A 57,010-nucleotide genomic window follows, 5' to 3' on the forward strand; every position below is an offset into this window, starting at 1 on the left:
TGCGTCTGGTCGAGCGCGCGTCGCCATGATGTCCTCCGCGACATCCGATGGCCTGCGGTTCGTCCGCGCCGGCTGACGCGATGCGCTACACCGCCGAACCCGCGTTCGTCCTCCACGCCCGCGCCTGGCGCGAAACCAGTCTGCTGGTCGAAGTGCTGAGCCGTGAGCATGGTCGCGTGGGTCTGGTCGCGCGCGGCGTGCACGGGCCGAAGAAACAGCCGTTCCGTGCGGCGCTGCAGCCGCTGCAGCACATCCGCTTCGATGCCGTGCAGCGCGGTGAGCTGGCGCATCTCAACGCCGCCGAGGCCATCGACGAAGCGCCTCGGCTGCACGGCGACGCCATGCTGGCGGGCTTCTATCTCAACGAACTGATGTTGCGTCTCGCGCCGCGCCACGACGGCGTCGGCGTGCTGTATGCGATCTACGGCGAAACCCGCGCGCGGCTGGGTCTCGACGATCTGCCGCTGGCGTGGACGCTGCGACGCTTCGAGCGCGATCTGCTGGAGGCGCTGGGCGTCGGTTTCGCCTGGGACTGCGACGGCGACGGCACCGCGATCGACCCGGCCGCACGTTATCACCTCGATGCCGAGCACGGCCCGCGGCGCGTGCTCGGCGAGGCGGCGAATACCGGCCGCACCGGCCGTAACGAAGCCGCGACTGGCCGCGCGCTGCTCGATCTCGCCGCCGACCGCGAACCCTGCGCGGAGGACATGCCCGGACTGCGCCGCGCGATGCGCGCGCTGCTGCTGCACCATCTCGGCGGGCGCGGCCTGAAATCGTGGGAACTGATCGCGGCGTTGCCGCGCGTCGATGCGTCCGCTGCCCTGTCCGCCACTCAGCCGGAAGGCGACGACAGCGTGTCCTGAGCCGCGCGTTCGAACTGCGCATGCGCGGCGCTCGAATCCGTCGTCGCCCGCATCGCATCGACCGCCATGGCCAGTCGCGCGGCGCCGGTGAAGCCGCAGGCGGCCTGCAGCCGGTGCAGTTCTGCGTGCAGTGCGTCAATGTCGCCGCGGGCGAACGCATCGGCGACGCGCGCCACGGTCTGGATCAACTCGTCGCGAAACAGGCCGCGCATCGTGTCGACATGCGCGCGCTGGCCGTTGAGCGCGCGCAGGGCGACGGCATCGTCCCAGATCGGCGGTGGTTCGCCATCGATGGATGAGCACGGCGCCGCGATGTCCTCCATGGGCCACGTTGCCTGCGTTCCCAGCGCGCGTCGCAGCGCCGCATGCAGATGTGCGATCGCGAGCGGTTTCGGCAGCACCTCGACGAACCCAGCGGCGATCAGCGCGTCACGTTCTTCGCGCCGGGCGTCGGCGGTATGCGCCAGCGCCGGCACCGTCAGTCCCCCGGCCCGCAGTTCCGCCAGCAATGCGTCGCCGCGGCCATCCGGCAGGTTCGCATCGAACAGCCACAGCGCATGGCGGTCTCCGGCCAGCGTTCGCGCTTCGGCGACGGTGCCGGCGATCTCCACCGTGGCCGGCAGCCCAGCGATCCCTTCGGCGAGGAAGGCCGCGCTCACCGGATCGTCTTCGAGCAGCAGGACGCGGGGCAGGGCGGCGGGTTGCGAAGGACCCGACGGCAGCGGGACGGATGCGTTCATCGCGGGTCGTTTACTCTGACGGCCATGTCATCGCGCATCTTACCGATCCTGCTGTCGCTCGCGCTCTGCGCGGCCTTCTGGCCGCAGACGACGCAGGCGCGCACCGCGACCGCCAGCATCGCGCGGATCGCGACCGGACTGGCCACGCTCGAACGCGTCGACGTGCGACTCGACTGGCCGGCGCAGGCCGACCGCGGCACCCTGCGATTGCGGGTCGGCACGCTCGACGCGCCCGACCTCGGCTATCGCTTCCACGATCTCGTCTGGCAGTGCCCGCTGCGGCGCGACGGCGCGGGCGGATGGCGCTGCGATGGCGATCTGCGCGCCGGCCGTGGCGATCCCATGCGGCTCGGCGTCGATCTCGGCACCGCCTACACCGACGTGGCCCTGCGGCAGGGCGCGGCGCGGCTCGAAGTCCATCGTCAGGCCGCGGCGCCCGACGACACCCGCATCGATCTGGTGCAGGTGCCGATGCGCTGGTCGCAGGCGCTGCTCGATCGTGCCTGGGCCGACGGCCGTTTCAAGAACGGGCTGATGGACGGCCGGCTCGTCGTCAGCGCACCGACTGGGCGTCCGCTGCGCATCGCCGGGCCGCTGACCTTCCAGGGCGTCGCGCTGGAAACGCCCGACGCCACCATCGCCGCCGAAGGTCTCGGCGCGCGGTTCGCGCTCGATTACCGCATCGCCGCGAACGAACAGCGCATCGCTCTCGACGGCGAACTGAGGGGCGGCGAATTCCTATTCGGCAGCGCCTACGTCGCGCTGCCGAAGACGCCGGTGGCGCTGCGCATCGAGGCCGTCGGTGACGATGCCGGCTGGCGCCTGCCGACCCTCGATTGGCGCGACGGCGGCACGCTGGCGGCGCGCGGCCAGGCGGCGTTCGCGTCGGACGGCGCGCTGCGTGCGCTCGATGTCGAAGTCTCCAGCGACGATCTGGCGCCGGTGACCGGTCGCTATCTGTCCGGCTGGCTCGGCAGTTTCGGCCTGGGCGATCTGGGCCTTGCCGGCAAACTGCGCAGCCGCCTGCATCTGGATGCCACCGGACTGCGCGGTTTCGACGCGCGCTTCGAAGCGGTCGATGTGCGCGAAGGCGGCGGCATGTTCCGCTTCGACGGTCTCGACGGCGATGTGCGCTTCTCCGGCGACGCCGCCGTCGACAGTGCGCTGCGTTGGCGCAGCGGCCAGCTCTACGGTCTCGATTTCGGCGCATCGACGCTGGCGTTGCGCAGTGCCGACGGCGGCATCGGCCTGCGCGCGCCGGCCACCGTGCCCGCGGTCGGCGGCAGCCTGCGTTTCGATCGATTCCAGCTGCGCCCGCCGTTGGGCGACCGCGGCGTGGAGGCGAATTTCGGCCTGACCCTCGATGCGATCGACATCGGCACGCTCGCGAACAATCTCGGCTGGCCGGCGTTCCGCGGCACGCTCAGCGGCACGATTCCCGATGCCCGCTTCGCGGCCGACCGGCTGGTGTTCGAAGGCGGCCTGGAGATGCGGGTGTTCGACGGCCGGGTGACGGTCTCGTCGCTGGCGATGGAGCGGCCCTTCGGCGTCGCGCCGACGCTGTCGGCGGACCTCGCGCTGCAGGATCTCGATCTGCTGTCGGTCACCGAAGTGTTCGACTTCGGCAGCATCAGCGGCCGGCTGCACGGCGGCATCCGCGAATTGCGTCTGGTCGACTGGACCGCCACCGCCTTCGACGCCGAGCTGCATACCGAAAAGAAGCGCGGCGTGCGCCAGCGCATCAGCCAGCGCGCGGTGCAGAACATTTCGAGCGTCGGCGACGCCTCGTTCGTGACCACCCTGCAGGGCCAGCTGATCGGCCTGTTCGACGATTTCGGCTATCGCCGGATCGGCATCGCCTGCCGCCTGCACAACGGCGTCTGCGAGATGGCCGGCCTGGACGGTGCGGCGGGGTCGGGTTCAGGCGCCGATGGATTTACTATCGTCGAAGGCGCCGGGGTCCCGCGCCTCAACGTGGTGGGGTTCAATCGGCAGGTCGACTGGCCGACCCTGGTCGAACGCCTGGCGGCGGTCGGCAGCGGCGAACTCTCCCCGGTGGTCGAGTAAGCTTCACCTCATTCTTCCTGGAGTAACGAACATGCGCCGTCTGTTGGGAGCTTCCATGGTCGCCGCGCTGCTGCTCAGCGCCTGCGTCACCATCAACGTGTATTTCCCGGCCGCCGAAGCCAAGGAAGCGGCCAAGGTCTTCGTCGAAAAGGTCATCAACGACGCCGAAGCACCGAAGAGCGATGGAGGCGGCGGCATGGCCTACGAGGCCCCGCGCCATGGGTTCCGCCTCGCGGCATTCGACCCGCTGATGCTGCTGGGCATCTCTCCGGCCTACGCGCAGAGCCCCGATTTCAACATCCAGACCCCGGCGATCGCCGCGATCCAGGGGCGCATGGAACAGCGTTTCGACAGCCAGCTCCGCCCGCATTTCGATTCCGGCGCGCTCGGTTTCACCGAAGACGGCCTGGTGGTGGTGCGCGATGCCGCCGCGCTGGCGCTGAAGGATCGCGTGCCGGTGAACACCGCCGTCGCCGACGAGAACCGCGACCGCAAGGCGGTCTACCGCGAGATCGCCGTCGCCAACGGTCACCCGGAATGGGAAGCTCAGATCCGCAGCGTGTTCGCGAAGCAGTGGGTCGACAGCGCCCGCTCCGGCTGGTGGTACCAGCGCGGCGGGGCCTGGAAGCAGAAATGAGCTGAGGGAGTGCCCGCCGGTGCAGGCCATCGATGGCCGACGCCACTGGCCGCCCCGGAGGCTCGACCGCAGCGACGCCCGCATCCGCGGGCGTCGTCGTTTTCCGGGCATGCGACAATCGCCGCCCGTTTTCGTCCAGACCCGCCCGTGGCCCGCAACCGCATCGACCAGACCCCGTTCGCTCTCGACATCACCGCCATGACCCACGACGGCCGCGGCGTCGCGCGCCGCCCCGAGGGCGATCCGAATGCCGGCAAGACCGTATTCGTGTCCGGTGCTCTTCCCGGCGAGCGGGTGATGGCGAAACAGACCGCGAAGTCGCGGCATTTCGACGAAGCCTCGGCGGTCGAGGTGTTGACCGCATCGCCTGACCGGGTCGCGCCGCGCTGCCCGCATTTCGGCACCTGCGGCGGCTGCGTGTTGCAGCATCTGGCCGAAGACCAACAGATCCTCGGCAAACAGCAGGTGCTGCTCGACAACCTGCAGCGCATCGGGCATGTCGAGGCCGGCGCGCTGCTGCCGCCGCTGACCGACCGCGCCTGGGGCTATCGCCGCAAAGGCCGCCTGTCGGTGCGCCGGGTCGAGAAGAAGGACAAGACGCTGGTCGGTTTCCGTGAGGCCGATCCGCGCTTCGTCGCCGACCTGTCCGAGTGCCACACCGTCATCCCGCAGATCGGCACGAAAATCGGTGCGATCTCGGCGCTGGTCGACGGCATGGACGCGCGACGCGATATTCCGCAGATCGAATTCATCGCCGGCGACGCCACGCCGGGATTCAGCGGCGTCGCGCTGGTGTTCCGGCACCTGCAGCCGCTCGGCGAACGCGATCGCGCGGCGCTGATCGCCTTCGCGCAGGCGGAAGCGTTCGCGATCTTCCTGCAGCCGGGCGGGATCGATTCGGTTCGCCGGCTGTGGCCTGCTGAGGTCGCTGCGGAAGGCGCGGAGGACGTGGCGCCGCTCGCGTTCCGACTGCCGCAGTGGGATGTCGAACTGAAGTTCAAGCCGTTGGATTTCATCCAGGTCAATGCCGGACTCAACGACCGGATGATCGCGCGCGCACTGGAACTGCTGGACGTGCAGCCCGAGGATCGGGTGCTCGATCTGTTCTGCGGTCTCGGCAATTTCACCCTGCCGCTGGCGCGGGTCGCGCGCGAGGTCGTCGGGGTCGAGGGCGAGGCCGGGCTGGTGGCGCGCGCACGGGAAAACGCCGCGCGCAACCGGCTCGACAACGTCCAGTTCCACGCGGCCGATCTCGCGCAGGATCTGTCCGGGCACGCCTGGATGCGCGCGGGCTTCGACCGGTTGCTGCTCGATCCGCCGCGTTCCGGCGCCGACGCGGTGTTGAAGCAGTTGCCGCTGAAGGGTTTGAAGCGGATCGTCTACGTCAGCTGCCATCCGGCTTCGCTGGCGCGTGACGCCGGCTATCTGGTCAACGAACGCGGCTGGGTGCTGAAGTCCGCGGGCGTGATGGACATGTTCCCGCATACCGCCCACGTCGAATCGATCGCGGTGTTCGAAACGAAATAGCAGGCCGCGAACGCGACGCCCGCGTCATCGACGCGGGCGTGCGGGCTTGCCTCGGGCGGAGCGGTATCAGGCCAGACTGCGCGGCGTGATCGCCGGATTCTCGCCCTGCAGCATCTGCTCCTGTGCCGGCTTCTGCTGCGGTGCGACGGTCTGCGCCACCAGCATCTGCTCGCTGCTGGCTTCCAGTGATTGTCCCCGGGCGGTGTCCAGCGCGACGCTGGCGCGTATCGCGTCCGGCGCGCCGGGGTTCTGGTGATTGATCACGAACAGGCGGTCGCCGTTCTCGCTGAGCGCGATGGTGATCGAGGACAGATCCGCCGTGGCGCGGTTGAAGCCGGGCGTCTGCGCCATGCTGGCGGTCAGCGCGCCCGCGACCTTGACCTGTTCTTCCGGGGTCAGCGCGACACGCGCGGGGTCGAGTCCGCTCACGCCCTTCAGCACGGCGTCGTACATCGGCTTGTCGGGGCTGGCGGCATCGTTCAACAGCACCGCGGCGGCGGGTGGGGTGGCGGTCGCCGGCTCACCCGGCTGTTCTACGGGGTTCGCCGTGCTCGCGGGCGACATGCCGTTGGCGTGCTTGCCGTTGTACAGCTCCCACAGGCGATGCCTGCGGCCGCTCTGCAGTTCCATCTGTTCTTCGGGATCGTCTTCGGCCACCCGGCGTCGCATGGCGAGAATCTGCCGCTGTTCGTTCGCGCTCAGTTTGCGCTCGTGCGACATCAGCGTATTGAGACCGTCGTTGTTGTCCCCGAAGCCATCCTGGCCGTTGTCGATGTCGAAATCGTCGTGCTGTTCGAGGAGTTCGAGCCCGATGGAGCCCGGGGTTTCCCGGTCCTGGGCGCCTGAGGTGCGGGCGGAGTCGTCGTTCGGACCCGGCACGCTGTCCCTGGGAGTTTCGCTGTTCATGGCGATATTCCTGCTTGTGTGGTGGACGATCGGCGTTCGTCAGTTTCGCCCGACTAGCCGAGAATCGTTAAAGATTCGTTATCGTCGGGCAACCGCAATCATCCTACCACGGCGCGCCTTGCAGAATGCAAGTCGTCGCCATGGGTCGGTCCCCGTCCGCAGTGCGGCCTGCGCCTACAATACCGGCCCCGCCTTCGGGCAGCCCCGAGCCAGAACCCGAGTCGAACGTGGCCCTCGAAATCGAACGCAAATTCCTCGTCCTCGACGACGCCTGGCGCGCGCTCGCGTACCGCACGATCCCGATGGCGCAGGGCTATCTCACCGATGCGGCGGCGATCGACCGCGGCGCGCAGAACGCTTCGGTGCGGGTGCGGCTGGAGGACGGGGATGCCCGCCTGAACCTCAAGTCCCGCGAGGTCGGCCACACCCGCCAGGAATTCGACTATCCGATTCCGGTCGACGATGCGCGCGCGCTGCTCGCGCTGTGCGTCGGCGGGCGGATCGAGAAACGCCGGCATCTCGTCGAGCACGCGGGGCATCTCTGGGAAATCGACGAGTTCCTCGGCGAGAACGCCGGGCTGGTGGTCGCCGAGGTCGAGCTCGGCAGCGGCGACGAACGCTTCGAACGCCCGTCCTGGCTAGGCATCGAAGTGACCGAAGCGATCCGCTACTACAATCTCGCACTGGCGTCCCGTCCGTATTCGCAATGGAGCGAAGCGGAGCGGGCCGCTTCCGATCTGGAGTCCGACACATGCTCGTAATCGGCGTCGCCGGTACCGAACTCACCGCACAGGAGCGCGCCTGGCTGCAGCACGATGCCTGCGGCGGGGTGATCCTGTTCAAGCGCAATTTCGCTTCGAGAGCGCAGGTGGCGGAGCTGTCCGCGGCGATCCGCGAAGCCGCGCCGCGGCCGCAGATGATCTGCGTCGACCAGGAAGGCGGTCGCGTGCAGCGCTTCCAGGAGGGCTACAGCGCGCTGCCCCCGCTGGAAGGGTTCGATCGGCTCTACGCCGCCGACAAGGTGCGCGCGCTGGCGCTGGCCGAAGAGCACGCCTGGTTGATGGCCAGCGAGATCCGCGCCACCGGCGTCGATCTGAGCTTCGCGCCGGTGGTCGATCTGGGGCGCGGCAACCTCGCCATCAGCGATCGTGCGTTCTCTGCCGATCCCGAGGTCGTCGCCGAATTCACCCGCGCCTACGTCCGCGGCATGCACAGCGCCGGCATGGCCGCGACGCTGAAGCATTTCCCCGGCCACGGTTCGGTGCTCGAAGACACGCATTTCGACGTCGCGGTCGACGATCGTCCGCTCGATGCGATCCGCGCGCTCGATCTGGTGCCGTTCGTCGCCGGTGTCGAAGCGAACGCCGATGCGGTGATGCTCGCGCACGTGACCTATCCGCAGGTGGCGCCGGAGCCCGCCGGCTATTCGCCGTTCTGGATCCAGACCGTGCTGCGCCGCGAGATGGGGTTCCGCGGCGTGGTGTTCTCCGACGACATCGGCATGGCCGCGGCATTCTCCGCCGGCGGCGTGAAGCAGCGAATCGACGCGCACTTCGATGCCGGCTGCGACGTGGTGCTGGTCTGCCATCCCGAACTGGTCGAGGAATCGCTGGCCGCGGTCGACGGTCGCGGATTCGATGCCAGCGCGCTGTCGGCGCTGATGGGCCGCGGGGCGACCGATTGGGACGCCCTGCACGCCGAACAACGCCATGCGGAGGTGCAGATCCGACTGGCCGATGCGCTGGGAGCTTCCGCATGACCGCGCCGACCCTCGCCGAAGTCCTGCCTGTCGCCGACGTGATCCACGATCGCGCGACGCTCGAAGCCGCGATCCAGCGCATGGCCGACGACATCCGCGCCCAATATTCGCAGGACGCATCGCCGCCGCTGTTCGTCACCATCATGCACGGCGGCATGCCGTTCGCGACGCAGCTCGCGTTCGCGCTCGGCGATCGCGGGCAGGATCTCGAATTCGACTATCTGCACGCCACCCGCTATCGCGGCAACACGTCGGGATCGGGGCTGGCGTGGCTGCATCGTCCGGCGACGCCGATGCGCGGCCGCCGGGTGCTGTTGGCCGACGACATTCTGGATGAAGGCCATACGCTGCTGGCGGTGAAGCGCTGGTGCGAGGACCAGGGCGCCGCGGACGTGCGCGTCGCGGTGCTCGCGGTGAAGCGCCACGATCGTCGCGTCGACGGCATCGAAGCGGATTTCGTCGGTCTCGACGTGCCCGATCGCTACGTCTTCGGTTACGGCATGGATTATCGCGAGCAGGGACGCAACCTGACCGCGATCTATGCCTTGAAGGACTGACCCCGGCGGCGTCGCCCAGGCCGCATGTTGATTGCGCGCGATGCGCGCGGGACGGAGACACCATGAATTCAATCGCGCACGATGCCATCGCGCTCGCCATCATCGGCGGCACCGGCTTGTACAAACTCGCGGAGCTGCACGATGTCGAGACCCGTCAGCCGGTCACCCGCTACGGTGCGCCGTCCGGGCCGATCCGCATCGGTACGTTGGCGGGCCGCCGCGTGGCCTTCCTCGCGCGCCATGGCGAAGGCCATTCGGTGCCGCCGCACAAGATCAACTACCGCGCCAATCTCGCCGCGCTGGAAGCGGTGGGTGCGCGTCGCGTACTCGCGCTGAACACCGTCGGCGGCATCACCGCGCACTACGGGCCGCGCACGCTCGGTTGCCCGGAACAGATCATCGATTACACCTGGGGCCGGATCTCGACCCTGTGCGAAGAAGAGGGCACCGACGTCCTGCACGTGGATTTCGGCGATCCGTACACGCCCGCATTGCGCGCCGAGATTCTGGCTGCGGCGTCGCGCGCCGGCGTCGCGGTGGTCGATGGCGGCTGCTATGGCGCCACCCAGGGGCCGCGCCTCGAAACGAAGGCCGAAATCGCGCGCATGCGCCGCGACGGCTGCGATCTGGTCGGCATGACCGGCATGCCCGAAGCCGGCCTGGCGCGCGAGTTCGGTCTCGACTACGCGTGCCTCGCCATCGTCGCCAATTGGGCCGCAGGCGCGGGTCCCGATCCCGACGAGCAGATCACCCTGCAGGAGGTGCTGGCGAACGTCGAAGCGGCCGGTGCGGGACTCGGTCCGTTGCTGCATGCACTGCTCGCGGAAGCTTGAGATCGGCGGCATCAATCGATCGCTGGCCGCGTGTCGGGATTGAGGCGGTGGTCCTCTTGCGTACGGGTTCGGCTCAGGCATACTCGCGCCTGTGCGGTAGCCGCCCAGGCGACGCACGACACCGCATCCCACTCGAGGTCATTAGGAATATGCCGTACGGAACAGTCAAATGGTTCAACGATGCCAAGGGATTTGGCTTTATCGCTCCCGAGGATGGCAGTGCCGATGTGTTCGTCCACTTTTCGGCGATCAACTCCAAAGGCTTTCGCAGCTTGCAGGAAGGTCAGCGCGTGCAGTACGAAGTCACCACGGGTCCGAAAGGCGCCCAGGCCGCAGGCGTGACCCCGGTCGCCTGAAGCCGGTGGCCCGCATCGCAAGCCCATCGCAGGCCCCGCTTCGGCGGGGCCTTTTCGTATCTCCGGATCGAGTCGCGCACGCTCCTCCCCGGATGATGCCCCGCGCAACGATCGCCCGCCTCATGAAGCCCACCGCATGAAGACCACGCTTCGCATCGCCGTCGTCGGTTACGGCACCGCCGGACAGGCGCTCGCACTCGCGCTCGGGCGCGACGGTCACCGCGTCGAAGTCTTCGAACGCGTCGCCGAACCCGGCCCGGTCGGCGCCGGTTTCCTGCTGCAGCCCACCGGCTTGTGCGCGCTGTGGTCGCTGGGCCTGCTGCCGGCGGCACTGGCGCACGGCGCGCCGGTGCGCAGGCTGTATGGCGAGACCGTGGACGCGCGTCCGGTGATGGACATGCGCTACCGGGAACTGCATCAGGCGCTGTTCGGCCTCGGGATGCAGCGCGGCGCGATCTTCCAACTGCTCGATGCGGCGTGGAACGAACAGCGATCGCTGCTCTGCGGTCGCGAGGTCGTCTCGATCGATGCCGAACGCGGCGTGCTGCGCGACGATCGCGGCGACGAACACGGCGCCTTTGATCTGATCGCGGTCGCCGACGGCGCGGCCTCGAAACTGCGTGCCGGCATCGGCGAGATCGCCTTCGACAGGCCATATCCCTGGGGCGCGCAGTGGTGCCTGGTGCCGGCCGGCGATTGGGCCTGGCCGGACGAGCTGCGCCAGCGCTATCGGCGGGCGCGGCGGATGGTGGGGATGCTGCCGGTCGGGACCCGTCCGGACGATCCGGTGCCGCGGCTGAGTTTCTTCTGGAGCCTGCCGGCGGCCGAACTCGCGGAGTCGGGTCGCGACGCCGCGCGCTGGCGCGACGACGTGGGCGAGGTCTGGCCGGAAGTGCTGCCGCACCTGCGCGACACCGCGATTCCGGGAGGCCTGGCGCAGGCCCGTTATCGCGACAGCGTACTCAAGCGCTGGCATCGCGGCCGCGCGGTGCTGGTCGGCGACGCCGCGCATGCGATGAGCCCGCAGTTGGGGCAGGGCGCGAACATGGCGCTGGTCGACGCGCTTGCGCTGCGCGATGCGCTGCGCGCGTCCGCCGACATCCCCGCCGCGCTGTCGGCCTATCAGCGGGATCGACGGACGCATCTGGGCATGTATCACCTCTGGAGCCGCTGGCTGACGCCGCTGTTCCAGTCGGGGCACGACCGGGTCGCCGCGCTGCGCGATCTGCTGTTCCATCCGATGTCGCGCATCCCCGGCGGGCGCGGGCAGTCGCTGCGCGTGCTCACCGGCACCCGCCGCGGCTGGTTCGGCACATGGCCGCTGCCCGACGGGTTCCTGCGCGCGCTCGCGGAGCGCTAAAGTCCCGGCATCGTCTTTCGCGCGGAGCGCATGATGTCCATCGACGGTCCCTCCAGCGCCGGCTCTTCGATCGAAGTCCACGGCGACACCCACGCGGTGCGCAACCAGCCCCCCGAGTTCGGGCCCTGCGATCTCTGGGCGACCGATCCCGCGCTGCGCGAGGCGGTGGCGCGCGAAGGCGGCGACGCGTTCGCGGCGCATCTCGCCGGCTACGGCCGCATCGCGGGCGATGCGCTGTATCGCCTGGGCTGGGACGCGCACCGCGATCGTCCGCGGCTGCGCAGCCACGATCGTTTCGGCCATCGCATCGACACCGTCGAATTCCATCCCGCCTATCACGAGATCATGGGCACGGCGGTCGCGCAGGGCGTCGCCTGTCTGTCGTGGGCGCCTGGGCAGTGGTCGCTGCCGGTCGAGGGCGCGCACGTCGCCCGCGCGGCGCTGAGTTTCCTGCATCATCAGGTCGAACCGGGCAGCAGTTGCCCGTTGACCATGACCCATGCCGCGGTGCCCGCGCTGCGCCGCGAACCCGCGTTGCACGCGTGGGCCGCGAAGGCGGCGGCCGCGCGGTACGACCGCCGCGACGTGCCGATGGCGGACAAGGCCGGCATCACCCTCGGCATGGGCATGACCGAGAAGCAGGGCGGCAGCGATGTGCGCAGCAACGAGACCGCGGCGGTGCCGCTGCCCGGCGGCGACGATTACGCGCTGACCGGGCACAAATGGTTTTTCTCCGCGCCGATGTCCGATGCGTTCCTGGTGCTGGCGCAGGCGCCGGGTGGCCTGAGCTGTTTCCTGTTGCCCAGACGCCTGCCCGACGGTGCGAAGAACGCGTTCCGGGTGATGCGTCTGAAGGACAAGCTCGGCGACTGGTCGAACGCATCATCCGAAGTCGAATTCGCCGGCGCCCGCGCGCAGCGCATCGGCGAGGAAGGCCGAGGTGTCGCGGTCATCCTCGACATGGTGATGCTGACGCGACTGGACTGCATGCTCGGCTCCGCCGCGGAAATGCGCATGGCCCTGATCCAGGCCTTGCATCATTGCCGGCATCGCGTCGCCTTCGGCAAGCGCCTGATCGAGCAGCCGCTGATGCGCAACGTGCTGGCCGATCTCGTGATCGAATCCGAAGCCGCCACCGCATTCGCGCTGCGTCTCGCCGGCGCGGTGGATCGCGCGCCGCACGATGCGCTGGAAGCCGGATTCGCGCGCGTGGCAACCGCGATCGGTAAATTCTGGATCTGCAAGCGCGCGCCAGCGTTCGTCAACGAGGCGCAGGAATGCCTCGGCGGCGCGGGTTACGTCGAAGAATCGATGCTGCCGCGGCTCTACCGGCAGGCGCCACTGAATTCGATCTGGGAAGGCAGCGGCAACATCCAGTGCCTCGATGTGCTGCGCGCGCTGCAGCGTGAGCCGATCGCGATGCATGCGCTGCGCGCGGCCCTGCTGTCGGCGACCGGGCGACACCCGGCCTACGACGCATGGGCGATGGCGGTCGCGACCGACACCGCGGCGATGCTCACGATGGATCCCGACGCGGCGCAGGCCGGCGCACGCGCGCTGGTCGAACGTCTCGCGCTGGCGCTGCAGGCGGCGACACTGCTGCGCGCCGACAGCCCGCTGGCCGAGGCCTTCTGCCGCAGCCGCCTGGGCGGTGCGCGCGGCATGGTCTTCGGTACGATGACCGCGCACGACGATATCGATGGCGCGCTCGCGCGCATGGAGCCCTGAAGCGATGAAACGACAGTGGTTTCGCCCGTGGCTGGTTCTCGGCTTCTGCGTGCTCGCGGCCTCTTCGCCGCATGCGCGCAAACCCGCTGTCTGGCCGCCGGCCCTGGCGCCGGCGGACGAACGTGCGGACGAAATCCGCGTCGACAAATCCGAGCGTCGCATGCAGTTGCTGCGCGATGGCAAGGTGATCCGGACCTACCGCATTCTGCTCGGCGACGCGCCGGTCGGGCACAAGCGGCAGCAGGGCGACGAACGCACGCCCGAAGGCCTCTACCGCATCACGTTCCGCAACGACAAGAGCCGTTTCCATCTGTCGCTGCGGGTCTCGTATCCGAACGAAGCCGATCGCGCGCAGGCGCGCGCACGCGGCGTCGACCCCGGCGGCGACATCATGATCCACGGCGGGACGCCGCCCGGTTACGGCACCGACTGGACCGACGGTTGCATCGCGCTGACCGATCGCGAAATCGAGGAAGTCTGGCGCCTCGTTGCGGTGGATACGCCGATTTCGATCGAGCCCTGATCGAGCCGCAGTCGAATCGCAGTCAAGCCCCGATCGGGCGCTCATCGCGCCAGCGACAGCGGTACGATCCCCGCCGCCAGCGGCCTTGTTGCATGCCGTTACCCAGCCCCCACAGCTATGCGACAGATCTCTTTTCGCGATTTACTATCGTAGAAAGATATTGTTACAGTGAGCGCTAACGGAAGATGAGCGCAGCGCGCGCGAGCGATGATTCAACCCCTCCTTCAGTCGCGCGCTTTGCGACGCGGGGAGGAGATCATGTGCCCGTCCGTCGGCTCACGCTTATGCAATGGGCCGTTCCCTGCTCTGAAGGGGAATGACCTCCGCTAGACTTCACGATGTCGCCAATGCGCAGAGCCGCTCAGTCACCTGGGCGGCTTTGTCGAATCGCAATCAGGGAGCGTTCCACGAATGACGGTCGATCACAGCCCCATCCATCCTGCCGAAGGCAGTCTTCCGAATCCCGAGCGGCCGGCGTGGCGGTCCCTCCGCCCATCCCTCGCGATCCTTGCGCTTCTCCTCATCGGTCTTGGCGCCCCTGCGCAGGTGGTGCCGCCGACGCCGACACCCAGTTTCTGCTATGGCAGCGACTGCCGCGATACGCTGGACAAGGCCGAGCAGGTCATGCGCGCGGCCTCCGGGAACGCTTCGGTCGCGAACCTGCTCGAACAGGCGGAAACCAATCTCTTCGCCGATGCCGGAACCGCCGAGTTCGTCTTCCGGGTCAAGGACCAGCCCGGTACGTTGTATGCACCGAGCTATCTGGTCGCGGGCGGCGCGGGCGGCAATCTGATCAGCGGCGGTCACGGCTGCACCCGCAGCGACGACCCGAACCTGTCCAATTCATGGTGCGCCGATGAAGACGAACTGGTCGGACGTGCGGTCGACAAGTACCGGGCGCTCTATCCGGCCTGCACCTTCAGCGCGGCGACGCCGGTCACCGAACGCGTGCTGCCGTACGCCGCGGTAGCGGGGCGCGAAAGTCCAATTCCCGCGCAGTACGGCATCGTCGAATACGGAAGGCGCCAATACCGCACCGACTACACCTGCGAGAGCGGATCGGGTTCCTATCTGTTCGAGATCCGGCAGGAAGCCTCGTTCGTCTGCTCCGCAAGCTACACCCGGCTCAGCGATGCCGTCGCGAAGGACGGCGTTGGCGATCTGTCCCTGCCGACGCTGTGCAAGTACACGGGCCCGAGCCGGCGGATCACCGGACCGATCCAGCAGTGCGGCAGTTGCGCAGGCAGCCCCAGTCCGATCCATCCTGCGACGGGCGAGAAGCAGCGGCACGAGTCGGATTTCGCGTTCGCCGGCACGACCTTCACGCGCCATTACCGGTCGCTGCGCCAGTTCCGCAACAACCAGAAATTCGCGGTCGCCTGGGCGCACACCTGGAGCGATCGGATTCTGGGCGCGGGGAGTTCGACCACGCCCTATGCGCACATCAACGATGCCGGTGATTTCGAAGGCTATACCTTGGTCGCTGGCAATCGCTACCGCGGCCAGTCGTCGGTCGACCGGGTGCTGGAGCGGGTCAACGCGGGCGGCATCGGCTGGCGGCTGCGGTTTCCGGGCGGCGAGACCCGCGAGTTCGACCTGAGCGGTTTCCTGATCGCGGTCCGGCATCCGGACGACCCGCGCAACGACGTGACCATCGCCTGGGTCGACCAGTCGATCTCGACCGTGACCGATGCGCAGGGCCGCCAACTTCGCTTCTTCTACGCGAATCATGTGCTGCAGCGCATCGTCCTGCCGGACGGCACCGAGTACCTCTACGGCCACGACGCCGACCGCAACCTGACCAGCGTGCTCAACCCGGACTGGTCGATGCGGTTCTACCACTACAACGAAGCGGGCCTCGTCGGCGCCCCGGAGCAGCGCCATGCGCTGACCGGCATCACCGACGAATACAGCCAGCGCATCGGGTCCTTTTCCTACGACGTCCGCGGCCGCGTCACCGAGAGCCGGATGCTGGGAACGCCCAACGAGTCGACCCAGGTCAGCTACCCCAACGAAGACGCCGCGACGGTCCAGACCGCCTCCAACGGCAGCGACAGCTACGTCATCCAGCCGGGCACCTATCGGCGCATTCTGAGCATGGCCGACAGCGTCGGCAGCCGGAGCTTCGTCTACGACACGAGCGGCCGCCTGGAGTCGAAGACCGACGCGCGCGGCACGATCACCCGGTACGAGTACACCGGCGCGTATCGCACCGCCACCATCGAAGCCTTCGGCACGCCCGAGCAGCGACGCACGGAGATCGATCGCGACCCGGTCAGCGGTCGCATCCTGGAACGCCGCGTGCTCGATGCCGTGGGTGCGCTGCAGGCGAAGACGGTGTGGACCTACAACGCCCGTCACCAGCCGACCACGTCGACCCGGATCGACCCGGCGACGCTGGCGTCGCGGGCGGTGAGCTTCACTTACTGCGAGCCGGCTGACGTGACCGCAGGGCTTTGTCCGATGGTCGGGCTGCTCACGGCCGTGAACGGGCCACGCGCGGACGTGTCGGACGTGACGACCTACACCTATCGCATGGCCGACGAGGCGACGTGCGCGACCGCGCCGACGACCTGCCCGTACCGCAGGGGCGACCTGTGGAAAACGACCAACGCGCTAGGCCAGAGCGTCGAGATCGCGAAGGCCGATGGCGCCGGGCGGACGAAATCGGTGGTGGACGCGACCGGCACGACCACGGACATCGAGTACAACACGCGGGGCTGGGCGAGCGCCCGCAAGGTGCGCGGGACCAACGCCGGCAGCGAGAGCGACGATCGCATCGACCGGTTCTGGTACTACCCGTTCGGCGCGATCAAGCGCGTCCTGCAGTCGGACGGCATGGAAGCGACGTTCGCCTACGACACGGCGCATCGGTTGACCACCGTCGGCGACAACCGCGGCAACGCGATCCATTACACGCTCAACGGCGCTGGAGATCGGATCGGCGAGCAGGTGCTCGACGGCAGCGGCGCGATCCGCCGCAGCCTGAGCCGGACCTACGACGATCTCGGCCGGCTGCAGACGCAACTCGACGCCTATGGGCGCACGACCGCGTTCGAGTACGACGACGAGGGTCTGCCGACCGCGACGACCGATCCGTTGCTGCGCAGGGCCGAGAACACGTTCGACGCGCTGGGGCGACTGAAGAGCAGCCTGGAGGATGTGGGCGGCATCGCCGCGCAGACGCAGCTCCAATACGACGCGCTCGACCGCACGACCCGCGTCACCGATCCGAAAGGCCTGGAAACGGTCTACACCTACAACGGCTTCGGCGACGTGGTGCAGTTGCAGAGTCCGGATACCGGCACCGCGACCTCCGGCTACGACGCCGCCGGCAATCGCATCGCGGGGGCCGACGCACGCGGCGTGGCGATGGCGACGCAGTACGACGCGCTGAACCGGCCGGTGGCGGTCGGCTATCCGGGGGCGGACGAGGACGTGATCCTCGAATACGACGCGCCGACGGCGGACTGCGCCGCGGACGAGACGTTCCTGACCGGCCGGCTCGCACGCATGAGCGACGGCAGCGGCAGCACGAGCTATTGCTGGAACCGTTTCGGCGATCTGGTGCGCAAGGTGCAGCGGACGGGCGGGCAGACCCTGATCCTGCGCTGGACCGTGCTCGCCAATGGCCGGCTGACCGCGATGACCTATCCCGACGGGACCGTCGTCGACTACGTGCGCGACTCGCTGGGAAGAACCACCGGCATCGGCGTCACGCCGACTGGCGGCGCGCGCCAGACCCTGCTCGGTTCGGCCCTGTATCACCCGTTCGGCCCGGTGGCGCAGTGGACGTACGGCAATACCCGGGTGATGACCCGCACCCTCAACCAGAACGGCCAGCCGGGCATCGTGCAGGACACGGCCGTGGGCGGGCTCAGCGTGGGCTACGAGTTCGACGAGGTCGGCAACCTCAAGACGCTGCGCAACGGCGATCAGACCGACCCGCCGCTGCGGCGCTACGGCTACGACGCCCTGAACCGGTTGACCGACAGCCGGGAAGGCAGCACGAACGCGGTGCTGCAGGCGTACGCCTACGACGCGACCGGCAACCGCACCGGCCGCACGCTGGGATCGGCCACCGAGGCATCGGCGTACATCACCACGAACCATCGCCTGCAGAGTGTCGCCAGCATCGCGCGCGGGTACGACGACAGCGGCAACACCACATCGATCGGCGGCACGGCGAAGACCTTCGAGTACAACCAGGTCGGCCGGCTGTCGGTGGTGAAGGTGGGCGGCACGCAGACGGCGGGCTATCTCTACAACGGCGGCGGCGAGCGGGTGCGCCGGATCGCAGGCGGGCAGACCACGCTCACGCTGTACGGCGATGCCGGTCAATGGCTGGGCGACTACGACGCGCCGGGCCAACCGCTGCAGCAGGCGATCTGGTTCAACGATCTGCCGGTAGGCCTGCTCACCGGCACCGGCGCGAACCTGAAATTGCACTACATCGAAGCCGATGCGCTCGGCACCCCACGCGTGGTGATCGACCCGACCCGCAACGTCGCAGTGTGGCTCTGGGGACTCGATGGCGAAGCCTTCGGCGACAGCGCGCCGGACCAGGACCCGGACAACGACGGCATCGCGTTCGTGCTGGACATGCGCTTCCCGGGACAGCGCTACGATGCGGCGTCGGGACTCAACTACAACTACTTCCGCGACTACGACCCGGCGACGGGCAGGTATGCGCAGAGTGATCCGATTGGGCTTGCGGGTGGGGTTAGTACGTATGGGTATGTGGGTGGAAACTCGCTAACACGCATTGATCTTTTGGGCCTGGAAGACTCCTTGACTGACAAATTCAATGCTGCGCTAGCGGCAGGAAATTTGACGGAAGCTATTACCATAGCTCAAGCAGGAGCGACTCCTGTAGCAGCAGCGTTGGCGACGAAAGGGCAGCAGATACATAATGTCGTAGGTGGCTATCTGAGGCGGTTCCCGATCAACAGCAATCAATGCGAGAAGGCCGCGAAAGCCATTCATGATATTTTTCGTTATAACGGACTGGCCCCTCAATATTTACGCATCGCCAACGCCCCAGGATTTAGATTTGTTTACCTCTCCGAGAGATACACGGCGCCTCAACATTTCGCGGTGCGATTGGGTGACCGTGTCTTTGACGCTACGACTGGGCCGAGTGGAATATTGTATTCGGAATATGTTATTCGCCTCAACGCTCTCAACCTTGGGCCTGGAAGCTATTTGATTCAGACTATTGATGATATTGGAGGTTATCTATGATAAGTTCTGAAAAAAAGATTGAAAGAATTAAAGAATTTGTTTCGCATATATATAATGTTTTTGAAGAAAAACCAGGTATGCTGGGTAGGCCGGTTGAGCTGCCATCGATGCTTTGGATTGTAGATTGCATCAGCGACATGCTTCTTGACGATGTGGTCGATCAAAATCAAAGCAATCGAAGATGGGAAGATTTTCTCATTGAAAAGAAACTGCTTGTCGGTGCTGATAACAAGCTTGCAAAAATATTATCGAATGATGATTTTGAATTTTCGTATTTACAAGAATTAAGGCGCGAATATTTTGCGTGGAAAGAAAATACTGTAACCCATACATAGAGTGCGCCCGTCATTCTGTGCAACAAGGCGGGTTGGAAAGTCACTCAAAAGTCATTGTTCGAGACGAGGTGACCACAACCGCACCAGTCGCACGCTGGGATCGACCACCGAGGCATCGGCGTACATCACCACGAACCATCGCCTGCATGTACAAGTTTGGCAATTACCCGGCACCCGGGCCTTGGTAGAGTCGACTACGATGCACCTGGTCAACCGCAGCAGCAGACGATCTGGTTCAACGGCTCGCCGATTCAACGATCCCGGATCAAGTTCGGGGCAAGCCTTGCCGGCAGGAGTGCTCACCGGCACCGGGCCGATGCCCACGCGCAACGGCTTGCAGTGGATCGTCGTTGTGTGATTAATTGAGGGTATCAATCACTCAAGGACGACCTCGGCCCCGGCCGACCGGCCCGCCGCATGGCGGTCCCGGTGCGCCGGTACAGGGAGAGGTACAAGGGGGCTCATGTACGGCGTCATTTTCGATTTCCTGCGCAGCTATGTCATCGAACGTCATGGCGGCCGCGCCACCTGGGACGCGCTGCTCGCGGAAGCAGGCATCGGCTACAAGGTCTATTTCCCGGTCGCCCAGTATCCCGACGAGGAGATCGTGAATCTCGCGTCCACGGCGGCGCGGATGCTCAAGGTGCCGCTGCCGGCGGTGCTGGAGGACTTCGGCGATTTCGTCGGCCCGTCGCTGGTCACCTACTACGAGATGTTCGTGCGTCCGGAATGGCGGACGTTCGAGGTGCTGGAAAACGCCAGCAACAAGATCCACGACGCCATCCATCGCCACAATCCGAGACGCAATCCGCCTGAGCTGCGCGCCACCCGCCAGGGCGAGCACCGGATGCTGCTGACCTATCACTCGGAGCGCCGCCTGTGCTTCGTGGCCAAGGGCATCGTCAAGGGGCTGTCGAAGAAATACGGCGAGGACATCGAGGTCCGCGAGACGCAGTGCATGCACTACGGCGCCGAACGCTGCCATTTCGAGATCCTCCGAAGGTCCCCGGTCGGCTACGGCATGGACTGAGCGGCGGCGGACGCCGCCCGGGGCCGCCCGCCGTGGCGACCGGGGGCCCGGTACGGTAGGCTTACGGGTTGTTTCCAAGCCGAAAAACCGCCGTGTCCGCAGAGCCCACCCCCTACACCCCGAAACCCGTCGAAGCGGCCGCCCAGACTTTCTGGCGCGACGCCCGCGCCTTCGAGGTGAACGAACTTTCGGACAAGCCCAAGTATTTCTGCCTCTCCATGCTGCCGTACCCGTCGGGCGCGCTGCACATGGGCCACGTTCGCAACTACACCATCGGCGACGTGATCAGCCGCTACAGGCGGATGACCGGCCACAACGTGCTGCAGCCGATGGGCTGGGACGCCTTCGGCCTGCCGGCCGAGAACGCCGCGATCAAGAACAAGACCGCGCCGGCGAAGTGGACCTACGCCAACATCGACCACATGCGCGGACAACTGCAGTCGCTGGGCTATGCCATCGACTGGTCGCGCGAATTCGCCACCTGCCGCCCGGACTACTACGTCCACGAGCAGCGCATGTTCACTCGGCTGATGAAGAAAGGCCTGGTCTACCGCAAGAACTCGGTGGTGAACTGGGATCCGGTCGACCAGACCGTGCTGGCGAACGAGCAGGTGATCGATGGCCGCGGCTGGCGTTCGGGCGCGGTGGTCGAGAAGCGCGAGATCCCGCAGTGGTTCCTGAAGATCACCGCCTATGCGCAGGAGCTGCTGGACGGCCTCGACGCGCTGCCGGGCTGGCCGGAATCGGTCAAGACCATGCAGCGCAACTGGATCGGCCGCAGCGAGGGCCTCGAGTTCGCGTTCGACGTCGCCGGCGGCGGCGATCCGCTGCGCGTGTACACCACGCGCCCCGACACGCTCATGGGCGTCACTTTCGTCAGCATCGCCGCGGAGCATCCGCTGGCGTTGCGTGCGGCGGCGACGAATCCCGAACTGGCCGCGTTCATCGCCGATCTGCGCAGGGGCGGCGTGTCCGAAGCCGAACTGGAAACGCAGGAAAAACGCGGCATGGCCACCGGCCAGTTCGCGATCCATCCGATCAGCGGTGAGCAGGTGCCGATCTGGGTCGCCAACTTCGTGCTGATGGGCTACGGCACCGGCGCGGTGATGGCGGTGCCGGGCCACGACGCGCGCGATTTCGAATTCGCGACCAAATACGCGCTGCCGATCAGACAGGTGATCGGCGTGCGCTCGCCGCTGGGGCCGCATCAACGGCCCGAAGAACTGCAGTACGACACCGCGCAGTGGAAGGACTGGTACGGCGACAAGACCCGCGACGATCTGATGTGCGTGAACTCGGGCGAACTCGACGGCATGGGCTACCGGCAGGCGTTCGAGCATCTGGTCGCGAAGTTCGAGGCCGAAGGCCGTGGCGTGCGCAAGATCAATTTCCGCCTGCGCGACTGGGGCGTGAGCCGCCAGCGCTACTGGGGCTGCCCGATCCCGGTGATCTATTGCCCGACCTGCGACGCGGTGCCGGTGCCGGAAGACCAGTTGCCGGTGGTGCTGCCGGAAAACGTGGAAGACGCGTTCGCCGCCGGCGTGGTGCTGTCGCCGATCAAGGCCGATCCCGCATGGCGCAAGACCACCTGCCCGCAGTGCGGCGGCCCGGCCGAACGCGAGACCGACACCTTCGACACCTTCATGGAGTCGAGCTGGTACTACGCGCGCTACACCTCGCCCGGCGCCGGCGACATGGTCGACGCGCGCGCGAAATACTGGACGCCGGTCGACCAGTACATCGGCGGCATCGAGCACGCGATCCTGCATCTGCTGTACTTCCGTTTCTACCACAAGCTGCTGCGCGACGAAGGCCTGGTGGACAGCGACGAGCCGGCGATCAACCTGCTGTGTCAGGGCATGGTCATCGCGGAGGTGTTCTATCGTGAAAACGCCGACGGCTCGAAGGATTGGTTCAACCCCGCTGACGTGGACTACCAGCGCGATGACAAGGGCCGCATCGTTGGCGGTATTTATCGCGGCGATGGTCAGCCGGTGCTCTTCGGCGGCGTCGAAAAAATGTCGAAGGGCAAGAACAACGGCGTGAACCCGCAGGCGATGGTCGACAAATACGGCGCCGACACCGTGCGCCTGTTCTCGATGTTCGCGGCGCCGCCGGAACAGTCGCTGGAGTGGAACGAGGCCGGCGTCGAAGGCATGTCGCGCTTCCTGCGCAGGTTTTGGCGCGAAGTCACCACGCATGCGTCTCAGCCCGATCATCCCGGCACCGACGTCGCCGCACTGAATCCCGCGCAGAAGACGATGCGCCGCCAGTTGCATGAGGCGATCCAGAAGGTCGGCGACGACTACGGCCGCCGCTACAGCTTCAACACCGCGATCGCGGCGCTGATGGAACTGCTCAACCATGTCGCGAAGTTCGACGACATGAGCGAGCAGGGCCGGGCGGTGCGCCACGAAACGCTGCAGGCGATGGTGCTGATGCTCAATCCGATCACCCCGCACGTCTGTCATCACCTGTGGCAGGTGCTGGGCAATGCCGAAACGCTGCTCGAAGACGTGCCGTTCCCGCACGCCGATCCCGCCGCGCTGGTGCGCGATGCGGTGACCCTGGCGGTGCAGGTCAACGGCAAGCTGCGCGGCACGATCGAGGTCGGGGTGCAGACGCCGAAGGACGAGATCGAAACCCTCGCCCTGGCCGAACCCAACGTCGCCAAATTCATGGACGGCATGGCTGTGAAGAAAGTGATCGTGGTGCCCGGCAAGATCGTGAACATCGTGGCCGCCTGAGGCGATCGCTGCTTGCCCCCCGTCCCCGCCTCCGCCAGACTGCGCCCATGAAAACGACCCGCTTCGCCCTCGCGTTCCTGCTCGTCGCCGCGCTTTCCGGCTGCGGATTCCACCTGCGCAACGCGCTGGTGCTGCCGACCGATCTCGGCCCGGTGGCGGTGACCGCCCGCGACGCCTACAGCCCGCTGGCCGATTCGCTGGCGCGCGCGCTGGAGACCGCCGGCGCCACCCCGGCCGAGGCCAGCGCCGAGGGCGCGACGACGCTGGAAATCCTCTCCGAGAAATGGGCGGACCTGCCGATCTCGGTCGACACCCAGGGCCGGGCCCAGGAATACAGCCTGCGCTATGCCGTGGTATTCCGGCTGCGCAAGGCCGACGACAGCATGATCGTGCCGCAGCAGGCGGTTGAACTGTCGCGCGACTACATCGCGCCGCCGTCCGACACCATCGGTCGCAACAGCGAACGCGAGTTGCTGGTGACCGAAATGCGCCGCGACATGAACGCCGCGATCCTGCGCCGGATCGACGCGGCGCTGCGCGCGTCCGGGGCCGCGAAGGCGCCCTGAGCGCGGCGCGTCCGCCGCTTCGCGATGGAACTCACCCCGGAACGCCTGATCGCGCAGCTCGACAACGAGCCCCTGCGCCCGGTTTACCTGATCTCCGGCCCCGAACCGCTGCGGGTGCTGGAAGCGGCGGACGCCGTGCGCGCCCGCGCCCGCACCGAAGGCATTGCCGAGCGCGAGGTGTTCGACGCCGATGGCCGCGATTTCGACTGGCACCAACTGACCCGCAGCTTCGGCGCGATGAGCCTGTTCGCCTCGCGCCGGCTGGTCGAAGTGCGCCTGCCGTCGGCCAAGCCCGGCAAGGACGGCGCCGAGGTCATCTCCGATTTCTGCGCGCAGGCGCCGCAGGACGTGGTCCTGCTGATCACCGGCGACGACTGGAGCCGCCAGCACGGCGGCAAATGGAGCGAAGCCGTCGCACGGGTCGGCCATCACGCCATCGCCTGGGCGCTCAAGCCGCACGAACTCACCGATTGGGTCGAACGCCGCCTGCGCGCCCGTGGCCTGCGCGCGGACCGCGACGCGGTGGAGCGCCTGGTGGAACGGGTCGAAGGCAATCTGCTCGCCGCGGCCCAGGAAATCGACAAACTGGTCCTGCTCGGCGACGGCCAGCCGATCGATCTGGCGCGGATGGAGTCGTACGTCGCCGACGCCGCGCGTTTCGACGTGTTCCGGCTGCTCGATGCCGCGCTCAACGGCCAGGCCGCGCAGGCGCTGCGCATGCTGCATGGCCTGCGCGCGGAAGGCGAGGCGGTGCCGGCGCTGATGGGCATGCTGGTGATGGAACTGCAGCGGGTCGCCGCCCTCGCGCGGGTCAACGCCAAGGGCGGCAATCTGGCCGCCGAGTTCAAGGCGCAGCGGGTCTGGGATTCGAAGCAGGCGGTGTATCGCCGCGCGCTGCAGCGCCACGACGCTGCGCGCTGGGAAAGGCTGGTGGTCGAAGCCGGTCGCGTCGACCGCATCGCCAAGGGACGCCCGCGCATCGGCGAGGAGCCGGCCGACGCCTGGCTGGCGCTGGAACGCCTGCTGCTGGCGATGGCCGAAGCGCGCGGCGTGCAGCTGCTGACCCGGCGCGCCGGGAGCTGACGCGCATGCTGCTCCGCGCCTTCTACGGCGGCACCTTCGACCCCGTGCACAACGGGCACCTGGCTATCGCCCGCGCCGCGCGCGAGGCCCTGGGCACCACGATCTGGCTGATGCCGGCCGCCGATCCACCGCATCGCGACGCCCCCGGCGCCGGCGCCGAGCACCGCGCGGCGATGCTCGATCTCGCCATCGAAGGCCAGGCCGGGCTGCGTGTGGACCGGCGCGAACTGGAACGTGCCGCCACCACCGATGCCCCGAGCTACACCATCGACACCCTGCGCGAACTGCGGGCGAAGCACGGCGAGCACGCACCGATCGCGTTCCTGATCGGCGCCGACAGCCTGCATGGCTTCGCGACCTGGAAGGAACCGGAGGCGCTGCTGGCCGGCGCGCACTGGGTCGTCGCCGAACGCCCCGGCAGCGCCCTGGACGAACACCTGCCGCCGCCGGTGGCGCGGCTGGTCGGCGGGCGCTGGACCCTCAACGCCGCCGCCCTGCGCGAGAGCCCTGGCGGCAAGCTGCTGCGCCTGCGCCAGCCGCTGCACGGCGAATCGGCGACCCAGATCCGGCGCCGGATCGCCGCCGGCGAGACCTGGCACCACCTGCTGCCGCTGCCGGTGGCGAAGTACATCGCCGCCCACGGGCTCTACGGCAGCGCTTCGTCCGGGGCCGTGGTCCGGCTGCCCGGCTCCCCGGGCGTATAATTCCGCCATTCCACGCGAGGACCGCTCTTGTCCAGTTCCAACAATGCGCACGTGATCAAGACCGTGCTGCCCAAACCGCCGCCGTCCGCCCAGGCCCTGCTGAAGCAGGTCCACGCCGCGGTGGAGAACCTCAAGGCCAAGGACGTGGTCGAGATCGATGTCCGCGGCAAGACCAGCGTCTGCGATTACCTCGTGATCGCGTCCGGCACGTCCACCCGCCACGTGAAGTCGATCGCCGACGAAGTGGTGCGGATGGTGAAGGAACTGGACGTGATGCCGCTGGGCGTCGAGGGTGAGCGCGAGGCCGAATGGGTGCTCGCCGACCTCGGCGATGTCGTCGTCCACGTCATGCTGCCCCGCGTGCGCGAGTTCTACGCGCTGGAGCGGCTCTGGACGGTGGGCGACCAGCCGCCGGGCGACGAGGCCTGATCGCCGCAACGGCGATGCAGGCGAAGTCGAGCCCATGAAGGCACGCCCGTGAAGGCGCGTCTCATCGCCGTCGGCGAGCGCGCGCCCGCATGGGTCGCGGAAGGCTTCGCCGAATACCGCAAGCGGCTGTCGTTCTGGCTGCCGCTGGATCTGATCGAAATCGAACCCGGCCTGCGCGGCAAGGGACGCGATGCCGCGCGCGCGACGGCCGACGAAGGCGCGCGCGTGCTCGCCGCACTGCCGAAATCGGCCCACATCGTCGCCCTCGACGGCCGCGGAAAAATGCACGGCTCCGAAGAACTCGCGCAGCGGCTGGAGCACTGGCGTGGCGGTGGCCGCGATCTGGCCTTCCTGATCGGCGGCCCCGAAGGGCATGCGCCCGACGTCCTCGCCCGTGCCGACGAGCGCTGGTCGCTGGGGCCGCTGACCTTGCCGCACATGCTGGTGCGGCTGGTGCTGGCCGAGCAGCTGTACCGCGCCGCGGCGCTGCTGGCGAATCATCCCTACCACCGCGCCTGACCGCGCCGTCCGCGGGGGGCGTTCGCGCACGTCCCGCTTCATCGCCCTGCATCGCGCGAGGCGAGGTTCGCGCGAAACCCGCCGCGTTTCTCCTTCCCGATGTGCGCGGCCGCACATCGACGTCGGCCGCGAGCGCGTCAGGACCGTGACCGCTGCACGAAAACGCATGCAAATCGGTGGCCGAGCTGGTAATGATGATCGCGGTCACGGTTCGCTCGCGGATGCTGCGAATACGGTGCATCGCCTCCTGCGACGCCGGCACGGGTCGCGCAGGCCCCGGGCGTCGCCGCCGACGGCGCCGGGACATTCCCCCGTCGGCGTTTCCGTCGATGCGTCTCCCCCGCGCATCGCGTTGCAGGTGATCCACATGCCCAGTGCCCCGCTGTCCGTTCCGCTTCGACGCGCCGTCTCCCTGTCCGCGCCGCGTCGGCATCCCTTGCGCCTGCTCTCGCTCGTCGCGCTGGTGCTCGCGCTCAACGCCTGCGATGCCGGCCATGCCCAGGTCCGCGTCTCCGGCGATGCCGCCAAACGCCGCGCCCCGGCCGACTCCAGCCGCGCCGAGCCGCGCGAGGCGCTGCCCCGGCCGTCCGGCCAGACCGCGTCCGCGCCGCGTCCGCCGATCACCGCGACTGCGGTCGGCGGTACCGTCAGCCCGCGCCTGTTCAAGCCGCTGATGGCGGACGCCGAACGCTTCGGCATCGTCGACGTGCGCCTGCATCCGGTGGAAGGCGTGCCGGCCGGCGTCGCGCAACTGGTGACCTTCGGCGTGCCGTTCCCGCGCGGTTCGATCACCGCCGCCGGGCTGTCGACGCTGCGCGTGCTCGATGCCCGCGGCACCGAGATCCCGGCCTTCGTCGAACCGCTCACGCCGTGGCGTCACGCCACCAACGCCGCGCTCGACAACACCTCGGTGCGGGTCGCGCGGGTGCAGATCCGCTACACCTTCGCCGCGACCTATCCGAATTCCGAAGGCATCCGCGTCGAATGGGGTTACACCAACCGCACGCAGTCGCTGGCGTCGCTGGAGAACCCGCGCAACGGCTGGCAGCCGGTCACCAGCGGCAGTTTCGTCGCCGGCGACGGCGTGTCCGAGCCGAAGGTCTACGCGGTGCTGCCGTCGTCCACGCTGAGCAAGGGCCTGCTCAAGCTCGGGCCGATGCGGCCGTTCGCGCCGAACATCGCCGCCACCCGCGACGACCCGGCGACGATGGACGCGACCGAGCATTACCCCGAATACAACGAACAGATGTACGGCGCGAAGAATTTCTTCTACGCCCACATCAACGAGGACGATCCGCGGGTCACCGCGCCCAACCAGATCCCGTACAAGGCCGCCGAAGGCGAACCGTGGCTCTACGATCGCGTGTCCGCGTTTTACGGCCTGTATTTCCGCAGCGGTTTCTTCAAGGCCCTGCGCGAATCGGTGCGCGCGTCGGAGTACTACCGCGTCAATCTCTATCCGCAGGGCACCACGCCGGATCTGGCCGTCGGCACCTTCCGGCTGAAGAATCCCAACCCCGCCGCCTACATCGGCGCCAACGGCGCGATGTACAGCTATCCCGAAGGGCTCGCCTACACCCACTGGACCACCGGCGACGATCTGTCGAAGGACGGCGCGAAACTCGCGGCGAAAGCCCAGCAGGACGCCAACGACGAACCCGACCGCTGGTCGCCGACCAGCAGCTACACCGAGCGCCACATGGGCATCAAGCTCACCGGCCTGATCGTGGGTTACGAACTGTTCGGCGACGTGCCGTACAAGACCGGCGCGACGCTCACCTATCGCGAACGGCTGCTGACGCTCACGGCCAATCTGATCTGGCACCAGAACGGCGCGGGCGGCGCGTTGCCCGCGAACCGCGTCGATGGTGGCCTGTGGAAATACGGCAGCCAGGAGGGCAACGGCCCCAGCGGCAGCCTGCTGGTGAGCTTCTGGCAAACACCTTTCGTGGTCGACCCGATGGTGCGCGCCTATGCGCTCACCGACAACGTCGAGATCGCGCACTTCATCCGCCGCACCGGCAATGCGCTGAAATTCGGCGGCAAGGCCTATTCGCCGGCGCAGCGGACCTATCGCACCGACGTGCCGGAGACCCTGCGCCTGGTCGATTACGTGACCCTGATCGACGGGTCCACCTACGCCGCCGACGGCGCCGGCCCGGAGCACACGCTTTCCGTCGCCGGTGCGGTGGCTTGGGCCTACTACTTCGGCAAGCTCACCGGCCAGCCCGACGACACGCTGAAACAGGCTGCGAACGAGCTGTATCGCACCTACGACTACGAGAACAACGAGTGGACGCGACCGACCGCGCCGGCCAGCGGTCTCACCGCCTATCGCAACAATCCGCCGCGCCGATACAACTGGAACTACAAGACCAGCGGCAGCCTGTCGTGGTGCCTGTCGGACCTGCGCTGGATGCGCTGAACCTGCGCGCAGGCGGCTTCGCCATGCCATGAACGCCGACGGCCCGCGATGCGCGGGCCGTCGGGCGGCGACTCATCCTGCGTAGCGCGGATAGTCGGTGTATCCCTTCGCATCCCAGGTGTAGAAGGTATTGCGGTCGGCCTCGGCCAGCGGCGCACCGATGCGCAGGCGTTCCGGCAGATCCGGGTTGGCGATGAAGGGCACGCCGAACGCCACCGCGTCGAGTTTGCCGTCGGCGATCGCCGCCTCGGCTTCTTCCGCGCTGTAACCCATGTTGCCGATCAGCGTGCCGGCGTAGGCTTCGCGCGCCGGCGTCATCACGTCGCCGTGCTGCTGGCCGAGGAAATCCGCGCGCATCACGTGCCAGTAGGCCAGGCCGTAGTCGTTCAGGCGCTTGCCGAGCCAGCGCACCAGGCCGACCGGATCGCTGTCGCGCATGGCGTTGTAGCTGTTGAGCGGCGAGACGCGCAGGCCGACGCGGCCGCTGCCCCAGACGTCGCACACCGCATCGAGCACTTCCAGCATCAGCCGCGCGCGGTGTTCGATCGGGCCGCCGTACGGGCCGCTGCGCAGGTTGCTGCCGTCGCGCAAGAATTCGTCGAGCAGATACCCGTTCGCGCCGTGCACTTCCACGCCGTCGAAGCCCGCGGCCTTGGCGTTGCGTGCGGCCTGCGCGAACCCGGCCACGATGCCCGGCAGTTCCTCGTCGGCCAGCGCGCGCGGCACGACGTAATCGACCTTGCCCTTCGGCGTGTACACCTGATCGTTGGTGATGGCGATCGCGCTCGGCGCGACCGGCTGCGCGTCGTCGTTGAGGTCGGGATGGCAGGCGCGGCCGCCGTGCCATAACTGCAGCACGATGCGGCCGCCGGCGGCGTGCACGGCATCGGTCGCGCGTTTCCAGCCGGCCACCTGGGCTTCGCTGTGGATGCCCGGCTCGCGCCAGAACGCAGAGTTGCCGGCCATCGCCATCGTCGCTTCCGCGATGATCAGCCCGGCGCTGGCGCGCTGGGCGTAGTACTCGGCGATCAGCGCGCCAGGCACGTGATCGTCTTCGGCGCGGCAGCGCGTGAGCGGCGCCATCAGGATGCGGTTCGGCAGGGCGAGATCGCCGGCTTGCAGGGGTGCGAACAGATGCTTCATCGAGACCAGTCCAGCGTGGGGAGGGGCGCCAGAGTGTGTCAGCCCGATGCGGCGGCAGCCATGCGCGATTGCCTGCGCCAATGGAACGATGCGGCGCATTCCCGCGCGGTGCGCCTCGATGCGACACCATGCAGGCAAAAAACGCTGATCGTGCGTCGATGATCGGCGGCGGAATGCCCGAGGGAGCGGAGCGACCAGTGCCTGCGCGTCACTGTGGACCCGCGGAAGGTAGAAAAACCCTGCCGGACCTGGGGATGCCCGGCAGGGGGCCTCGCGACGGGGAATCGGCTTCGGACGGGTGCCCTCGGCCGGCCGCGAAGTGCGTGCCGCGCGGGCCTCAACCGCGCGTGAGACTGAAATTCACCGGCACCATGCCGTAGACCTGCACCGCCTGGCCGTCGCGGATCGCCGGTTTGAACATCCAGCGGCGCAACACCTGTCGGCGTGCGGCGTCGTCGAGACGGCGATGGCCGCTGCTGCGTTCGATCTCCACCGACAGCGGCTTGCCGTCAACGCCCACCAGCACCTTCAACAGCACGGTGCCTTCGATGCCGTCGAGGATGGCCTCGCGCGGATAGGCGGGCGCCGGCGCCGAGGCGTATTCCAGCCGCGTGCTCGTCATCGGGCCGGGATCCGGCTGCACCGGCAGCGACACGGTGTCGGTGGTTTCGATCGGCGGCATAGGGGTGTTGCCCTCGGGGACCACCGCTTCCTGCTGCGCCGGCGGTTGCGGCTGCGGTGGCGGAAGCACCTGCGGCAGCGGGGTTTCGGTCCGTGGGCGGACCACCGGGACCTCTTCGATCGGCGGTGGCGGGGGCGGCGCCGCCTTGGGTTCGATCAAGATCACCGGAGGGCTTTCGGCGTCGACCGTCCGCATCGGCGCGGACACCGGCATCAGCAACAGCATCAGCGCAGCGGCGTTGAGCGCGATCGCCCCGGCCATGCCGAGGATGCGCACCGGCTGGATCTGCGCGATGGCCTGCGGCAGACCGCCGGCATCGGGATGTGAAGGGCGTTGGGCATGGCGTTCGAGCAGAACCATGGGGCATCTCCGTCGGTGGGTGACGTCGGTGCAAACGCGGCACGGGTTCGGCGGGGGTTAACGTTGCGGAAATATTTTCCGGAGGCGGAAACGCGACACCCGCCGGGCGGCGGGTGTCGTGCGAAGCGTGGGGCAGGGGCGGTCACTTGCCCAGTTCGAACACCACGTTGAGGCTGGCGGTGAGCGAGGTCTCGCCGGGGGACACCGGCGTTTCGCGCGCGTCCATGGCGGCCATCTTCATCATCGGCATCGGGCCGGGCGGATTGAAGCCGCCGCCTTCGCCGATGCTGACGATCCGGCGCACGCGCAGACCGAGCGCGGCGGCGTACATGTCGGCGCGGGCCTGCGCCTTCTTCAGCGCGCTGCGGCGGGCTTCGTCGTAGGCGGCTTCGGGCTCGTCGATCTCGAAGGTCGGGCCGTTGATCTGATTGGCGCCGCTGGCGACCAGCGCGTCGAGCACCTTGCCGAGCTTCGACAGGTCGCGGACCTTGACGTTGACGGTGTTGCTGGCCTGGTAGCCGGTGATCGCCGGCGGCTGGTTCTCGGCGTAGCGATATTGCGGATACAGGCTGATGCCGGCGGTCTGCACGTCGCGCTCGGCGATGCCGGCCGCATTGATCGCGGCCATCACCTTCGTCATCTGTTCGGCGTTGGCGCGCATGGCGCCGTTGGCGTCGGCGGCTTGGGTGACCACACCGCTGGACAGCGTGGCGATATCGGGCGCGCGGCTGGCCGTGGCATCGGCGGTGACCGACAGCAGCGTGCCGTCGTTGGCGGTCTGGGGCGACTGTGCGGATGCGGTCATGGCGAGGCCCGATGCGAAGAGGGTGGCGACAGCGGCGACGAAAAAGCGGGAAACGGGATGGCGGCGTTGCGTGCGGCTGGGATGGGTCAGGACGTGGGTCATGCGGCTCTCCATGTTGAGGCTTCCGGTTGATGCCTCCGGTCAGGGTCGGGGCCAGCGGGTGAACGCACTGTGAGCCCGGTCGGGGTTCGCGACGGGATCGCGTTCAGGCTGCGGCGGTCCGCAGGGTATCCTAGCCCGATGCTGCATCTTGCCTCGAAATCTCCCCGTCGCCGCGAACTGCTGAGGATGCTCGGCCTTGAGTTCGGCGTGCTCGATCTCGACATTCCCGAGTTGCCAGCGCCCGCGGAGCCGCCGGAAGAATACGTGCGCCGGGTCGCGCGCGAAAAGGCCGGCGCCGGGCTGCTGCGGATGAGCGGCCAGCCGGACGCGGTGGTGCTGGGCGCCGACACCGAAGTGGTGCTGGACGGTCGCATCTACGGCAAGCCGGTCGATGCCGCGGACGCCGCGGCCATGCTGCGCAGCCTGTCGGGCCGCACCCATGCGGTGATCTCCGCGCTCTCGATGGTCTCGGCCGGCCGCGAGCTGCAGGCGGTGTCGGTGTCGGAGGTCACGTTCGCGGCGATGAGCGAGGACGATATCGCCGTCTATCTCGCCACCGGCGAGTGGGACGGCAAGGCCGGCGCCTATGCCATCCAGGGCATGGCCCAGAGTTTCATCTCGCACCTGTCCGGCAGCCATTCCGGGGTGATGGGATTGCCGCTGCACGAGACCGCATCCCTGCTCCGCGGCTTCGGTCTGTTCCCCGCGCGCGCGTCCGCGTCCCACGACGGCCCGGAGCCGATGCGATGAGCGAAGAGATTCTGGTCAATGTCACCCCGCGCGAGACCCGGGTCGCCGTCGTCGAGAACGGCATGCTGCAGGAACTGCACATCGAGCGCGGCTGGCGCCGCGGCGTGGTCGGCAACATCTACAAGGGCCGGGTGCAGCGGGTGATGCCCGGCATGCAGGCCGCATTCGTCGAGATCGGTCTCGACCGCGCCGCATTCCTGCACGCCAACGACATTTTCCGCGCCACCGCGGCACCGAGCAGCGAGAGCGCGCTGGAGACCGCGCTCGAAAGCGCCGTCAACGGCGAGGGCGAGCCGGTGATCGCCGCGCCGCCCGCCGCGCCGCCGACGACGCAGCCGCAGGTCGTGCCGTCGATCACTGAACTGCTGCGCGAAGGCCAGGAGATCGTGGTCCAGGTGGTCAAGGATCCGATCGGCAGCAAGGGCGCGCGCCTCACCACCCAGATCAGCATTCCGTCGCGTTATCTCGTGCTCTTGCCGCAGTCGAAGGTGATCGGCGTGTCCTCGCGCATCGAGGACGACGCCGAGCGCCAGCGCCTGAAGGCGCTGGTGTCGGGCCAGAACGGCGGTACGCCCGGCACGCCGCAGCATGGCTATATCGTGCGCACCAATGCCGAGGGCCAGCCGGCCGAAGCACTGGCGGAAGACATCGCCTATCTCGGCCGCGCCTGGGCGCTGATCGAGCAGAACGTGCGCACCGCCGGCGTCGGCCACTGCATCTATGAAGATCTGAGCCTGCCGATGCGCGCGGTGCGCGATCTGATCCGCCGCGACGTGGAGAAGGTGAAGGTGGATTCGCGCGAGACCTGCGACCGCCTGCGTGCGTTCGCCGCGCAGTACATGCCGGGGCTCGCCGAGAAGATCGAGCATTACGGCGGTGCGCGCCCGGTGTTCGATCTCTACGGCGTCGAGGACGAGATCCAGCGCGCGCTCGACAAGGAAGTGCCGCTGAAATCCGGCGGCTATCTGGTGATCGACCAGACCGAGGCGATGACCACCGTCGACGTGAACACCGGCTCGTTCCTCGGCCAGCGCAATCTCGAAGAGACCGTCTATCGCACCAATCTCGAAGCGGCGCAGGCGGTGGCGCGACAACTGCGGCTGCGCAACCTCGGCGGCATCATCATCATCGACTTCATCGACATGGTCGATCCCGAGCATCGCCGCCAGGTGCTGCGCACGCTCGAAAAGTCGCTGGCCCGCGACCACGCCAAGACCACGGTCTACGATTTCTCGCCGCTGGGCCTGGTGGAAATGACCCGCAAGCGCACCATCGAAAGCCTGCAGCGACAGCTGAGCGAGCCCTGCCATGAATGCGGCGGCCGCGGCACGCTGAAGACCGCCGAAACCGTGACCTACGAAATCTTCCGCGAGATCACCCGCGCGGTGCGCCAGTTCGAAGCCGCGCGACTGCTGGTGATCGCGTCGCCGAAGGTGGTCGCGCGGATCACCGACGAGGAATCTCCGGCGGTGGCCGAACTGGAGGAATTTCTCGGCAAGTCGATCCGCTTCCAGGCGGACGAGCAGTACACACAGGAGCAGTTCGATGTCGTGCTGCTCTGAATCCTCCCGCCCCGAAACGCCTTCGGCGTCGACCGGCGTCGCGCCCGGATGACGACATCGTTGCGACGCCGTCTGCGTCTGGCGCGCCGCGGGCTGTGGTACGTCACCGCGATCTCGCTGGTGCTGCTGGCGCTGGGTGCGGCGGTGATGAGTCAGCTGCTGCCGCTGGCGGAACGGCATCCGGACCGCATCGCCGAATGGCTGAGCGCGCGCGCCGGCCGGCCGGTGGCCTTCGATGGTCTCGATACCGCATGGACGCGTCGCGGGCCGCTGCTGCGGCTGGACGGTCTGCGCGTGGGAGAGGGCGATGGCGCGGTCGCCATCGGCGCGGCGGAGATCCTGGTGTCGCAATACGCCGGGCTGCTGCCCGGGCGTTCCTTCACCGAACTACGGGTGCGCAATCTCGCGTTGACCCTGGAGCGCGGGGACGACGGTCGTTGGCAGGTGCGCGGCCTGCCCGGGCAGGCGCAGGGCGGCGATCCGCTCGGTGCGCTGGAAGGGCTGGGCGAATTGCAGGTGATCGATGCGCGACTGGGGATTTCGGCACCCTCGCTGGGCATCGAAACCACGGTGCCCGATGTCGATCTGCGGCTGCAGGTGAACGGCGAACGGGTGCGCAGCGGTCTGCGCGCGCGCATGCATCGCGAATCCGCGCCGGTGGACGTGGTGCTGGATTTCGATCGTGCGCGCGGCGACGGCAGGCTCTACGCCGCGGCCAGGAAAGCCGATCTCGCCGAATGGTCGCCGCTGCTGCGCGTGGCCGGTGCGACGGTTGTCGGCGGCCGCGGTCGCGCCGAACTGTGGGCCAGCGTGCGCAAGCGGCAGGTCGCTTCGATCAGCGTCGATGGCGATCTCGAAGGTGTGCGGCTGCGCGGTGCGCCGTTTCCCGCGGCGAAGACGGCGGGTGCCGGCGTCGCGGCGGCGCCGATGGCGACGTTCGCCCGACTGCAGGCCACCGCCCACTGGCGCGCCGAGACAGGCGGCTGGCGACTCGACGCGCCGAGCATGCGGGTGCATGCCGCCGCCAACAGCCGACCGCAGGTGCTGGATGGACTCGTGATCGCCGGCGGCCAGCGCTATGGCCTGCGCGCCGAGCGCATCGACGCCGGCCCGCTGTTCGCGGTGTTCGCGCTCAGCGATCGCCTCGACCCGAAACTGCGGGCGTGGCTGGCGGCGGCGAAACCCGGCGCGGTGCTGGAGCGCGTGCGCGTCGGCGGCCAGCGCGGCGGTGCGATGCATGCGGCCGCATCGGTGCGCGGCCTGCATTTCGCGCCGGTCGGCAACTCGCCCGGCATCTCCGACCTCGCCGGGACACTGCGCGGCGATGGCGAAGGTCTGGTGTTCGCGTTCGACGAAACCTCGAAGCTGCGTTTCGACTGGCCGAGCGGCTTCGGCCCGACCCATGTCGTCGGTCTGCGCGGCGAAGCCATCGCCTGGCGCGAAGGCGGCGGCTGGCGGGTGGAGTCGCCCGCGCTGCGCATTGATGGCGACGGCTACGGCGCCGATATTCGCGGCGGGTTGTGGTTCCAGGGCGACGGCACCGCGCCGCGCATCGACGTGGCCGCGGATCTCGACGACGCGATGGCGCCGACCGCCAAGCGCTTCTGGCCGAAGCATGCGATGTCGCCCGCGCTGGTGCACTGGCTGGATACCGCGCTGATCGCGGGCCGCGTTCGCGACGGCCGTGCGGTGATCGCCGGCGAGCTCGAACACTGGCCGTTCCGCACGGTGGCGGGTGAGCCGCCGGACGGCGTGTTCGACGCGCGCGCCACGCTGCAGGACATGCGCGTGAAATTCCACGGCGACTGGCCGGCGACCGGCGACATGGACGCCGACATCGCCTTCGTCGGCAACGGGTTTTCGGTTGCGGGCCGCGCGGCGCTGGCCGATGTCGGCATCCGCGATTTCAGCGCCGGGATTCCCGATTTCTCCGCCGGCGCGCTCGGCATCGAAGCGCATGCCGATGCCGATGCGGCGAAACTGCTGGGTCTGGTGCGGCAGAGTCCGCTGCGCAGGGACCATGCGGGCATTCTCTCGACGCTGTCGGCCAGCGGCCCGGCGTCGGTCGATTTCGCGCTGGATCTGCCGCTGCACGGTCCGCCGTCGCAGCGCGCGAACATCGACGGCGCGATCGATCTGCGCGGCGCGCGTCTGGCCGAATCGGAGTGGAAACTCGCGTTCTCCGGCGTCAGCGGCAAGGCCCGCTACGACGAGAACGGCTTCAGCGCGAACGGCCTGCGCGCGCAGTATGACCGGCAGGAAGGCAAGCTCTCGCTGCGCGCCGGTCCCGGCCACGTACGCGACAAACGCCAGGGCTTCGAGGCCGAACTCGAAGCCTCGATGACCACCGACGATCTGCTGGCGCGCAGCGCCGACCTGGGCTGGTTGAAGCCGCATCTGCGCGGCCGTTCGCGCTGGACCGCGGGCATCGCCATTCCCGTCGGCGCCGGCAAACCCAGTGCGCAGGTCACCCGACTGCAGTTGCGCTCCGATCTGGTCGGCACCGCGCTCGATCTGCCGGCGCCGCTGGACAAGGCCGCCGGCACGGCGTTGCCGACCACGCTCGATCTGCAACTGCCGTTCGGCAAGGGCGAGATCGCGCTGGCGTTCGGCCAGCGGTTCGCGCTGCGCGCGCGCGACAGCCAGGGCCAGCTCGGCATCCGCGCCGCCTTCGGCACCGATCGCGTCGCCGAACCGCCGCCGGCATCGGGCCTGATCATCGGCGGCCGCGCCTCGACGCTCGACGCCATCGGCTGGGTCGCGCTGACGCTCGGCGATGGCGACGGCCGCCTCGCGCTGCGGCGCGCGGATGTCGTCGCCGATCGCCTGTCGCTGCTCGGCGCGCACTTCCCCGACACCCGCCTGCAGATCGCGCCTGCGAGCGGCGGTCTGGCGGTGCAGCTCGACGGCGCCGCGCTCGCCGGTGCGCTGCTGGTGCCGGACGGCGAGGGCGGCAGCATCGCCGGACGCCTGCAGCGCCTGCACTGGCGCAGCGCGCCCGCGCCGGTCGCGACGAATGCCGCCGTCGCCGCCGTCGCTTCGGGCGGCGACGGTTTCGACCCGGCGAAGATTCCCGCGATCAATCTGCGCGTCGACGATCTGCGCATCGCCCGTGCCGCCCTGGGCGAAGCGCAGTTCCGCTCGCGCCCCACCGCGACCGGCATGGACATCGTGCAGTTGCAGACCCGCGCGCCGAAGCGGCGGATCGATGTCGCCGGCGATTGGAGCGGCCGTGGCGCCGCGGCGCGCACGCGCGTGGACGCGACCTTCGCCAGCGAGGATTTCGGCGCGCTGCTCGACGAATTCGGCATGGGCGGCCGGGTCGGCGGCGGCAAGGGCGAAGTCCGCTTCGATGCGAACTGGCCCGGCGCGCCGATGTCGTTCCAGCTGGGCGTGCTCGAAGGCAATCTGAAGATCGACGTGCGCGACGGGCGGCTGGTGGAAGTGGAGCCCGGCGGCACCGGCCGCGTGCTCGGCCTGCTGAGCATCGCGCAGTTGCCGCGCCGGTTGACCCTGGATTTCCGCGACTTCTTCTCCAAGGGCTTCGCGTTCAACACGCTCGGCGGCAATGTGCGTTTCGCCGCCGGCAGCGCGCGCAGCGACGATCTCGCCATCGACGGCCCGGCGGCGCGGATCAACATCCGCGGCGCGGCCAATCTGCGCGCGCAGACCTTCGACCAGACCATCGAGGTGCTGCCGAAGGCCGGCAATCTGCTGACCGCGGTCGGTGCGATCGCCGGCGGGCCTGTCGGCGCGGCGGTGGGCGCGGTCGCCAATGCGGTGCTGCAGAAGCCCCTCGGACAGGCCGCGGCCAAGAACTATCGCGTCACCGGACCGTGGAAAGATCCCAAGGTCGAAGTGATGGAGCGCACCGGCGCATCGTCGCGCGACCGGCCCGGCTCGGGCTGAACACGCCCGCCCTGTTTGAAACCGGCGCACGTCGCCTCCACCCTATCCTTCACGATGTCGTCCACCGGAACCGCCATGCTCCCGATGCAGTCTCTCCCCGAATCGCGCCTGCTCGTCCCGGCCGGACTCGATCACGCCGGGCTCGAACGCGCCTTCGGCCTGCTGCTCGGCCCGGGCATCGACTTCGGCGATCTGTATTTCCAGCATTCGCGCCGCGAGGGCTGGACGATGGAAGATGGCATCATCACCGACGGTTCGCATGCCATCGACCAGGGCGTGGGCGTGCGCGCGATCTCGGGCGAGAAGACCGGCTTCGCCTACTCCGACGAAATCAACCCCGACGCATTGCTGGCCGCGGCGCGTTCCGCGAAGGCCATCGCGCGCGACGGCGATACCCGCACGCCGCCCGCGCTCGCGCACGGTCGGGGGACCGGCATGGAACCGCTCTACGCCGCGGTCGATCCCATCGATGCCTGCGCCAACGCCGACAAGCTCGACGCCATGCGTCGCGTCGATCGCCTGGTTCGCGCCGCCGATCCGCGCGTGCGCCAGGTCACCGTCTCGCTTTCCGCGGCGCTCGACACCATTTTCGTCGCCCGCAGCGACGGCGTCGTCGCCGGCGATGTCCGCCCGCTGGTGCGCATGAACGTGCAGGTGATCGTCGAACAGAACGGTCGTCGCGAATCTGCCAGCGCCGGCTACGGCGGCCGTTACGCCTACGACGAACTGTTCGGCGACGAACGTCCGGAGCGCTGCGCGCGCGAAGCGCTGCGCCAGGCGCTGGTGAATCTCGAGGCCGTGGATGCGCCCGCGGGCACGATGCCGGTGGTGCTGGGCAACGGCTGGCCCGCGGTGCTGCTGCACGAGGCGGTCGGCCACGGCCTGGAAGGCGACTTCAACCGCAAAGGCACCTCGACCTACGCCGGCCGGATGGGCCAGCGGGTGGCGTCGCCGGGCGTGACCATCGTCGACGACGGCACCCTGCCGGGCCGGCGCGGTTCGCTCACCGTCGACGACGAGGGCACGCCCACGCGCTGCACCCCGCTGATCGAGGACGGCGTGCTGACCGGCTACATGCAGGACACCCACAACGCGCGGTTGATGGGCATGCCCGCCACCGGCAACGGCCGCCGCGAATCCTTCGCCCATCTGGTGATGCCGCGGATGACCAACACCTACATGCTCGCCGGGCAGGACGACCCGCAGGACATGATCCGTTCGGTGAAGCGCGGTTTGTACGCGGTCAATTTCGGCGGCGGCCAGGTCGACATCACCAGCGGCAAATACGTGTTTTCCGCGACCGAGGCCTATCTGATCGAGGACGGGAAGATCACCGCGCCGGTGAAGGGCGCGACGCTGATCGGCAACGGCCCCGAGACGATGCAGCGGGTGCGGATGATCGGCCACGATCTCGCGCTCGACGAGGGCGTCGGCACCTGCGGCAAGGACGGTCAGAGCGTGCCGGTGGGCGTGGGCCAGCCGTCGCTGCTGATCGATCAGCTGACGGTGGGCGGGACGAAGGCCTGATAGGCGACGTCTTCGACCGCGATGCGGTGTTTGTTCTCGTCCAATGCGCGGATGTATCGCAGCAGGAAGCGCGGCGTACCGTGCCTGTGGCGCATGGCGCAAGCCTTCTGGATCATCGGTTTGAGCGTCTTCGCATCGGCTGCCGCGTGCTTGGCCAGGCATGCGGCGAGGAATTCGGCGAGCGCGTCGAAGCCTTCGGCGATCAACCGTTCGCGCCAGCGCATCGCCCGAAGCAGTCCGGAATCGATGGGGCCAGCGCGCCCCATGCGCTCAGTCTTCGTCGCGATCCATGCCGCCGTCGATGCCTTCGTCGGCATCGTGACCGGCATCACCATCCGCATCGTGATGTTCCGCGAACAGCTCGCGCAGTTCGCGGAACAGCTCGCGATACGCATGCGGCGGTTTGTTCTTCAGCTTTTCCTCGTGCGCGTTGCGCGCGAGCTGGCGCAGGTGCTGGCGATCGGCCTGCGGGTAATCGGTAAGCAGTTCGCCCAGCGCGACATCGCCGTCGGCCATCAGGCGCTCGCGCCAGGCCTCGGCGCGATGCAACATCGCCGCTTCGACGCGCGCGGCATGGCCGTTGACGTCCAGCGCGTCGCGGATCGCTTCCAGCGTCTCGTCGTCTTCCCGCCGCATCTGTTTCGCCAGATACTGCAACTGCCGTTTGTGCGCCACGTGCGACGTGATCCTGCGGGTCTCGGCGATGTGCGGCAGCAGCCGGTCCGGGATCGGCAGCCGCGACAGCTGCTGGGGCGTCAACGCCGACAGTTGTCGGGCCAGTTCGAGCACTTCCAGTGCCTCACGCCGCTGCTGGCTGCGGCTGGGGGACAGGAAGTCGCCGGTTTCGGGGTCTTTTCCACGCATAGTCGCTACAGGATAAAGCATTGAACGTCATCGCTTCCGCATTACCCGCTGCCGCCGACGACAGCCTTGCCCGGCTGGACCGCCTGTCCGATCTGGCCCGCGACCTGCTGGCCCGCGCCCGCGCACAGGGTGCCAGCCAGGCCGAAGTGAGCTGCGACGAGGACCGCGGCCTCAACGTCAACGTGCGCATGGGCGCGGTGGAGAGCGTGGAATCCACCCGCGACCGCAGCATCGGCATCACCGTCTACTTCGGCAACCGCAAGGGCAGCGCCAGCACCGCCGACCTGCGCGAGGACAGTCTCGAAGCCACGGTCGCGCAGGCCTGCGCGATCGCCCGGCACACCGAGGACGACCCGGCGGCGGGACTCGCCGACGCCGGGCTGATGGCGACGGATCTGCGCGAATTCGACAGCTGGCACCCGTGGGCGCTCGACGCCGATACCGCGATCGACCTCGCCCTGGCCTGCGAGACCGCCGGCCGCGACGTGGATCCGCGCATCGCCAATTCCGATGGCGCCTCGGTGTCCACGGGCGAATCGATCGGTGTCTACGCCAACAGCCACGGCTTCCTCGGGCGCGAGCGCGACACCCAGCACAGCATCGCCTGCGGCCTGATCGCCGGTCAGGGCGAGGCCATGCAACGCGAACACTGGTACAGCTTCACCCTGGCACGCGAGGATCTGGAAGCGCCCGAGGCGGTCGGCCGCCGGGCCGCGGAGCGGGCGCTGGCCCGGCTCGCGCCGCGCTCGCTGGCGACCGGCACCATGCCGGTGCTGTTCCAGGCCGAGGTCGCGCGTTCGCTCATCGGGCATCTGGTCAGTGCGGTCTCCGGCGGCGCGCTCTACCGCGGCGCCAGTTTCCTGCTCGACAGCGTCGGCACCCGGGTGCTGCCCGAGTGGTGCCGGCTGAGCGAACGTCCGTTCCTGATGCGCGGCCTGCGTTCCTGCGCCTTCGACGCCGAGGGCGTCGCCACCCGCGAGTCGGACCTGGTCCGCGACGGCGTGCTGCAGCGCTACGTGCTGGGCAGCTATTCCGCGCGCAAGCTCGGTCTGCAGAGCACCGGCAACGCCGGCGGCATTTTCAATCTCGATGTCGCGGCCAACGCGGGCGGCCTGGACGACCTGGTGCGCGGCATGGGCACCGGCCTGCTGGTGACCGGACTGATGGGGCAGGGCGTGAACGCCGTCACCGGCGACTATTCGCGCGGGGCGGCCGGCTTTTACGTCGAAAACGGCCGGATCGCCTACCCGGTGGACAGCATCACCATCGCCGGCAACCTGCGCACCATGCTGCAGGGGATCGAGGCCATCGGCAGCGATATCGACGCCCGGTCGAATGTCCGCTGCGGTTCGATCCTGCTCGGCAGGATGACCGTTGCCGGCAGCGTTTGACGTTTGTGTAAGCTAGGGCGGTGTCCGCGACCGCGGCGCACCCCGTATTTGATCGCATTCATCCGCAGCATCCATCCGTAGCAATGGGGAATCCCGAAATGACCAATGGAAACGAATACACTTCGCCGCCGCCCGCGCCTTCCGGTGCGCCCACCGACGATCAGAAGACGCTCGCGCTGATCACCCATCTGTCGGGCATCGTCCTCGGCTTCATCGTTCCCTTGATCATCTGGCTGATCAACAAGGATCAGGCCGACAAGGCCTTCGTGACCGATCAGTCGAAGGAAGCGCTCAACTTCCAGATCACGCTGCTGATGGTGTACGTGGTCGGCATCATCCTCAGCATCATCCTGATCGGCGCGCTGATCAATCTGGCTGCGTGGCTGGCCTGCATCGTGTTCAGCATCATCGGCGGCCTCGCCGCGCAGAAGGGTCAGGCCTACCGCTACCCCTTCGCGATCCGCCTGATCAAGTAATCCCGGCATTTCCCGAACGATCCAACCCCGGCGCTTCCGGCGCCGGGGTTTCTTTTTTGGCGCTTTCGGCCGGGTCGGTGTCAACCCGCCGCGCGCCGGCGCGTTCCATACCGGGTCTTCCGGCGATGGAGCACGACATGAGCGCCACACGGGCCGCTGCCGCGGTCAATCGTTTCGGGCTCGGCGCGATGCCGGGCGAATTGGCCGCCGCGGGCGATCCGCGCGGCACGCTGCACGCCCAACTCCGGCGCAGGCCCGATCTTTCGCCGTTCGCCGGGCTTCCCGACAGCCTCGAAATCCTCGAAACGCAGAACGAATACCGGCTGCAGCGCCGTCAGATGCGCGACCGCAAGCCGGCGACACCTTCCCCGGCAGGTGCCGCGGACCGCAATGCGGCGGCGGAAGACGACATCGAGCGCAACCCGATGCAGCAGGCGATCCGTCGCGCCGCCGGCGACGATCTGGCCCTGCGTTATCGCATCGCCGCGACCACCGACATGCCCTTCGTCGAACGGCTGGTCCGGTTCTGGTCGAACCACTTCGCGATCTCGATCGACAAGAACCAGAACCGTCTGCTGGCGGCGCCGATGGAACGCGAAGCGATCCGCCCGCATGTCCTCGGCAACTTCGCCGATCTGCTGACGGCGGTGGAAACCCACCCGGGCATGCTGCTGTATCTCGACAACGCCGCATCGGTCGGCGACGACTCGATGCTGGTACGGCGGCTGGCGCGCCGCGACAGCAAGCGCCGGCTCGGACTCAACGAGAATCTGGCCCGCGAGGTCCTCGAACTGCACACGCTCGGCGTCGATGGCGGGTACGCGCAGCAGGACGTGATCGAACTGGCGCGCGCGATCACCGGCTGGAGCACGCCGTTGCCGCGCGAGATGCAGCAGGGCCAGGCGCGCAGCGCATTCGTGTTCCGCGCCGGCGCGCACGAGCCCGGCGCGCGCACCGTGCTGGGCAAGCGCTACGCCGAAGGCGGCGAAGCGCAGGGCCGCGCGGTGCTGCGCGATCTCGCCATGCACCCGGCCACCGCCCGTCACCTCGGTTTCAAGCTCGCGCGGCATTTCGTCGCCGATGCGCCGCCGCCGGCGCTGGTCGATGCGATGGCCGCGGCGTATCTGCGCAGCGGCGGCGCGCTGACCGCGCTGTACGGCGCGATGATCGATCACGAGGCGTCGTGGTCGGCCGATGCGCGCAAGTTCAAGACCCCCGAGGATTTCGTGATCTCGACGATGCGCGCGGGCGGGCTGCGGCTCGATCGCCAGCCGCGGGTCCTGCTGCGATTGCTGACCAGCCTGGGCCAGCCGACGTTCACGCCGCGCTCGCCGGCAGGTTTCCCCGACACCGCGGCCGACTGGGCCAGCGGCGACGCGCTGCGCAAACGCCTGCAGGCGGCCGCGGCGCTGGCCGGGCAGGTGCAGGGTCGCGGTAAACCGTTCGATCTCGCCGTCGAGGCGCTCGGTGCGGAAGCGGTGCAGGGCGCGTTCGCCGATGCGCTGCGCCGTGCCGGTTCGCCGCAGGAAGGCTTCGCCCTGCTGTTTTCCAGTCCCGCGTTCCAGTGGAGGGTGTGATGACCGCCGATGTCTCCCGTCGCCGTTTCCTCGCCGCGCTCGGCGGCTCCGCGATGCTCACGCTGTGGCCCGGCCTGTCGCCGGCGGCCTCGGGCGGCGCGCAGACCCGCCTGCTGGTGGTGCTGCTGCGCGGTGCGATGGATGGTCTGCACCTGCTGCCGCCGCGCGACGATGCCGATTATCTGCGCGCGCGCGGCCCGCTCGCGGTGCGCGACGCGCTGCCGCTGGACGGCAGTTTCGGATTGCATCCGAAACTCCCGTTCGCGCATGGCCTCTACGCGAAGCAGGAACTGCTGCCCCTGGTGGCGGTGGCCCCCCCTTATCGGCTGCGTTCGCACTTCGATGCCCAGGACTGTCTGGAGAACGGCACCGCGATGCCGGGTGGCGCGCGCGACGGTTGGATCGGCCGCTGCATCGACACGATGGCGCATGACGCGGGCGTGGCCATCGCGCAGGTGATGCCGCTGGCGATGCGCGGCTCCGAACGCGCGGAGATCTGGTCGCCGCCGCTGCCGCGCGAAGTCCCCGACACGCTGATGCAGCAATTGCAGCCGCTGTACGCCTCGGATCCGCGGCTGGCGCCGATGTTCGACGATGCGATGGCGGCGGTCGCGATGGACATGTCGGCCAATGGCATGTCGGGCAACGGCGCGGGCGGCGCACGCGGCGCGTTCCGGTTGCCCGAAGCGATGGCCGCCGCGGCGAAACGCATGCAGGGCGCGAACGCGGCGCGGATCGGTTTCGTCGAGGACAGCGGCTGGGACACCCATCGCGGCCAGCAGCTCGCGCTCGATCGCAAGTTCGCCGAGCTCGACGCCGGTCTGCGCGCGTATCGCGAGGGCATCGGTGCGGACTGGTCGAACACGGTGGTGGCGGTGGTGACCGAGTTCGGCCGCACCGTCGCCGCGAACGGCAGCGCCGGCACCGATCACGGCGTCGGCGGCGCGGCGCTGCTCGCCGGCGGCGCGGTGCGTGGCGGCCGGATCGCCGGCGACTGGCCGGGGCTCGCGCCCGCCGCATTGTTCGAAGGCCGCGACCTGCGCCCCACCACCGACCTGCGCGCGGTGTTCAAGGGGCTGCTCGCCGGCCATCTCGCGGTGTCCGAAGCGGCGCTGGACACGCGGATCTTCCCGGACAGCCGCACGCTTCGGCCGATGGCGGGGCTGCTGCGCGCCTGAACCGGTCGCGTCGGGCGGGTATGTCTTTCGTTGGCTTGAGTCCCCGCGCGGATGCCGCATCTTGTCCCTGCACCGGACGTTTCCGGACGCGCACGGCGGGGGCCGCCCCCGCGAGGACATCCGCATGAACGACACGCTTCCCAACGGTACGCTCCAGAACGGCACGCTGCACAACGGGACCGGTGACGACGTCGCCCAAGCCGCTCCGTCCGGCAACGCATCCGACAGCGTCGCGGACAACCGCGGCTGGGCCGCGAGCGCGCATATCGCCGCGCTCGTTGCCGCATTGGCGACGTCATGGTTCGCCGGCGTCGCCGGCGCCGTCGCCGCCTTCGTGGTCTGGTTGATCGTCCGCGACCGCTCGACCTTCGCCGCCGCCCACGCGAAGGAAGCGTTGAACTTCAACTTCAGCATGTTCCTCTACGCGGTCGCGAGCATCGTGCTGGTGGTGTTCACGCTGGGCCTGGGCCTGCTGGTCGCGGTGCCGGTGTGGATCGTGCTGGCGATCGCGTGGCTGGTGTTCACGATCGTCGCCGCGGTGAAGGCCTACGACGGCGTGGACTACCGCTATCCGCTGACGATCCGTCTGTTCTGATCGATACGTCGGGCAATCGCGGGATGCGGCGGCCTCGGCCGCCGCATCCGCATTCCGACCCGGTAGAGCGGCCTTCAGGCCGCTGCTTTTTCGTGAATCTGGAAAAAGAGCAGCGGCCTGAAGGCCGCTCTACCGGGGAGATGGATCAGCGATCGCGCTCGACGACTTCGCGCGCCAGCGCCGCCAGCGGTGCAGCGCGTTCGCCGAACGACGCCAGCGCCGCGTGCATCTCCTCGGCCAGCCCGGCCAGCGCCGCGCGCGAGCCATCCATGCCCAGCAGCGCGGGAAAGGTCGCTTTGTTCTGCGCCAGATCCTTGCCGGCGGTCTTGCCCAGCGTGGCGCTGTCGCTTTCGATGTCGAGCAGGTCGTCGCGGATCTGGAACGCCAGGCCGAGGGCTTCGGCATAGCGATCCAGCGCGACGCCGGCATCGCGATCCGCGGCGCCGACGATCGCTCCCAGTCGCACCGCGCATCGCAGCAGCGCACCGGTCTTCATCGCGTGCAGCCTGCGCAGCGCGTCCAGCGAAATGGCGCCGCCGCTGCCGGTGGCGTCGATGTCCAGTGCCTGGCCCCCGCACATGCCTTCGGCACCGGCAGCCCGTGCGAGTTCGCGCACCATCGCGATCCGGGCCTCGGCCGGCAGCGGCGATTCGGCGAGTCGCTGGAATGCCAATGTCTGCAGCGCGTCGCCGGCGAGGATGGCGGTGGCCTCGTCGAACGCCACGTGCACCGTGGGCTGGCCGCGGCGGAGGGCGTCGTCGTCCATCGCCGGCAGGTCGTCGTGGACCAGCGAATAGGCGTGGATCAGTTCGATCGCGGCGGCAGGCGCATCGAGCGCATCGTCCGCGGCCCCCAGCAGATGCCCGGTGGCGTAGACCAGCAGCGGTCGGATGCGCTTGCCGCCGAGCAAGGCCGCGTGGCGCATCGCGGCGCGGAGCCGCGCATCGGGAAGCGCCGACAGTGCCTGCGCCAGTGCCGCGTCCGTGCGCTCTCGCCAGGCGGCGAAGATGGCGGCGGGTTCGGGGACAGTCGCCGCCGAAGACGGCTCAGTCATCGCCGAAGTCTTCGGCGCCGTCGGGCTGTTCCGGATCGCTGAGCAGGCGCACCCGCAGTTCGGCCTGTTCCAGCGCCTGCTGGCAGCGGCGATACAGACCGACGCCGCGTTCGTAGGCGGCGAGCGAGTCTTCGAGGCTCATCTGCCCCTGTTCCATTTTTTCGACCAGCGCTTCCAGCGCGTCGAGCGACTGTTCGAAGTCGGCGACGGGCGAGGTGTCGGCGGGGGCGTCTGCGATGTCGGATGCTGTCTTTCGGGCCATGGCCGCAGTGTAGAGCGTGCGATGTTGTTTTTCATGTCCGCCGCGGCGGCGATGGCGTCGGTACGCCGGCGGCCGATCGCCGGGCCCACACCAGCCTCCCGCCCACCGTGGTGAGCCAGTAGTCGAAGCCGGCCGAACGGATACGATCGCCGGCCGCGAGCAGATGCCCATCCTCGGTACTGAGGAGCGGCATCTGCGCGCGCTCCCAGGGCGGGATGTCGAATTCCTGCAGCACGCGCTTCAACAGATGATGATGGCCGCGGTCGGGCAGCAGGATGCGCTCGCCGCCGCTGCGCGCATGCGCGCGCAGCCGACTGGGGAAGCCGTCCACGCCTTCCAGGGCCAGACGGTCGCCGTTGGGCAGCGCGAGCGGCGCGCGCCCGTCCCAGAGCGTCGACCAGTCCGGCGGCAACGCACGCCCGGGGTCGACCGCATGCAGCGCCTCGCGCCAGCGCCGGATTTCGACGCCGTGCCAGGCGAAGGTCGGCATGCGGTCGCCAACCGCGTCCCGCGCGATCAGGTCGGTCACGATCCGCGCGATGCCACCGGCCGGCAGCGGCGGCCACGCCAGCTGAGCCACCCAGTGCCGCAGCGCGCGCGCGCGCCGGGCCGGCGAAAGCGTGCGCAGCGCCTGCACCGACAGCCCGCGGCCGACTTCCTCGCGCAGCGAGGCCAGCAGGCCCTCATCCTGCGCTGCCAGCAGATCGCCGGCTTCGCAGCAGAGTCCTGCGGCCCGCGCGAACGCCGCGTCCGCATGCGGCCAACGCTCGCGCAGCAACGGCAGTACGCGATGGCGCAGGAAATTGCGATCGAAGCCGGTGTCGGCATTGCTCGGGTCGTCGACCCAGGCCAGTCCGTGCCCCAGACCGTAGGCGCGCAGCGCGTCCCGTGGGGTGTCCAGCAGCGGGCGCCACATCCAACCGGCGGCGAAGCGCCGCCACGGGCGCATCGCAGCCAGTCCCTCGGGCCCCGATGCGCGCAGCGCGCGCAACAGGAACGTTTCGGCCTGATCGTCGAGATGCTGCGCCAGCGCCAGGCATTCGTCCGCGCGCAGCGCTGCGGCGAATACGTTCCGCCGAGCCTGTCTCGCCGCGCCTTCGGGCCCCAGCCCGCTGTCGCGCGGCACGTCGACCCGCACGACGTCGAGCGCGATGCCCCAGGCCCCGCACACATCGCGGCAGTGCTCGGCCCAGGCATCGGCCTCGGGCTGCAGGCCGTGGTGCACATGCAGCGCACGCAGCCCGCGCGCGCGGATGGCGGCGTCCGCACCCAGCCGGTGCAGCAGCACCGTGGAGTCGAGGCCACCGCTCAGGGCCAACACGACCGGCGACGTCGCCAGCGACGGTGGGATCAGGTCGAGGGTAGGGCGGCGGAGGGTGGGGGCCTCGGTCATCCCGACATGCTAACGCCGATCGAGAGTTGCGCCCGGCGGCGTTGTGCGCCAGCGTTCGGCCGGCCTGCTATCGTGCGCCCGCGCGGGCGCCCCGCGTGCCGCCGGAGATTTGCGCTCATGCCGACCCATACGATCATCGACGTCGCGGACACCCGGCCCACAACGCTCGACGACGACATGGCTTTCCGCTGATGGAGACGCACGACCCGATCGACGGCGCCATCGACTGGGGCTTCGAAACCCCGCGTGTCCGCGCGCGACTGATCGACGCCCGCGATCGCGCGCTCTACCGCGCGCTGTACACCGACCCCCGGATGATGGCCCACATCGGCCCCGTGCTCGATGCAGCGGCCGCCGACGCGGTGTTCGAAAAAGCCTGCGGATACAACCGCGAATCCCCGATGCGCGCGCGCTATTGGCGACTCGCGGATCGGGCTTCGGATGCCGCCATCGGCATGCAGTCCATGGTCCGTTCCGGTGCCGATCCGGGCGTCGTCGAGCTCGGGCTGATGGTGTTGCCGGCATGGCAGGGCCGCCGGCTCGGCGTCGAAATCAGCGACGCCCTGTTGCAGGCGTTGTTCGGCGATCGATGGGGCGTCGACGCGACGGCCGCGACCGCGCGCCATGCGCCGGGCAATGCCCGGGTCGGACGCCTCGGCGCCTCGCTGCATTTCGCGCCGCAGGCGCGGGACGATGCCGCCCTGCAGGAATGGCGGATGACGAAATCCGCATGGCTGCAGCGTGGACCGCGATGATCGCGAGTCCGCTCCATCGTTCCGCGTCGCCGCCGGCAGATCGTTCGGCGTCGTCTACCTCCCCGTCGAGAATCGATCCATGAATACGAAAGGCAGTTTCTGCGCGGTCGGCCTGGGCATGATGCTCGGCGCCCACATCAGCCCGCGCGCGCGCAGCGAGATCGAAACGGCGGACGTCGTCTTCGTGCTGGTGTCCGACGCCATCGTCGAATTGTGGCTGCAGCAGATGCGCCCCGATATGCGCAGCCTGCAGCCGTTCTATGCCGAGGGCAGGAGGCGGACCGAAAGTTACGCCGACATGATCGAAGCGATGATGTCGGAGGTGCGTGCCGGCCGCCGCGTCTGCGGCGTGTTCTACGGGCATCCCGGCGTGTTCGCGCAGGTCCCGCACGATGCGATCGCGATCGCGCGCGGCGAAGGCTTCGACGCGGACATGCATCCGGGCATTTCCGCCGAGGACTGCCTGTACGCGGATCTGGGCATCGACCCCTGCACCTTCGGTTGTCAGCACTACGAAACCAGCCAGCTGATGTTCCATCGCCGACGCATCGATCCGTCCGCCTATCTCATTCTCTGGCAGATCGGCTTGGCCGGCGACCGCTCGCTGTCGCGCTACGCCACCGGGGCGCCTTATCGCAGGTTGCTGGTGGAGCTGTTGATCGAAGAGGGCTACCCGCCCGGACACGAGGTCATCGCCTACGAAGCGGCGACTCTGCCGATCGCCCTCCCGCGGATGGAGCGCATGCCGCTGTCGGCGTTGCCCGAGGCGGATCTGCGCCTGCAGACCACGCTCGTCGTGCCACCGGCGCAGCCGCTGGTGCGCAACGACGCGATGCTGGCCCGGATTGCGGCCATCGACGCAGCGTCCGCTGCCGATTGATACCGTCGATGGCCCGTCGCGACCGGGCTGCATCAGCCCTGCAGCACCGTGATCTCATGATGCAGTGAGAATTGTGCCATCCGACAAAAGAAGGCCAGAAGTGATTGATGGGGATGGGGTTTTCGCATAGCCTGAAGACGCGGTTGCGGCAATGCAGACCTGCGGTTCGGGGAAACGCCGTGGATGACAGGGGGTCTGCGTGCCCGCGCCCGCCTCGAAGCGAAGGGGAACTGTCCGACGAACGGCCGGTTCCGCGTTCAAACATCAAGCAAAATTGGGGGAATGTGATGTCCAATGTGATCCAGTTTCTCGAGTCCATGGGCGCCAACGCAGCCATGGCCAGGATGAATGCGGCCGATTACGAGGCTGCGATTGCGATGCTGGACGCGGATCAGGAGTCCCGGGAAGCACTGGTTCTTCGCGATCATTCGAAGCTCAACGACCTCCTCGACGGTCGGCCGTTCATGATGTGCATGGTCGCCGCACCGGAAGAAAAGCCGCAGCAGGACGAAGATGTGCCCGGCGACGGTGAGGACGGCGAAGAGAAGAAGCAGGCAGAGTAAGCCTGCACAGCCAATGAGAGGGCAGGGTGTGCTTATGCAATGGAAGCGTCTGGTAGCTGTTTTCGTGCTCATGGTCGTCGCGATCCCCGTGTTCGCGCAGACCACGGAGCCGTTCGATGCGATGTTGCAGAAGGCCGATGCCGCCCGTAGCTCCGACCCGAAACGTTTCGCGGAGCTGATGGAACAGCTCCGCGCGGACAATCGGCAGATCACGCGTCTGCAGCGCGACAAGCTGAAATACCTCCAGGCCTATGAGGTCGGCATCTATGGCGACCAACTCGCCAAGGGCGCCGAGATGGCCAAGCGGCTGTACGACGAGACCGGCGATCCGAGCATCAAATACCGGGCAGGCGGCCTGGTCGCCAGCTTTTCGGCGATCAACCGCGACCTGAGCACCGGCCTGCGCTATCTGCAGAAAGCCATGGCCATGCGCAAGCAGGTGCCGGACATCGCGATCCGCCACGAAGGCATGGCCAATGGCGCGCTGCTCTACGGCGAGATCGGCCAGCATCGCATCGCGCTGCGCTATGCCGATGAAGTCCTGGCCGACAAGCCCAACGAACGCATGCGCTGCATCGCCGGCCATCATCGGCTGGTGTCGCAGTTCGAACTGGGCGCGCTGCCGGCTCAGGACGGCTTGATCCAGTCGGTGGTCGATCAGTGCGCGAAGCAGAACGAGCGCATCGCGGCCAACATCGCCCGCAGCATCCTGGCGAGGAAATTCGCCGCCGACGGCTCGCCCGACCGGGCGATCGCGCTGCTGGAGCAGATGCTTCCGGAAGTCGAGGCCACGCGCTACCCGCGACTGATCGCCGGCGTGCATGCGCTGATCGCTGATCTCAAGCTGAAGCTCGGCGACGTCAAGTCTGCCGAGGAACACGCGAAGATGACCGTCGCGATGGGCGAGCAGATCAAGTCTTCCGCCACGCTCGTCAGCGCTTACAACACGCTGTACAGGATCGCGGCGGATCGCGAGAAGCCGTCGGTGGCGCTGGATCTCTACAAGCGCTACGCCGAGGCCGAGATGGCGCACCAGAGCGACATCCGCGCCCGCGAGCTGGCCTACGAAATCGTGCGCCACGAGACCAAGCAACAGGCGGCGCAACTCGCGCTGGAGCGCGCCAGTACCCAGAAGGCCCGGCTCGTCGCTGGGCTGCTGCTGGTGATGCTCGGCGCGATCGTGTTCTGGGTGATCCAGATCAAGCGTCATCAGGGGCAGTTGCAGCGTCTGGCGCAGACCGACACCCTGACCGGCCTGGGCAATCGCCATTTCTTCACCCAGAAATCCGAGCGCGCGCTGGTCGACGCCGCGCGGGCCGGCGATTCCGCCGCGCTGGTCATGTTCGACCTCGATCATTTCAAGGCGATCAACGACACCTACGGCCATGGCGCCGGCGACTGGGTGCTGAAGCAGGTCGGCAAGACCTGTTCCGCGCACTGCCGCAAGGTCGATTACCTCGGCCGCATCGGCGGCGAGGAATTCGCGGTGCTCCTGCGCGGTTTCGATCTCGCCGCTGCCGCGCGTCTGGCAGAGGACTGCCGTTCGCAGCTCGCCCAGATCGACACCCGCGAAAGCGGTTATTCGTTCGTGGTCACCGCGAGTTTCGGCGTCAGCTCCACCGCGCAGTCCGGTTATGACCTGTCGCGCCTGCTCTCGCACGCCGACCAGATGCTGTACCGCGCGAAGAACGAGGGCCGCAATCGCGTCTGCGCCTACACCGCCGAGACTGCGGCCGAGTACAAGACGCCGAAGCGTTCTCCCAGCCTGACCGTGATCAACAGCTGATGCCTTGGCCGGCCTTGCCGGCCCGTGCATCCTGGCCATGAATGCCGCTCCCGCCTCCGCCTCCGACCCCATCGGCCCGGAAGCGGAAGGCCCGCTGACCCTGCTCCCTGCGCAATGGCAGGCCCTGCGCGAAGCCTACGCCACCCCGCCGCGCGCCTATCACCATGCCGGCCACATGCGCGACGTGCTGGTGCATTACCGCGAGGTCGCCGATGGGCCGGGCTGGCATCGGCCGCACGAGGTCTGGTTCGCGGTGCTGTATCACGACGCGATCTATGTGCCGGGCCGTCGCGACAACGAAGCGCGCTCGGCGCAATTGGCCGAAACCCATCTCGCGCGCTGGTGGCCGGAAGCCGACATCGACCGCGCGCGCGTGAGCGCCCTGATCGCAGCCACCGCGCGTCACGGCGCGTGGCGGCCCGACGATTTCGCCCGCGACGCCGACGGCGACGACATGCGCCGTTTCCTGGATTGCGACATGGCGATCCTGGGCGCCGCGCCGGACGTCTTCGCCGCCTACGATCGCGCCATCGCCGAGGAATACCGCGCGGTCCCGCGCTGGCTTTATCGACGCAGACGACGTGCGTTCTTCCGCATGCTGCTCGAATCGGAGCGGATCTATCTCAGCGATTTCTTCCGCGAACGCTACGAAGCGCAGGCGCGGCGCAATCTCGAGGCCGCGGTCGCCGGGTAAAATCCCCGCATGATCAAGAACATCGCCGCCTACCATTTCGTCGTCGTCGAAGACCCGGACGCGCTGGCCGGGGTCCTGCGCGCACGCGCGGAAGCCGCCGACCTGCGCGGCACCATTCTGGTCGCGGGCGAGGGCGTCAATCTGTTTCTCGCCGGCGGCCCGGACGCCATCGACGGATTCGTCGCCGCGCTGCGCGCGGATGCGCGCTTCGCCGATCTCATCGTCAAGGCCAGCGAGTCCGATGCGCTGCCTTTCGCGCGACTCAAGGTGAAGGTGAAACCGGAGATCATCAGTTTCCGCATGCCCGACGCCGAGCCGATCGCGGGCCGCGCGCCCGCGGTCCTGCCCGAGGCGCTGGCGCGCTGGATCGCGCAGGGCTGCGACGACGATGGGCGACGACTCGTGCTGCTGGATACGCGCAATCGCGAGGAAGTGGCCTACGGCAGCTTCGTCGATGCGCTGACGCTGCCGATCGACAACTTCACCGAACTTCCGGATGCGGTGCTGGCCCAACGCGACGCCTGGACCGACGCCACGGTGGTGAGTTTCTGCACCGGCGGCATCCGCTGCGAGAAGGCCGCGCTGTGGATGCGCGCGCAGGGTATGGACAACGTGCTGCAGCTCGATGGCGGCATCCTCGGCTATTTCGAGGCGGTGGGCGGCTTCGGCTACGACGGCGCCTGTTTCGTCTTCGACGACCGCGTCGCGCTGGGGCCGGGACTGGATCCGGTGCGGCCCCCGATGCCGGCCACGATGCCGGCTCCCTTTCCGCGCGTGGAGCGTGCAGAATCCGCAACGGGCGGTGGTGCCCGCAGCGCCGGAGCGCGGATCGATGGCTGAGATGGGGTGGATCGGACTGGTGCTGGCGATCGTGGCAGCGTATTTCGCGATCAAGGTGGTGAAGTTCGTGTTCAAGCTGTTCTGGTGGGGGGCGGTGCTGTGCGGCGCCTACTGGTTCCTCGCGCCGATGGTGGGGCTGCCGCGTCCTTTCGTCTGAGCGATGCCTTTGGTGGGAGCTAGTGATGGCCGCACGCGATCCGCGCATCGACACCTACATCGCGACATCCGCGGCGTTCGCACGGCCGATCCTCGAACATGTGCGGGCGCTGGTCCACGAGGCCTGCCCGGATGTCGAGGAAACCATGAAATGGGGCATGCCCACGTTCGTCCACGCCGGTGCCATCCTCTGCGGCATGGCGGCGTTCAAACAGCACGCCTCGTTCGGTTTCTGGCGCCATGCCGATGTCGTCGGCGGTGAGCGCAACGAAGGCATGGGCAGCTTCGGAAAACTGACCTCGGTCCGCGACCTGCCGCCGAAGCGGCAACTGCTCACCCATCTCCGCAAGGCGATGCGGTTGAACGAAGCCGGTACGAAAAGACCGGTTGCGCGCAAGGCCGCAGCGCCGCGGCCGTTGCCCGATCCGCCTGACGATTTCGCGAAGGCGCTGGCCGCGAACCCGGCGGCGCGCAAGGCCTACGAGGGTTTCCCGCCGAGCCACCGCCGCGAATACCTCGAATGGATCCTCGAGGCCAAGCGTGCCGAGACCCGCGCCCGCCGGATCGCGCAGGCGCTGGAATGGCTGGGCGAAGGCAAATCCCGCAGCTGGAAGTACGAACGCTGCTGAGCGCGTCGTGACGGATCAGCGAAGCGGCTCGTCGCTCCGCATCACCGGATACAGCCCGAAGCGTTCGTCCCAGGCGCTGTGGCGGCGATAGAAGAACTCCAGGCGCGCGTTCGGGTCGGCGGCGAACTTCGCATCCGTCTTCAGCTTGTCCTCGAACGCGGCGCGCAGCGCCGGGTCGCGCGCGAGCATTTCGCGCGCCACGTCCTCGGCGACGTAATCCTCCATGTATTCCTTGCGCTCGAACGCATTGTTGAAATGCCCCCACGCCAGCAACGAGTCCGGCGCCGTCGGTTCCAGCAGCGACATCGCCAGCCGCGCCTTCGGCTGCGCGATCGGCACGAACAGCGCGCCCGCGGCGATGTCGTGGGTTTCGGCGGCCCATTCGCCGTCCACGGTCAGGCGCTGGCGACCTTCGACCGGCGTCGCGGCGAAGGTCGGCGTTTCGTCGCGGAACGCCTGCAATGCGGCCCGCGGATGCGCGGCCTGCATTCGCGAGAAGGCGATACCGTGCTGGCGCAGTTTCGCCGCCACCGGTTCGGCGTAGGCCGCCGGCACCACGTAGCCGCCCTTCGGCGCCACGATCCGCAGCGCGGGCACGATTTCGTCGCGCAGCGGCAGGGTCCAGATCTGCGGTCGGGTGTCGTCGTAGCGCGTCATCGTGCTGCCGGAGACATCCGACGGGGTGCGGGTATAGGCATAGCCGCGGAAATCGATCGTGCGGACCTTGTCGGTCGCGGTCCAGGTCAGCGGCACCGGCTGTCCGCCGAGCGCGGCGGCGCGCGCATCGGCCGCATCGGCGAGCCTGCGCCACTCGGCGCCGTGTTGCGCGGTCAGTTCCAGCACCGCGACCACGGTGTTGCGGGTGATCCGCACGCGGGTCGGATAATCCTTCCACGAATGCGTTTCCACCAGCATGCCGAGGCGATTGCGCAGATGGAAATAGCCGGTGGAGAAGCGCGGCGGCGCCACGCCGTCGACGAACCCGGACGCGGGGTTGTCGTTTTCGACGAACGAAGGGTAGAACGGCAGCGGCAGCGAGCCCTGGCGACGCAGGCGATCCAGAGTGCCGTCGCGCAGTTGCAGTCCTGCGGTGCGCAGCGCGTCGTCGCCGGCGTGCACCGGTTCGACCTGGATCGACACGTCGTGCTCGAACTTGGCGCCGTCGGTGACGTGCAGGTCGATGCTCGCGACAGGATCCCAGGCCTCGATCAGCGCCAGCATCGCCTGCATTTCCGGCGCATCGGCCTTGGCATAGTCGCGGTTGAGATTGAAATTGCGTGCGGTGGTGCGCCACCCCATTTCCGCGGGGCCGACCTGGTTCGGCCGGTTCCAGGCGCCGAAGCGTTCGTGGCCGTCGATGTTGAACACCGGCACGAACACCAGCACCAGTTTCTCCAGCGCGCCGCGCGCGGCCTTGCCGTCCAGCGCGTCGCGCAGGGCGAGGAAACCCGCGTCCTTGCCGTCGATCTCGCCGGCGTGGATGCCGCCCTGTACCAGCAACACCGGCAGGCCGGCGGCGCGCGCCTGTTCCGGCGTGCGCGCGCCGCTGCGCGTGACCACCAGCGCCTTCATCGGCCGGCCTTCGGGCGTGGTGCCGAAGTCGATGCAGCGCACGGCATCGGGGTAACGCCGCGCGAACGCGTCGCAGAGCGCGATCGCTTCGGCGTAGCGGCCGGTGCGCGCGAACCCGCTGCGTTCGGCTTCGGTCCGCAGCGCGTCGGTGTCGGCCGGCGAGGCCGCCGAAGCGGGCAGGGCGAGCGCGAGGGCGAGCAGGGCGGTGGCAGGCAGGCGTGAGATGCGCATGGGCAATGGGGAAAGTGGTGGCGACCTTGCATTGTGCCCCGCACGAGGCGTCCGGAGGCCTGTCGATGGTCATGTCCGGTCGGCCGGAAGGCTGTGCGACACTTGGCGGCTTCGCGCCGGAGATGCCATGACCGCCTCGCACGACACCTCACCGTACACGCTGTACTACGCGCCGGGCGCCGCCAGCCTGGTCGTGCATTGGCTGTTGATCGAACTGGATGCGCCGCACGTCCTCGCCCTGGTAGACACCAAGGCCGGCGCGCAGAAGACGCCGGAGTATCTCGCGCTGAACCCCAACGGCGTGGTGCCGACGCTGGTGATCGACGGCCGCGC

General features: G+C 68.5%; 51 protein-coding genes and 1 pseudogene (2 of these 52 running past the window's edge). 41 read left to right on the forward strand and 11 right to left on the reverse strand.

Annotated elements, in window-relative coordinates:
- Positions 1–29 carry the 3' portion of a hypothetical protein gene (locus ABD974_RS18450; RefSeq protein WP_345304818.1) on the forward strand. The gene continues 397 nt to the left of window position 1, outside the view, so 29 of the gene's 426 nt are visible here — the last part of the coding sequence; its start codon lies beyond the left edge, outside the window; the stop codon is at positions 27–29.
- A 51-nt stretch (positions 30–80) separates the two neighbouring features.
- Positions 81–866 carry a DNA repair protein RecO gene (recO, locus tag ABD974_RS18455; RefSeq protein ID WP_345304819.1) on the forward strand — a complete coding sequence of 262 codons (786 nt, stop codon included), beginning with the start codon at positions 81–83 and terminating at the stop codon, positions 864–866.
- On the opposite strand, the gene ABD974_RS18460 is transcribed toward recO, so the two are convergent.
- On the reverse strand, positions 836–1,606 hold the full coding sequence (locus tag ABD974_RS18460; protein ID WP_345304820.1) for an Hpt domain-containing response regulator: 771 nt from the start codon (positions 1,604–1,606) through the stop codon (positions 836–838). The two genes, recO and ABD974_RS18460, sit on opposite strands and share 31 nt — an antisense overlap.
- A 24-nt stretch (positions 1,607–1,630) precedes the next feature.
- Between ABD974_RS18460 and ABD974_RS18465 the strand changes: the two genes are divergently transcribed.
- The 3 genes from ABD974_RS18465 (at position 1,631) to rlmD (ending at position 5,837) form a co-directional block, all read left to right on the forward strand.
- On the forward strand, positions 1,631–3,673 hold the full coding sequence (locus ABD974_RS18465) for a translocation/assembly module TamB domain-containing protein (RefSeq protein ID WP_345304821.1): 2,043 nt from the start codon (positions 1,631–1,633) through the stop codon (positions 3,671–3,673).
- 31 nt (positions 3,674–3,704) lie between these two features.
- On the forward strand, positions 3,705–4,310 hold the full coding sequence (locus ABD974_RS18470; RefSeq protein ID WP_345304822.1) for a YdbL family probable chaperone protein: 606 nt from the start codon (positions 3,705–3,707) through the stop codon (positions 4,308–4,310).
- A gap of 147 nt (positions 4,311–4,457) precedes the next feature.
- The gene (gene rlmD / locus ABD974_RS18475) at positions 4,458–5,837 is read left to right on the forward strand and encodes a 23S rRNA (uracil(1939)-C(5))-methyltransferase RlmD (RefSeq protein WP_345304823.1); all 1,380 of its coding nucleotides are present in this window, start codon (positions 4,458–4,460) and stop codon (positions 5,835–5,837) included.
- Between the two features lie 66 nt (positions 5,838–5,903).
- On the opposite strand, the gene ABD974_RS18480 is transcribed toward rlmD, so the two are convergent.
- Positions 5,904–6,743, reverse strand: coding sequence for an XVIPCD domain-containing protein (locus ABD974_RS18480; protein WP_345304824.1), 840 nt, complete (start codon positions 6,741–6,743; stop codon positions 5,904–5,906).
- A gap of 227 nt (positions 6,744–6,970) precedes the next feature.
- Here ABD974_RS18480 and ABD974_RS18485 point away from each other — a divergent pair, with 227 nt between their 5' ends.
- From ABD974_RS18485 to ABD974_RS18570, 18 genes are all read left to right on the forward strand, one after another.
- Positions 6,971–7,504: a CYTH domain-containing protein gene (locus tag ABD974_RS18485; protein ID WP_345304825.1), complete on the forward strand. Its 534-nt coding sequence runs from the start codon at positions 6,971–6,973 to the stop codon at positions 7,502–7,504.
- On the forward strand, positions 7,495–8,502 hold the full coding sequence (gene nagZ / locus ABD974_RS18490) for a beta-N-acetylhexosaminidase (RefSeq protein ID WP_345304826.1): 1,008 nt from the start codon (positions 7,495–7,497) through the stop codon (positions 8,500–8,502). The genes ABD974_RS18485 and nagZ overlap by 10 nt, the downstream gene beginning before the upstream one ends.
- The gene (locus tag ABD974_RS18495) at positions 8,499–9,059 is read left to right on the forward strand and encodes a hypoxanthine-guanine phosphoribosyltransferase (protein WP_345304827.1); all 561 of its coding nucleotides are present in this window, start codon (positions 8,499–8,501) and stop codon (positions 9,057–9,059) included. Before nagZ ends, ABD974_RS18495 begins: the two co-directional genes overlap by 4 nt.
- 62 nt (positions 9,060–9,121) lie before the next feature.
- Positions 9,122–9,892, forward strand: a complete 771-nt coding sequence (locus ABD974_RS18500; protein ID WP_425562732.1) for an S-methyl-5'-thioinosine phosphorylase — start codon at positions 9,122–9,124, stop codon at positions 9,890–9,892.
- Between the two features lie 149 nt (positions 9,893–10,041).
- Positions 10,042–10,248: a cold-shock protein gene (locus ABD974_RS18505; protein WP_345304828.1), complete on the forward strand. Its 207-nt coding sequence runs from the start codon at positions 10,042–10,044 to the stop codon at positions 10,246–10,248.
- A gap of 136 nt (positions 10,249–10,384) precedes the next feature.
- Positions 10,385–11,608: an FAD-dependent oxidoreductase gene (locus ABD974_RS18510; protein ID WP_345304829.1), complete on the forward strand. Its 1,224-nt coding sequence runs from the start codon at positions 10,385–10,387 to the stop codon at positions 11,606–11,608.
- Between the two features lie 39 nt (positions 11,609–11,647).
- Positions 11,648–13,336 (forward strand): acyl-CoA dehydrogenase family protein, encoded by a 1,689-nt coding sequence (locus ABD974_RS18515; RefSeq protein WP_425562738.1) that lies wholly within the window; start codon positions 11,648–11,650, stop codon positions 13,334–13,336.
- Positions 13,337–13,340: 4 nt separating this feature from the next.
- Positions 13,341–13,859 carry a L,D-transpeptidase family protein gene (locus ABD974_RS18520; protein WP_345304831.1) on the forward strand — a complete coding sequence of 173 codons (519 nt, stop codon included), beginning with the start codon at positions 13,341–13,343 and terminating at the stop codon, positions 13,857–13,859.
- Between the two features lie 549 nt (positions 13,860–14,408).
- Complete coding sequence (locus ABD974_RS18525; RefSeq protein ID WP_345304832.1) at positions 14,409–19,103, forward strand: RHS repeat-associated core domain-containing protein; 4,695 nt, start codon at positions 14,409–14,411, stop codon at positions 19,101–19,103.
- Positions 19,100–19,438, forward strand: coding sequence for a hypothetical protein (locus ABD974_RS18530; RefSeq protein WP_345304833.1), 339 nt, complete (start codon positions 19,100–19,102; stop codon positions 19,436–19,438). The genes ABD974_RS18525 and ABD974_RS18530 overlap by 4 nt, the downstream gene beginning before the upstream one ends.
- A gap of 463 nt (positions 19,439–19,901) precedes the next feature.
- Positions 19,902–20,468 (forward strand): heme NO-binding domain-containing protein, encoded by a 567-nt coding sequence (locus ABD974_RS18535; protein ID WP_345304834.1) that lies wholly within the window; start codon positions 19,902–19,904, stop codon positions 20,466–20,468.
- Positions 20,469–20,560: 92 nt separating this feature from the next.
- Entirely contained in the window at positions 20,561–23,215 is a 2,655-nt protein-coding gene (leuS, locus tag ABD974_RS18540; protein WP_345304835.1) for a leucine--tRNA ligase, read from the forward strand.
- Positions 23,216–23,262: 47 nt separating this feature from the next.
- The gene (locus tag ABD974_RS18545; protein WP_345304836.1) at positions 23,263–23,781 is read left to right on the forward strand and encodes an LPS-assembly lipoprotein LptE; all 519 of its coding nucleotides are present in this window, start codon (positions 23,263–23,265) and stop codon (positions 23,779–23,781) included.
- 24 nt (positions 23,782–23,805) lie between these two features.
- Positions 23,806–24,864, forward strand: coding sequence for a DNA polymerase III subunit delta (holA, locus tag ABD974_RS18550; RefSeq protein ID WP_345304837.1), 1,059 nt, complete (start codon positions 23,806–23,808; stop codon positions 24,862–24,864).
- A 5-nt stretch (positions 24,865–24,869) separates the two neighbouring features.
- Positions 24,870–25,568 carry a nicotinate-nucleotide adenylyltransferase gene (nadD, locus tag ABD974_RS18555; protein ID WP_345304838.1) on the forward strand — a complete coding sequence of 233 codons (699 nt, stop codon included), beginning with the start codon at positions 24,870–24,872 and terminating at the stop codon, positions 25,566–25,568.
- A gap of 27 nt (positions 25,569–25,595) precedes the next feature.
- Entirely contained in the window at positions 25,596–25,997 is a 402-nt protein-coding gene (gene rsfS, locus ABD974_RS18560; protein ID WP_345304839.1) for a ribosome silencing factor, read from the forward strand.
- A 48-nt stretch (positions 25,998–26,045) separates the two neighbouring features.
- Positions 26,046–26,516, forward strand: coding sequence for a 23S rRNA (pseudouridine(1915)-N(3))-methyltransferase RlmH (rlmH, locus tag ABD974_RS18565; RefSeq protein ID WP_345304840.1), 471 nt, complete (start codon positions 26,046–26,048; stop codon positions 26,514–26,516).
- 367 nt (positions 26,517–26,883) lie between these two features.
- A complete protein-coding gene (locus ABD974_RS18570; protein ID WP_345304841.1) occupies positions 26,884–28,941 on the forward strand; it encodes a hypothetical protein in 2,058 nt (685 codons plus the stop codon).
- A gap of 72 nt (positions 28,942–29,013) precedes the next feature.
- On the opposite strand, the gene ABD974_RS18575 is transcribed toward ABD974_RS18570, so the two are convergent.
- From ABD974_RS18575 to ABD974_RS18585, 3 genes are all read right to left on the reverse strand, one after another.
- Positions 29,014–30,084: an alkene reductase gene (locus ABD974_RS18575; protein WP_345304842.1), complete on the reverse strand. Its 1,071-nt coding sequence runs from the start codon at positions 30,082–30,084 to the stop codon at positions 29,014–29,016.
- A gap of 337 nt (positions 30,085–30,421) precedes the next feature.
- The gene (locus tag ABD974_RS18580; protein WP_345304843.1) at positions 30,422–31,126 is read right to left on the reverse strand and encodes an energy transducer TonB; all 705 of its coding nucleotides are present in this window, start codon (positions 31,124–31,126) and stop codon (positions 30,422–30,424) included.
- Between the two features lie 142 nt (positions 31,127–31,268).
- Positions 31,269–31,931, reverse strand: a complete 663-nt coding sequence (locus tag ABD974_RS18585; RefSeq protein WP_345305003.1) for an SIMPL domain-containing protein — start codon at positions 31,929–31,931, stop codon at positions 31,269–31,271.
- 240 nt (positions 31,932–32,171) lie between these two features.
- On the opposite strand from ABD974_RS18585, the gene ABD974_RS18590 reads away from it, so the two are divergent.
- From ABD974_RS18590 to tldD, 4 genes are all read left to right on the forward strand, one after another.
- The gene (locus ABD974_RS18590; protein ID WP_345304844.1) at positions 32,172–32,783 is read left to right on the forward strand and encodes a Maf family protein; all 612 of its coding nucleotides are present in this window, start codon (positions 32,172–32,174) and stop codon (positions 32,781–32,783) included.
- Entirely contained in the window at positions 32,780–34,345 is a 1,566-nt protein-coding gene (locus tag ABD974_RS18595; RefSeq protein WP_345304845.1) for an Rne/Rng family ribonuclease, read from the forward strand. The genes ABD974_RS18590 and ABD974_RS18595 overlap by 4 nt, the downstream gene beginning before the upstream one ends.
- A 48-nt stretch (positions 34,346–34,393) precedes the next feature.
- Positions 34,394–38,254 (forward strand): YhdP family protein, encoded by a 3,861-nt coding sequence (locus tag ABD974_RS18600; protein ID WP_345304846.1) that lies wholly within the window; start codon positions 34,394–34,396, stop codon positions 38,252–38,254.
- A 75-nt stretch (positions 38,255–38,329) separates the two neighbouring features.
- Positions 38,330–39,781: a metalloprotease TldD gene (tldD, locus tag ABD974_RS18605; RefSeq protein ID WP_345304847.1), complete on the forward strand. Its 1,452-nt coding sequence runs from the start codon at positions 38,330–38,332 to the stop codon at positions 39,779–39,781.
- Here the strand turns inward: tldD and ABD974_RS18610 are convergent.
- Complete coding sequence (locus ABD974_RS18610; protein ID WP_345304848.1) at positions 39,751–40,047, reverse strand: hypothetical protein; 297 nt, start codon at positions 40,045–40,047, stop codon at positions 39,751–39,753. The two genes, tldD and ABD974_RS18610, sit on opposite strands and share 31 nt — an antisense overlap.
- A gap of 4 nt (positions 40,048–40,051) precedes the next feature.
- The gene (gene yjgA, locus ABD974_RS18615) at positions 40,052–40,645 is read right to left on the reverse strand and encodes a ribosome biogenesis factor YjgA (protein WP_425562733.1); all 594 of its coding nucleotides are present in this window, start codon (positions 40,643–40,645) and stop codon (positions 40,052–40,054) included.
- Between the two features lie 20 nt (positions 40,646–40,665).
- On the opposite strand from yjgA, the gene pmbA reads away from it, so the two are divergent.
- The 5 genes from pmbA to ABD974_RS18640 all read left to right on the forward strand — a co-directional run bounded on the left by pmbA (position 40,666) and on the right by ABD974_RS18640 (position 45,862).
- Positions 40,666–42,036: a metalloprotease PmbA gene (gene pmbA, locus ABD974_RS18620; RefSeq protein WP_345304849.1), complete on the forward strand. Its 1,371-nt coding sequence runs from the start codon at positions 40,666–40,668 to the stop codon at positions 42,034–42,036.
- A 98-nt stretch (positions 42,037–42,134) separates the two neighbouring features.
- Positions 42,135–42,512: a DUF4870 domain-containing protein gene (locus ABD974_RS18625; protein ID WP_345304850.1), complete on the forward strand. Its 378-nt coding sequence runs from the start codon at positions 42,135–42,137 to the stop codon at positions 42,510–42,512.
- 137 nt (positions 42,513–42,649) lie between these two features.
- On the forward strand, positions 42,650–44,089 hold the full coding sequence (locus tag ABD974_RS18630; protein WP_345304851.1) for a DUF1800 domain-containing protein: 1,440 nt from the start codon (positions 42,650–42,652) through the stop codon (positions 44,087–44,089).
- Positions 44,089–45,267: a DUF1501 domain-containing protein gene (locus ABD974_RS18635; RefSeq protein ID WP_345304852.1), complete on the forward strand. Its 1,179-nt coding sequence runs from the start codon at positions 44,089–44,091 to the stop codon at positions 45,265–45,267. Before ABD974_RS18630 ends, ABD974_RS18635 begins: the two co-directional genes overlap by 1 nt.
- Positions 45,268–45,391: 124 nt before the next feature.
- Entirely contained in the window at positions 45,392–45,862 is a 471-nt protein-coding gene (locus ABD974_RS18640) for a DUF4870 domain-containing protein (RefSeq protein WP_345304853.1), read from the forward strand.
- Between the two features lie 145 nt (positions 45,863–46,007).
- Here the strand turns inward: ABD974_RS18640 and ispA are convergent, their stop codons facing one another.
- From ispA to tilS, 3 genes are read right to left on the reverse strand one after another with little or no spacing between them, the layout of a single operon-like run.
- A complete protein-coding gene (gene ispA / locus ABD974_RS18645) occupies positions 46,008–46,916 on the reverse strand; it encodes a (2E,6E)-farnesyl diphosphate synthase (protein WP_345304854.1) in 909 nt (302 codons plus the stop codon).
- The gene (locus tag ABD974_RS18650) at positions 46,909–47,178 is read right to left on the reverse strand and encodes an exodeoxyribonuclease VII small subunit (protein ID WP_345304855.1); all 270 of its coding nucleotides are present in this window, start codon (positions 47,176–47,178) and stop codon (positions 46,909–46,911) included. Before ABD974_RS18650 ends, ispA begins: the two co-directional genes overlap by 8 nt.
- 31 nt (positions 47,179–47,209) lie before the next feature.
- Positions 47,210–48,571 (reverse strand): tRNA lysidine(34) synthetase TilS, encoded by a 1,362-nt coding sequence (tilS, locus tag ABD974_RS18655; protein WP_345304856.1) that lies wholly within the window; start codon positions 48,569–48,571, stop codon positions 47,210–47,212.
- Between the two features lie 191 nt (positions 48,572–48,762).
- Between tilS and ABD974_RS18660 the strand changes: the two genes are divergently transcribed.
- The 8 genes and pseudogenes from ABD974_RS18660 to ABD974_RS18695 all read left to right on the forward strand — a co-directional run bounded on the left by ABD974_RS18660 (position 48,763) and on the right by ABD974_RS18695 (position 54,874).
- Positions 48,763–49,326, forward strand: a complete 564-nt coding sequence (locus tag ABD974_RS18660) for a GNAT family N-acetyltransferase (protein WP_345304857.1) — start codon at positions 48,763–48,765, stop codon at positions 49,324–49,326.
- Positions 49,327–49,405: 79 nt separating this feature from the next.
- Complete coding sequence (locus tag ABD974_RS18665) at positions 49,406–50,206, forward strand: SAM-dependent methyltransferase (RefSeq protein ID WP_345304858.1); 801 nt, start codon at positions 49,406–49,408, stop codon at positions 50,204–50,206.
- Positions 50,207–50,493: 287 nt separating this feature from the next.
- Positions 50,494–50,769 carry a hypothetical protein gene (locus tag ABD974_RS18670; RefSeq protein ID WP_345304859.1) on the forward strand — a complete coding sequence of 92 codons (276 nt, stop codon included), beginning with the start codon at positions 50,494–50,496 and terminating at the stop codon, positions 50,767–50,769.
- Between the two features lie 34 nt (positions 50,770–50,803).
- On the forward strand, positions 50,804–52,555 hold the full coding sequence (locus ABD974_RS18675; protein WP_345304860.1) for a tetratricopeptide repeat-containing diguanylate cyclase: 1,752 nt from the start codon (positions 50,804–50,806) through the stop codon (positions 52,553–52,555).
- A 37-nt stretch (positions 52,556–52,592) separates the two neighbouring features.
- Positions 52,593–53,249 carry an HD domain-containing protein gene (locus ABD974_RS18680; protein WP_345304861.1) on the forward strand — a complete coding sequence of 219 codons (657 nt, stop codon included), beginning with the start codon at positions 52,593–52,595 and terminating at the stop codon, positions 53,247–53,249.
- Between the two features lie 9 nt (positions 53,250–53,258).
- A pseudogene (locus ABD974_RS18685) lies at positions 53,259–53,981 on the forward strand (sulfurtransferase); the annotation flags it as partial.
- Between the two features lie 100 nt (positions 53,982–54,081).
- On the forward strand, positions 54,082–54,246 hold the full coding sequence (locus ABD974_RS18690; protein WP_345304862.1) for a hypothetical protein: 165 nt from the start codon (positions 54,082–54,084) through the stop codon (positions 54,244–54,246).
- A 25-nt stretch (positions 54,247–54,271) separates the two neighbouring features.
- Positions 54,272–54,874: a YdeI/OmpD-associated family protein gene (locus ABD974_RS18695; RefSeq protein WP_345304863.1), complete on the forward strand. Its 603-nt coding sequence runs from the start codon at positions 54,272–54,274 to the stop codon at positions 54,872–54,874.
- Positions 54,875–54,889: 15 nt separating this feature from the next.
- Here the strand turns inward: ABD974_RS18695 and ABD974_RS18700 are convergent, their stop codons facing one another.
- The gene (locus ABD974_RS18700) at positions 54,890–56,662 is read right to left on the reverse strand and encodes a M14 family metallopeptidase (protein WP_425562739.1); all 1,773 of its coding nucleotides are present in this window, start codon (positions 56,660–56,662) and stop codon (positions 54,890–54,892) included.
- Between the two features lie 142 nt (positions 56,663–56,804).
- Between ABD974_RS18700 and ABD974_RS18705 the strand changes: the two genes are divergently transcribed.
- Positions 56,805–57,010, forward strand: the start of a protein-coding gene (locus ABD974_RS18705) for a glutathione S-transferase family protein (protein ID WP_345304865.1). Its footprint extends 451 nt past the window's final position; 206 of the gene's 657 nt are visible here — the first part of the coding sequence; it begins with the start codon at positions 56,805–56,807; the stop codon falls past the right edge of the window.

The sequence above is a fragment of the Lysobacter hankyongensis genome (assembly GCF_039543145.1).
Lineage (GTDB): Bacteria > Pseudomonadota > Gammaproteobacteria > Xanthomonadales > Xanthomonadaceae > Lysobacter_I > Lysobacter_I hankyongensis.

Excerpts from the sequence above, each read along its gene's own strand:
- ABD974_RS18630 (WP_345304851.1), top strand. The coding sequence starts at position 42,650 with ATGAGCGCCACACGGGCCGCTGCCGCGGTCAATCGTTTCGGGCTCGGC.
- ABD974_RS18690 (WP_345304862.1), top strand. The coding sequence starts at position 54,082 with ATGGCTGAGATGGGGTGGATCGGACTGGTGCTGGCGATCGTGGCAGCG.
- ABD974_RS18530 (WP_345304833.1), top strand. The coding sequence starts at position 19,100 with ATGATAAGTTCTGAAAAAAAGATTGAAAGAATTAAAGAATTTGTTTCG.
- ABD974_RS18660 (WP_345304857.1), top strand. The coding sequence starts at position 48,763 with ATGGAGACGCACGACCCGATCGACGGCGCCATCGACTGGGGCTTCGAA.
- ABD974_RS18570 (WP_345304841.1), top strand. The coding sequence starts at position 26,884 with ATGCCCAGTGCCCCGCTGTCCGTTCCGCTTCGACGCGCCGTCTCCCTG.
- holA (WP_345304837.1), top strand. The coding sequence starts at position 23,806 with ATGGAACTCACCCCGGAACGCCTGATCGCGCAGCTCGACAACGAGCCC.
- ABD974_RS18640 (WP_345304853.1), top strand. The coding sequence starts at position 45,392 with ATGAACGACACGCTTCCCAACGGTACGCTCCAGAACGGCACGCTGCAC.
- ABD974_RS18600 (WP_345304846.1), top strand. The coding sequence starts at position 34,394 with ATGACGACATCGTTGCGACGCCGTCTGCGTCTGGCGCGCCGCGGGCTG.
- ABD974_RS18580 (WP_345304843.1), bottom strand. The coding sequence starts at position 31,126 with ATGGTTCTGCTCGAACGCCATGCCCAACGCCCTTCACATCCCGATGCC.
- yjgA (WP_425562733.1), bottom strand. The coding sequence starts at position 40,645 with ATGCGTGGAAAAGACCCCGAAACCGGCGACTTCCTGTCCCCCAGCCGC.
- ABD974_RS18680 (WP_345304861.1), top strand. The coding sequence starts at position 52,593 with ATGAATGCCGCTCCCGCCTCCGCCTCCGACCCCATCGGCCCGGAAGCG.
- ABD974_RS18520 (WP_345304831.1), top strand. The coding sequence starts at position 13,341 with ATGAAACGACAGTGGTTTCGCCCGTGGCTGGTTCTCGGCTTCTGCGTG.
- ABD974_RS18465 (WP_345304821.1), top strand. The coding sequence starts at position 1,631 with ATGTCATCGCGCATCTTACCGATCCTGCTGTCGCTCGCGCTCTGCGCG.
- ABD974_RS18625 (WP_345304850.1), top strand. The coding sequence starts at position 42,135 with ATGACCAATGGAAACGAATACACTTCGCCGCCGCCCGCGCCTTCCGGT.
- ABD974_RS18650 (WP_345304855.1), bottom strand. The coding sequence starts at position 47,178 with ATGGCCCGAAAGACAGCATCCGACATCGCAGACGCCCCCGCCGACACC.
- nadD (WP_345304838.1), top strand. The coding sequence starts at position 24,870 with ATGCTGCTCCGCGCCTTCTACGGCGGCACCTTCGACCCCGTGCACAAC.
- tilS (WP_345304856.1), bottom strand. The coding sequence starts at position 48,571 with ATGACCGAGGCCCCCACCCTCCGCCGCCCTACCCTCGACCTGATCCCA.
- ABD974_RS18635 (WP_345304852.1), top strand. The coding sequence starts at position 44,089 with ATGACCGCCGATGTCTCCCGTCGCCGTTTCCTCGCCGCGCTCGGCGGC.
- ABD974_RS18585 (WP_345305003.1), bottom strand. The coding sequence starts at position 31,931 with ATGACCGCATCCGCACAGTCGCCCCAGACCGCCAACGACGGCACGCTG.
- ABD974_RS18535 (WP_345304834.1), top strand. The coding sequence starts at position 19,902 with ATGTACGGCGTCATTTTCGATTTCCTGCGCAGCTATGTCATCGAACGT.
- ABD974_RS18500 (WP_425562732.1), top strand. The coding sequence starts at position 9,122 with ATGAATTCAATCGCGCACGATGCCATCGCGCTCGCCATCATCGGCGGC.
- ABD974_RS18695 (WP_345304863.1), top strand. The coding sequence starts at position 54,272 with ATGGCCGCACGCGATCCGCGCATCGACACCTACATCGCGACATCCGCG.
- ABD974_RS18505 (WP_345304828.1), top strand. The coding sequence starts at position 10,042 with ATGCCGTACGGAACAGTCAAATGGTTCAACGATGCCAAGGGATTTGGC.
- ABD974_RS18460 (WP_345304820.1), bottom strand. The coding sequence starts at position 1,606 with ATGAACGCATCCGTCCCGCTGCCGTCGGGTCCTTCGCAACCCGCCGCC.
- ABD974_RS18575 (WP_345304842.1), bottom strand. The coding sequence starts at position 30,084 with ATGAAGCATCTGTTCGCACCCCTGCAAGCCGGCGATCTCGCCCTGCCG.
- ispA (WP_345304854.1), bottom strand. The coding sequence starts at position 46,916 with ATGACTGAGCCGTCTTCGGCGGCGACTGTCCCCGAACCCGCCGCCATC.
- ABD974_RS18470 (WP_345304822.1), top strand. The coding sequence starts at position 3,705 with ATGCGCCGTCTGTTGGGAGCTTCCATGGTCGCCGCGCTGCTGCTCAGC.
- ABD974_RS18590 (WP_345304844.1), top strand. The coding sequence starts at position 32,172 with ATGCTGCATCTTGCCTCGAAATCTCCCCGTCGCCGCGAACTGCTGAGG.
- ABD974_RS18495 (WP_345304827.1), top strand. The coding sequence starts at position 8,499 with ATGACCGCGCCGACCCTCGCCGAAGTCCTGCCTGTCGCCGACGTGATC.
- ABD974_RS18595 (WP_345304845.1), top strand. The coding sequence starts at position 32,780 with ATGAGCGAAGAGATTCTGGTCAATGTCACCCCGCGCGAGACCCGGGTC.
- ABD974_RS18610 (WP_345304848.1), bottom strand. The coding sequence starts at position 40,047 with ATGGGGCGCGCTGGCCCCATCGATTCCGGACTGCTTCGGGCGATGCGC.
- ABD974_RS18545 (WP_345304836.1), top strand. The coding sequence starts at position 23,263 with ATGAAAACGACCCGCTTCGCCCTCGCGTTCCTGCTCGTCGCCGCGCTT.
- ABD974_RS18480 (WP_345304824.1), bottom strand. The coding sequence starts at position 6,743 with ATGAACAGCGAAACTCCCAGGGACAGCGTGCCGGGTCCGAACGACGAC.
- ABD974_RS18675 (WP_345304860.1), top strand. The coding sequence starts at position 50,804 with ATGCAATGGAAGCGTCTGGTAGCTGTTTTCGTGCTCATGGTCGTCGCG.
- ABD974_RS18665 (WP_345304858.1), top strand. The coding sequence starts at position 49,406 with ATGAATACGAAAGGCAGTTTCTGCGCGGTCGGCCTGGGCATGATGCTC.
- recO (WP_345304819.1), top strand. The coding sequence starts at position 81 with ATGCGCTACACCGCCGAACCCGCGTTCGTCCTCCACGCCCGCGCCTGG.
- ABD974_RS18670 (WP_345304859.1), top strand. The coding sequence starts at position 50,494 with ATGTCCAATGTGATCCAGTTTCTCGAGTCCATGGGCGCCAACGCAGCC.
- nagZ (WP_345304826.1), top strand. The coding sequence starts at position 7,495 with ATGCTCGTAATCGGCGTCGCCGGTACCGAACTCACCGCACAGGAGCGC.
- tldD (WP_345304847.1), top strand. The coding sequence starts at position 38,330 with ATGCTCCCGATGCAGTCTCTCCCCGAATCGCGCCTGCTCGTCCCGGCC.
- ABD974_RS18510 (WP_345304829.1), top strand. The coding sequence starts at position 10,385 with ATGAAGACCACGCTTCGCATCGCCGTCGTCGGTTACGGCACCGCCGGA.